This is a genomic window from Promicromonospora sp. AC04, assembly GCF_003058225.1.
In the GTDB taxonomy this organism is placed as follows: Bacteria; Actinomycetota; Actinomycetes; order Actinomycetales; family Cellulomonadaceae; genus Promicromonospora.
The window spans coordinates 1-56,984 of the sequence record NZ_QBUG01000002.1 but is presented as its reverse complement, the minus strand read 5'-3'; the positions used below and the strand labels follow the sequence as shown (position 1 = coordinate 56,984).

51 protein-coding genes and 1 tRNA gene (1 of these 52 running past the window's edge) are annotated in these 56,984 nt (G+C 70.8%); 28 read left to right on the top strand and 24 right to left on the bottom strand.

The annotated features are described in order from the left end of the window. The 3 genes from C8K30_RS05795 to C8K30_RS05785 form a co-directional block, all read right to left on the bottom strand. Positions 1-396, bottom strand: the 5' portion of a protein-coding gene (locus C8K30_RS05795) for a TSUP family transporter (RefSeq protein ID WP_108491978.1). It extends 498 nt beyond the left edge of the window; 396 of the gene's 894 nt are visible here — the first part of the coding sequence; the start codon lies at positions 394-396; the stop codon falls past the left edge of the window. An 83-nt stretch (positions 397-479) separates the two neighbouring features. Then, entirely contained in the window at positions 480-755 is a 276-nt protein-coding gene (locus C8K30_RS05790) for a hypothetical protein (protein WP_108491977.1), read from the bottom strand. A gap of 209 nt (positions 756-964) precedes the next feature. Then, positions 965-1,040: transfer RNA gene (locus tag C8K30_RS05785), tRNA-Arg, on the bottom strand. A gap of 231 nt (positions 1,041-1,271) precedes the next feature. Here C8K30_RS05785 and C8K30_RS05780 point away from each other — a divergent pair. The 4 genes from C8K30_RS05780 (at position 1,272) to lysA (ending at position 6,645) form a co-directional block, all read left to right on the top strand. Continuing rightward, positions 1,272-1,868, top strand: coding sequence for a SigE family RNA polymerase sigma factor (locus C8K30_RS05780; RefSeq protein ID WP_369939370.1), 597 nt, complete (start codon positions 1,272-1,274; stop codon positions 1,866-1,868). Continuing rightward, a complete protein-coding gene (locus tag C8K30_RS05775) occupies positions 1,865-3,499 on the top strand; it encodes a hypothetical protein (RefSeq protein ID WP_108491976.1) in 1,635 nt (544 codons plus the stop codon). Before C8K30_RS05780 ends, C8K30_RS05775 begins: the two co-directional genes overlap by 4 nt. A 114-nt stretch (positions 3,500-3,613) precedes the next feature. Beyond that, complete coding sequence (gene argS, locus C8K30_RS05770) at positions 3,614-5,275, top strand: arginine--tRNA ligase (RefSeq protein ID WP_108491975.1); 1,662 nt, start codon at positions 3,614-3,616, stop codon at positions 5,273-5,275. Beyond that, positions 5,272-6,645: a diaminopimelate decarboxylase gene (gene lysA, locus C8K30_RS05765; protein ID WP_108491974.1), complete on the top strand. Its 1,374-nt coding sequence runs from the start codon at positions 5,272-5,274 to the stop codon at positions 6,643-6,645. The genes argS and lysA overlap by 4 nt, the downstream gene beginning before the upstream one ends. 78 nt (positions 6,646-6,723) lie before the next feature. Here lysA and C8K30_RS31185 read toward each other — a convergent pair whose 3' ends face one another. From C8K30_RS31185 to aceA, 3 genes are all read right to left on the bottom strand, one after another. Continuing rightward, complete coding sequence (locus C8K30_RS31185) at positions 6,724-8,484, bottom strand: M15 family metallopeptidase (RefSeq protein ID WP_146197365.1); 1,761 nt, start codon at positions 8,482-8,484, stop codon at positions 6,724-6,726. A gap of 301 nt (positions 8,485-8,785) precedes the next feature. Beyond that, positions 8,786-10,672 (bottom strand): malate synthase A, encoded by a 1,887-nt coding sequence (aceB, locus tag C8K30_RS05755; protein ID WP_233257005.1) that lies wholly within the window; start codon positions 10,670-10,672, stop codon positions 8,786-8,788. Beyond that, a complete protein-coding gene (aceA, locus tag C8K30_RS05745) occupies positions 10,672-12,030 on the bottom strand; it encodes an isocitrate lyase (protein WP_233257004.1) in 1,359 nt (452 codons plus the stop codon). The genes aceB and aceA overlap by 1 nt, the downstream gene beginning before the upstream one ends. Positions 12,031-12,187: 157 nt before the next feature. On the opposite strand from aceA, the gene C8K30_RS05740 reads away from it, so the two are divergent. Genes C8K30_RS05740 through C8K30_RS05730 form a run of 3 tightly spaced genes read left to right on the top strand, consistent with a single transcriptional unit; the run spans position 12,188 to position 15,612 of the window. Then, complete coding sequence (locus tag C8K30_RS05740; RefSeq protein ID WP_369939366.1) at positions 12,188-13,777, top strand: helix-turn-helix domain-containing protein; 1,590 nt, start codon at positions 12,188-12,190, stop codon at positions 13,775-13,777. A gap of 58 nt (positions 13,778-13,835) precedes the next feature. After that, complete coding sequence (locus C8K30_RS05735; RefSeq protein ID WP_108491972.1) at positions 13,836-14,531, top strand: response regulator transcription factor; 696 nt, start codon at positions 13,836-13,838, stop codon at positions 14,529-14,531. Next, entirely contained in the window at positions 14,524-15,612 is a 1,089-nt protein-coding gene (locus tag C8K30_RS05730; protein ID WP_108492530.1) for a HAMP domain-containing sensor histidine kinase, read from the top strand. The genes C8K30_RS05735 and C8K30_RS05730 overlap by 8 nt, the downstream gene beginning before the upstream one ends. On the opposite strand, the gene C8K30_RS05725 is transcribed toward C8K30_RS05730, so the two are convergent. Beyond that, positions 15,613-16,542 carry a LysR family transcriptional regulator gene (locus tag C8K30_RS05725; RefSeq protein ID WP_108491971.1) on the bottom strand — a complete coding sequence of 310 codons (930 nt, stop codon included), beginning with the start codon at positions 16,540-16,542 and terminating at the stop codon, positions 15,613-15,615. Between the two features lie 192 nt (positions 16,543-16,734). On the opposite strand from C8K30_RS05725, the gene C8K30_RS05720 reads away from it, so the two are divergent. The 6 genes from C8K30_RS05720 to C8K30_RS05695 all read left to right on the top strand — a co-directional run bounded on the left by C8K30_RS05720 (position 16,735) and on the right by C8K30_RS05695 (position 24,329). Next, positions 16,735-18,111 (top strand): MFS transporter, encoded by a 1,377-nt coding sequence (locus C8K30_RS05720; RefSeq protein ID WP_108491970.1) that lies wholly within the window; start codon positions 16,735-16,737, stop codon positions 18,109-18,111. Positions 18,112-18,209: 98 nt separating this feature from the next. After that, positions 18,210-18,959 carry a 3-hydroxybutyrate dehydrogenase gene (locus C8K30_RS05715; protein WP_108491969.1) on the top strand — a complete coding sequence of 250 codons (750 nt, stop codon included), beginning with the start codon at positions 18,210-18,212 and terminating at the stop codon, positions 18,957-18,959. A 76-nt stretch (positions 18,960-19,035) separates the two neighbouring features. Next, positions 19,036-19,890 carry a CoA transferase subunit A gene (locus tag C8K30_RS05710; protein WP_165919387.1) on the top strand — a complete coding sequence of 285 codons (855 nt, stop codon included), beginning with the start codon at positions 19,036-19,038 and terminating at the stop codon, positions 19,888-19,890. A gap of 3 nt (positions 19,891-19,893) precedes the next feature. Further along, entirely contained in the window at positions 19,894-20,544 is a 651-nt protein-coding gene (locus C8K30_RS05705; protein WP_108491967.1) for a CoA transferase subunit B, read from the top strand. A gap of 205 nt (positions 20,545-20,749) precedes the next feature. Next, positions 20,750-23,032, top strand: a complete 2,283-nt coding sequence (locus tag C8K30_RS05700; RefSeq protein WP_108491966.1) for a DUF6351 family protein — start codon at positions 20,750-20,752, stop codon at positions 23,030-23,032. A gap of 88 nt (positions 23,033-23,120) precedes the next feature. Continuing rightward, positions 23,121-24,329, top strand: a complete 1,209-nt coding sequence (locus C8K30_RS05695; protein WP_108491965.1) for an acetyl-CoA C-acyltransferase — start codon at positions 23,121-23,123, stop codon at positions 24,327-24,329. Between the two features lie 75 nt (positions 24,330-24,404). Here C8K30_RS05695 and nhaA read toward each other — a convergent pair whose 3' ends face one another. Both nhaA and C8K30_RS05685 read right to left on the bottom strand, forming a co-directional pair. Then, on the bottom strand, positions 24,405-25,697 hold the full coding sequence (nhaA, locus tag C8K30_RS05690; protein WP_108491964.1) for a Na+/H+ antiporter NhaA: 1,293 nt from the start codon (positions 25,695-25,697) through the stop codon (positions 24,405-24,407). Positions 25,698-25,810: 113 nt separating this feature from the next. After that, positions 25,811-26,374, bottom strand: a complete 564-nt coding sequence (locus C8K30_RS05685) for a DUF1697 domain-containing protein (RefSeq protein ID WP_108491963.1) — start codon at positions 26,372-26,374, stop codon at positions 25,811-25,813. A 504-nt stretch (positions 26,375-26,878) separates the two neighbouring features. Here C8K30_RS05685 and C8K30_RS05680 point away from each other — a divergent pair. The 3 genes from C8K30_RS05680 to C8K30_RS05670 all read left to right on the top strand — a co-directional run bounded on the left by C8K30_RS05680 (position 26,879) and on the right by C8K30_RS05670 (position 29,674). Continuing rightward, positions 26,879-28,138 carry a PhoH family protein gene (locus C8K30_RS05680; RefSeq protein ID WP_233257065.1) on the top strand — a complete coding sequence of 420 codons (1,260 nt, stop codon included), beginning with the start codon at positions 26,879-26,881 and terminating at the stop codon, positions 28,136-28,138. Between the two features lie 284 nt (positions 28,139-28,422). Continuing rightward, positions 28,423-29,202 (top strand): GPP34 family phosphoprotein, encoded by a 780-nt coding sequence (locus tag C8K30_RS05675; protein ID WP_108491962.1) that lies wholly within the window; start codon positions 28,423-28,425, stop codon positions 29,200-29,202. Positions 29,203-29,416: 214 nt separating this feature from the next. Beyond that, positions 29,417-29,674: a TM2 domain-containing protein gene (locus tag C8K30_RS05670; RefSeq protein ID WP_108491961.1), complete on the top strand. Its 258-nt coding sequence runs from the start codon at positions 29,417-29,419 to the stop codon at positions 29,672-29,674. Positions 29,675-29,863: 189 nt separating this feature from the next. Here the strand turns inward: C8K30_RS05670 and C8K30_RS05665 are convergent, their stop codons facing one another. From C8K30_RS05665 to C8K30_RS05650, 4 genes are read right to left on the bottom strand one after another with little or no spacing between them, the layout of a single operon-like run. Next, positions 29,864-31,306, bottom strand: coding sequence for an aspartate ammonia-lyase (locus C8K30_RS05665; protein WP_108491960.1), 1,443 nt, complete (start codon positions 31,304-31,306; stop codon positions 29,864-29,866). 55 nt (positions 31,307-31,361) lie between these two features. Then, the gene (locus C8K30_RS05660; protein WP_233257003.1) at positions 31,362-32,051 is read right to left on the bottom strand and encodes a carbonic anhydrase; all 690 of its coding nucleotides are present in this window, start codon (positions 32,049-32,051) and stop codon (positions 31,362-31,364) included. Next, positions 32,048-32,965, bottom strand: a complete 918-nt coding sequence (locus C8K30_RS05655) for a carbohydrate kinase (protein WP_108491959.1) — start codon at positions 32,963-32,965, stop codon at positions 32,048-32,050. The genes C8K30_RS05660 and C8K30_RS05655 overlap by 4 nt, the downstream gene beginning before the upstream one ends. Next, complete coding sequence (locus C8K30_RS05650; protein WP_233257002.1) at positions 32,962-33,240, bottom strand: exodeoxyribonuclease VII small subunit; 279 nt, start codon at positions 33,238-33,240, stop codon at positions 32,962-32,964. The genes C8K30_RS05655 and C8K30_RS05650 overlap by 4 nt, the downstream gene beginning before the upstream one ends. A gap of 138 nt (positions 33,241-33,378) precedes the next feature. Here C8K30_RS05650 and C8K30_RS05645 point away from each other — a divergent pair, with 138 nt between their 5' ends. Beyond that, positions 33,379-34,998, top strand: a complete 1,620-nt coding sequence (locus C8K30_RS05645) for an ATP-binding cassette domain-containing protein (protein WP_108491957.1) — start codon at positions 33,379-33,381, stop codon at positions 34,996-34,998. Positions 34,999-35,058: 60 nt separating this feature from the next. Here C8K30_RS05645 and C8K30_RS05640 read toward each other — a convergent pair whose 3' ends face one another. Continuing rightward, positions 35,059-35,673 (bottom strand): HAD family hydrolase, encoded by a 615-nt coding sequence (locus tag C8K30_RS05640; RefSeq protein WP_108491956.1) that lies wholly within the window; start codon positions 35,671-35,673, stop codon positions 35,059-35,061. A gap of 169 nt (positions 35,674-35,842) precedes the next feature. Between C8K30_RS05640 and C8K30_RS05635 the strand changes: the two genes are divergently transcribed. After that, a complete protein-coding gene (locus C8K30_RS05635; protein ID WP_108491955.1) occupies positions 35,843-36,586 on the top strand; it encodes an SDR family oxidoreductase in 744 nt (247 codons plus the stop codon). On the opposite strand, the gene sigJ is transcribed toward C8K30_RS05635, so the two are convergent. Next, positions 36,552-37,511, bottom strand: a complete 960-nt coding sequence (gene sigJ / locus C8K30_RS05630) for an RNA polymerase sigma factor SigJ (RefSeq protein WP_108491954.1) — start codon at positions 37,509-37,511, stop codon at positions 36,552-36,554. The genes C8K30_RS05635 and sigJ overlap by 35 nt on opposite strands. A gap of 152 nt (positions 37,512-37,663) precedes the next feature. On the opposite strand from sigJ, the gene C8K30_RS05625 reads away from it, so the two are divergent. Continuing rightward, the gene (locus tag C8K30_RS05625; RefSeq protein ID WP_108491953.1) at positions 37,664-38,413 is read left to right on the top strand and encodes a bifunctional 2-polyprenyl-6-hydroxyphenol methylase/3-demethylubiquinol 3-O-methyltransferase UbiG; all 750 of its coding nucleotides are present in this window, start codon (positions 37,664-37,666) and stop codon (positions 38,411-38,413) included. A gap of 7 nt (positions 38,414-38,420) precedes the next feature. Here the strand turns inward: C8K30_RS05625 and C8K30_RS05620 are convergent, their stop codons facing one another. Continuing rightward, the gene (locus tag C8K30_RS05620; RefSeq protein WP_108491952.1) at positions 38,421-39,563 is read right to left on the bottom strand and encodes an epoxide hydrolase family protein; all 1,143 of its coding nucleotides are present in this window, start codon (positions 39,561-39,563) and stop codon (positions 38,421-38,423) included. A gap of 98 nt (positions 39,564-39,661) precedes the next feature. Beyond that, complete coding sequence (gene xseA / locus C8K30_RS05615; RefSeq protein WP_108491951.1) at positions 39,662-40,924, bottom strand: exodeoxyribonuclease VII large subunit; 1,263 nt, start codon at positions 40,922-40,924, stop codon at positions 39,662-39,664. A 63-nt stretch (positions 40,925-40,987) separates the two neighbouring features. Here xseA and C8K30_RS05610 point away from each other — a divergent pair, with 63 nt between their 5' ends. Beyond that, positions 40,988-42,025 (top strand): 4-hydroxy-3-methylbut-2-enyl diphosphate reductase, encoded by a 1,038-nt coding sequence (locus C8K30_RS05610; RefSeq protein ID WP_108491950.1) that lies wholly within the window; start codon positions 40,988-40,990, stop codon positions 42,023-42,025. A gap of 91 nt (positions 42,026-42,116) precedes the next feature. On the opposite strand, the gene C8K30_RS05605 is transcribed toward C8K30_RS05610, so the two are convergent. Next, on the bottom strand, positions 42,117-43,610 hold the full coding sequence (locus C8K30_RS05605; protein WP_108491949.1) for a DNA recombination protein RmuC: 1,494 nt from the start codon (positions 43,608-43,610) through the stop codon (positions 42,117-42,119). Between the two features lie 196 nt (positions 43,611-43,806). On the opposite strand from C8K30_RS05605, the gene C8K30_RS05600 reads away from it, so the two are divergent. The 7 genes from C8K30_RS05600 (at position 43,807) to C8K30_RS05570 (ending at position 51,344) form a co-directional block, all read left to right on the top strand. Beyond that, positions 43,807-44,646, top strand: coding sequence for an ABC transporter ATP-binding protein (locus C8K30_RS05600; protein WP_108491948.1), 840 nt, complete (start codon positions 43,807-43,809; stop codon positions 44,644-44,646). Further along, a complete protein-coding gene (locus C8K30_RS05595) occupies positions 44,628-46,247 on the top strand; it encodes a hypothetical protein (RefSeq protein WP_108491947.1) in 1,620 nt (539 codons plus the stop codon). The genes C8K30_RS05600 and C8K30_RS05595 overlap by 19 nt, the downstream gene beginning before the upstream one ends. A 55-nt stretch (positions 46,248-46,302) precedes the next feature. Further along, complete coding sequence (locus tag C8K30_RS05590) at positions 46,303-47,058, top strand: DinB family protein (RefSeq protein WP_108491946.1); 756 nt, start codon at positions 46,303-46,305, stop codon at positions 47,056-47,058. An 84-nt stretch (positions 47,059-47,142) separates the two neighbouring features. Next, positions 47,143-47,934: a DinB family protein gene (locus C8K30_RS05585; RefSeq protein ID WP_108491945.1), complete on the top strand. Its 792-nt coding sequence runs from the start codon at positions 47,143-47,145 to the stop codon at positions 47,932-47,934. A gap of 11 nt (positions 47,935-47,945) precedes the next feature. Further along, on the top strand, positions 47,946-49,043 hold the full coding sequence (gene ychF, locus C8K30_RS05580) for a redox-regulated ATPase YchF (protein ID WP_108491944.1): 1,098 nt from the start codon (positions 47,946-47,948) through the stop codon (positions 49,041-49,043). A 9-nt stretch (positions 49,044-49,052) separates the two neighbouring features. Beyond that, positions 49,053-50,612, top strand: a complete 1,560-nt coding sequence (locus tag C8K30_RS05575) for a recombinase family protein (RefSeq protein WP_108491943.1) — start codon at positions 49,053-49,055, stop codon at positions 50,610-50,612. Positions 50,613-50,747: 135 nt separating this feature from the next. Then, the gene (locus C8K30_RS05570) at positions 50,748-51,344 is read left to right on the top strand and encodes a helix-turn-helix transcriptional regulator (RefSeq protein WP_108491942.1); all 597 of its coding nucleotides are present in this window, start codon (positions 50,748-50,750) and stop codon (positions 51,342-51,344) included. Positions 51,345-51,690: 346 nt separating this feature from the next. Here the strand turns inward: C8K30_RS05570 and C8K30_RS05565 are convergent, their stop codons facing one another. From C8K30_RS05565 to C8K30_RS05545, 6 genes are all read right to left on the bottom strand, one after another. Beyond that, a complete protein-coding gene (locus tag C8K30_RS05565; protein WP_108491941.1) occupies positions 51,691-52,392 on the bottom strand; it encodes a hypothetical protein in 702 nt (233 codons plus the stop codon). After that, positions 52,352-52,789: a hypothetical protein gene (locus C8K30_RS05560; RefSeq protein ID WP_108491940.1), complete on the bottom strand. Its 438-nt coding sequence runs from the start codon at positions 52,787-52,789 to the stop codon at positions 52,352-52,354. Before C8K30_RS05560 ends, C8K30_RS05565 begins: the two co-directional genes overlap by 41 nt. Next, positions 52,761-53,456: a hypothetical protein gene (locus tag C8K30_RS05555; RefSeq protein WP_108491939.1), complete on the bottom strand. Its 696-nt coding sequence runs from the start codon at positions 53,454-53,456 to the stop codon at positions 52,761-52,763. Before C8K30_RS05555 ends, C8K30_RS05560 begins: the two co-directional genes overlap by 29 nt. Before the next feature lie 68 nt (positions 53,457-53,524). After that, positions 53,525-53,731, bottom strand: coding sequence for a hypothetical protein (locus tag C8K30_RS05550; RefSeq protein ID WP_108491938.1), 207 nt, complete (start codon positions 53,729-53,731; stop codon positions 53,525-53,527). 135 nt (positions 53,732-53,866) lie between these two features. After that, positions 53,867-54,121: a hypothetical protein gene (locus tag C8K30_RS30230; RefSeq protein ID WP_146197364.1), complete on the bottom strand. Its 255-nt coding sequence runs from the start codon at positions 54,119-54,121 to the stop codon at positions 53,867-53,869. Positions 54,122-55,007: 886 nt separating this feature from the next. Continuing rightward, positions 55,008-56,057 (bottom strand): hypothetical protein, encoded by a 1,050-nt coding sequence (locus C8K30_RS05545; protein ID WP_146197363.1) that lies wholly within the window; start codon positions 56,055-56,057, stop codon positions 55,008-55,010. Between the two features lie 232 nt (positions 56,058-56,289). Between C8K30_RS05545 and C8K30_RS05540 the strand changes: the two genes are divergently transcribed. Further along, entirely contained in the window at positions 56,290-56,895 is a 606-nt protein-coding gene (locus C8K30_RS05540; RefSeq protein ID WP_108491936.1) for a hypothetical protein, read from the top strand. Positions 56,896-56,984: the final 89 nt, after the last annotated feature.

Here is a 56,984-nt window from a genome sequence, read left to right as displayed (position 1 = left end):
TGGGCGGCGTCGGCTCCGGCGGGCCGCGAGCTGCCGCACCAGGTCGCCAAGGCCGGCGAGGAGGAGCAGCGCCCCGACGATCCGGGCGCTGACGTCCGGGGGAGCCCAGCGCAGGGCGGCGAAGCCGACAGCGATCCCCAGGGCGACGCTGGGGATCAGGCCCCGCAGGATGTGCCACCGCACGTTGCGGCCGTACGCGCTGACGGCGACGAGGTCGCCGACGATCAGCAGCGGCAGCGCGACCCCCGCGGCCTGGACGGGCGGAAGCACCGAGGCGATGACGGCAGCGCCGAACGCGCCCAGGGGAGGCAGCCCGGTCTTGGCCAGACCCATGAGGAGCGCGGCGATCGTGCCGCCGATGATGACGGGAACCGTGAGGTCCAGTGCTGTGTCCATGGCGAAGCGGACTCTACGACCCGGCGGGCGGACGCGGGGAACAGTGCTCCGCCAAGGGCTACACGATCACGACCTTTGCCCTGCTACCGGCCATCAAACGGCACTCGCTCCGAGAGAAGCCAATCGCCGTAGGTCCGCAACACCGGTCCCTCCGCCGAGGATCGGATCAACAGGACTCCGTACTGGACTTCCTCGAACCCGGTCCCGCCGGAGTTGATCAGGTGCGTGACCCCTTGGGACAGCACGACCCGCAGAACCCTCGTGCCCGTCTCCGCGAAGGTTCCGGGGCCCTTGACCTGGGTGAGGTACTTGTCGTCGCCGGTTCCCTCGACGACGAAGTAGTAAGTCCCGAGAGCCATCTACGTTCCCCTCTTCTCCCCGCGCGCCCGGTGCGCCGCCAGAGTCATGCCGTCGAACGTACGGCGGCTCACCGACATTAGCCCGACGGGAGGCGCTGCCATGTCGGGCGCCACCTTGCACGGCAACTGTGGTGTGGAACAGCCTGGAACCTGGGGCAGCAAAAGGGCCCCTCATCTGGTGTTCTGCCTGGTGAGGGGCCCTTTTCGGGTGGTGCGCCTGAAGGGATTCGAACCCCCGACCTTCTGCTCCGGAGGCAGATGCTCTATCCACTGAGCTACAGGCGCGTGGCCAACATCCAGGAGCTGGAGCTCACCGTGTCGGCCGCAACGAGACTACCAGGTGCCGGGCCAGGGGCGTGCATCGATATCTGTGACGAACGGCGACTGGTGCGCCTGCTCGCACCATCAGGCAACCTTCTCTGGGTCGCCTGCGTCTGTGTGCCGTGAATCTACGAAGAGCCCGACCCTTGCGGCGTACGGACGGGTACGCGGCCGACGACGAACGAGGTGGTGGACGTGGTGAGTGACGACGCGGCGGTCCTGGACGACCCTCGGGCCACCGTGGTGACCACGGGCACTCCGGCCGAGCGGTTCACGATGTTCGCCAGGGACCGATCACCCGAGCTGTCCCGCATCGCCTATCTGCTGTGCGGCGACGTGCACCGGGCCGCGGACCTGGTGCAGCTCGCGCTGGAACGGACGTACCGGGCCTGGAACAGGGTGGGCGACGGCGATCCGTTCGCCTACGCCCGGAAGGTGATCGCTACCGCCCGGATCGACACCTGGCGGCGGACCAAGCGTGACGTGCTGGTGGCCCCGGCAGACCTTCGCCCGGGTTCCGCATCGGACGGCACGCAGCACGTCGTCGACCGCGATGAACTGGTACGGGCACTACGACAGCTCCCGACAGGGCAGCGGCGCATCGTCGTCCTGCGGTACCTGCTGGACCGCACGGAGAAGCAGACGGCCGAGGACCTGGGGATCTCCGTGGGCGCCGTGAAGTCGGGCGCGTCGCGCGGCCTCGATCGGCTGCGGGAGGTCCTTGGCAAGGGAGACCCACGATCAGCGACGGCGACGAACGACACGACCTCGCGGAAGGAGGCGCAGCGATGAAGGAACAGAGCGACACCCTGGTGAAGCTGATCCACGACGCCGCGGGTCAGGTCGGGCCTTTGGACGGGATCGATGGTGAGGCGATGGCACGGCGGGCGATCCGCCACGAGCGTGCGCGTCGAGGTGTGATCGGGGGCGCTGTGGTCATCGTGCTGGCGGCCCTGGGCACGGCAGGGGCGGCCTGGTTTGCCGAGCGACCGTTGCTTCCGGCGCTTCTGCCGTGGGTGCGCGACGCCTCGGCCGAGGTTCGCTCGGACGGCCTGGTCTTCGAGGTGCCGGACGGCTACGAGGAGTTCACCATCACGGGGGACCCGATGTGGGGACTCGACCCGGTGATCCCGGATGAGCAGGACATGGATCAGGTCGCGCATGCGCCCTCGTGGGTAGCCGTGGCGCCTGCGGAGGACGCGCCGCTCGCCGGCGAGCTGGTCGGTAACCCGGTGACCGAGGTCGACGTACCCGGAGCCGTGGCCGCGCGCTGGTCCTGGTACCTGGCGGGGGACGTTTCCGTCCCGGGATTCTGGGAGCGGGGGACGGGAGACGGCGACTTCGTGGGCGAGCTGGACGTCCAGCTCGGCGACGGAACGGTGGTTCGCCTGACCACGAGCCTGACGGATGACGCCACGCCGCAGGACACCTTCGAGCGGCTCGTCGAGACGGTCCGGATCGACCCGGAGTACGAACCCGAGACGCTGCCCATGATCCCCCAGGAGGACCTGCCGCTCCTCGAGGCGCGTGACGTGCCTGCGTCATGGCGGCAGGCGGAGTTCCACGGTCTGGAGTACGCGGTCCCTGGGGACTGGGAGGCCGTGGGCGCTCCCGGAGTAGAGGAGAACCCAGGCGACACGCTGGTCCTCAAACGGCCGGACGGCAAGGTGGAGCTCCAGATGGAGCTGACCGACCATCTGATGTACCTCGACAACGCCCAGATGGCCGCCGAGTACGCCGAGCTCGGCGAGGGCCTTCCGGACTACTACCGCTTCGAGCTGGCGGACTCCGACGTGTCGCAGGTCCGGATCGAGCGTTTCGACGGCGAGTACCAGGCCTACATCGAGGTGCGTCGAGCCGGCGGTCGGAGCTACACCGTGAACCTCTTCGGCCGCCCCGGTGCCCGGGACCTTGACGACGACCTCGCCGCGACCCTCGGCAGCCTCGGCTTCACCGCGGCGTCGAAGGACGGGGCTGCTGCCTACGACGACCTGGATCCCGCGGACCCGTTGCTGCAGGACCCGCCGTCGGGCTGGGAGCCGGTCACATTCGAAGGTCTCCGCGTGCGGTTGCCGGAGGAGCTGAAGAGCGCGGAAGGGACGTGGGGGATCTGGACCACCGACTCCACTGACTCCTGGGAGGACCTGTCGATCACCCTCTGGGATGTGGAGGCGCACGACCAGCCCATCGACCTCAATGAGAACGGGTACCGGTACGAGCCGCCCGGCACAGCGCGTGGGACCGTGACCGTCGAGACCAGCACCGAGACCGGCGAGCCGACCTTCCTGGGGCGCGCCACCTTCCACCTGACGGCCGACGGGCGCAAGGCGTTCGAGGTCCGGTACGAAGGTTCGGGAGCGACCGAGGAACGGTGGTGGCAGATCCTCGCGTCGCTGGACGCATCCGATCTGACCGCGTCCTGACCTCTGCGCGACGCCGGCCGGTGCACCCAGGTGGATCGGCCGGCGTCGGACATCACGTTCCCGGCCTGTGGAAAGCGTGGGCCTCGTGTCGGCGCTCGCCCGTAGAATCGATCCGTGACCCCCACAGAGCTCTCTGAAGCGCTGAGCGCTGCCCTTGCCGCGGCTGTTGCCGACGGCACACTCGCCCTGCCCGCCGACGCCGTCCCGGCGTCGGTCCACGTGGAGCGACCCCGGCAGCGAGAGCACGGGGACTGGGCCACGAACGTGGCCCTGCAGCTCGCGAAGAAGGCGGGCACGACGCCGCGCGCGCTGGCGGAGGACCTGGCCGCGCGCCTGGGCGCGACGCCGGGCATCAAGTCCGTGAGCGTGGCCGGCCCGGGCTTCCTCAACATCACGCTCGACGCCGCCGCGGCGGGCGAGCTGGCGCGCACGATCGTGGAGGCGGGCGCCGCGTACGGCCGGGGTGAGGCCCTGACCGGCCAGGTGATCAACCTGGAGTTCATCAGCGCCAACCCGACCGGGCCGCTGCACATCGGGCACACCCGGTGGGCGGCGCTGGGCGACTCGCTGGGGCGCATCCTCCGTGCCGCAGGCGCCGAGGTGGCCGCCGAGTACTACATCAACGACGCCGGCGCGCAGATGGACCGCTTCGGCGAGTCCGTGCTGGCGCGCGCCACGGGCGGCGAGGTGCCCGAGGGCGGCTACCGCGGCGAGTACGTCAAGGAGCTCGCGGCCAAGGTCCTCGCCGACCGCCCGGACCTGCCCGAGCTGCCGCGCGACGAGGCCGTCGCCGTCGCCCGCGAGGCCGGCTACGCGCACCAGCTCGCGGAGATCCGCGAGGTGCTGGAGAACTTCGGCGTGCACTTCGACGTCTGGTTCTCGGAGCGCGACCTGCACAATTCTGGCGCCGTCGAGAAGGCAGTGGCCCGCCTGCGGGAGCAGGGGCACGTGTTCGACCAGGAGGGTGCGGTCTGGCTGCGCACCACGGACTTCACGGACGACAAGGACCGCGTGATGGTCCGGGCGAACGGCGAGCCCACGTACTTCGCCTCCGACGCCGCGTACTACCTGTCCAAGAAGGACCGCGGGTTCCCCGGCAAGATCTACCTGCTGGGCGCGGATCACCACGGGTACGTCAACCGCCTCAAGGCCATCGCGGCCTGCGCCGGGGACGATCCGGAGACGAACATCGAGGTGCTGATCGGCCAGCTCGTCAACGTCGGCGGCGCCAAGCTGTCCAAGCGCGCGGGCAACATCATCGAGCTGCGCGACCTGGTCGACTGGATCGGCAGGGACGCCGTCCGCTACTCGCTGGCCCGCTATCCCGCGGACACGCCGCTGGAGCTGCAGGGCGAGGACATGATCAAGCAGTCCAACGACAACCCCGTCTTCTACGTGCAGTACGCGCACAGCCGCACGGTCTCGATCGGGAACGTGGCGGCCGAGCGTGGTGTGCGCCGGGCGGACGGGTTCGAGCCCGCGCACCTGTCGCACGCGTCGGAGACGGCGCTGATCGGGCGCCTCACCGAGTTCCCGCGGATCGTGGCCCAGGCCGCCGAGCTGCGCGAGCCGCACCGCGTGGCCCGTTACCTCGAGGCCCTCGCCGGCGACTTCCACGCCTGGTACAACGACGACGAGAAGCTGCGCGTCACCCCGTACCCGGACGAGGAGGTCACGGACGAGCACCGCGCCCGCCTGTGGCTGAACGACGCCGTCCGCACGGTCCTCGCCAACGGCCTGGACCTGCTGGGCGTGAGCGCACCGGAGCGGATGTGACGGGCGCGCCCTGGTCCACGGGCGTCGGGCGGCTGCCCGACGGCGCGGTGGCTGTCGCGGGCGTCGACGTCCGCGACCTCGCAGCCGAGCACGGCACGCCCGCGTACGTGCTGGACGAGGCCGACTTCCGCATGCGCGCCCACGCCTACCGCACGGCGTTCGAGGCGGCGTTCGGCGCGGTCGGCGCGGGAGTGGACGTGTACTACGCCGGCAAGGCGCTGCTCACCGTGGCCGTCGCGCGCTGGGCGCGCGAGGAGGGGCTGCGGGTCGACACGGCATCCAGCGGCGAGCTCGCTGTCGCGCTGCGCGCCGAGGTACCGGGCGCGGAGATCGGCCTGCACGGCAACAACAAGTCCGACGCCGAGATCCTGCGCGCCCTGGATGCCGGGGTGGGCCGGATCATTGTGGACTCGCTGGTCGAGATCGAGCGGGTCGCGCGCCTCGCGGCACAGCGCGGAGTCGTGGCGCCGGTGATGGTCCGGGTGACCACTGGTGTGCACGCGGGCGGGCACGAGTACATCGCGACGGCCCACGAGGACCAGAAGTTCGGGCTGTCGGTCAACGCGGTGGGTAGTGCAGGCCGGCCGAGCGAGAGCCCCGCGATGGTCGCGCTGCTGGAGGTGCTGAAGCACCCCGAGCTGCGGCTGCTCGGCATTCACTCGCACATCGGCTCGCAGATCCTCGACCCGGACGGGTTCGAGGCCGCCGCACGCGTGGTGCTGCGCCTGCGCGCCGACCTGGCCGAGCGGTCGGGCGTGCTGGTCGACGAGGTCGACCTCGGCGGCGGCTACGGCATCGCCTACCTGCCGGGCGAGGTCGCGCTCGACCCGGAGCGGGTGGCGAAGGACATCGCGCAGTCGGTGGCCGGCGTGTGCCAGGAGCTGGGCACGAGCCTGCCGCGGTTCTCGATCGAGCCGGGCCGGGCGATCGTTGGCCCCGCAGGTCTCACGCTCTACACCGTCGGCACGGTCAAGCCGGTAACGGTCTCGGCCGACGGCGGCGCGGACTTCATGCGCACCTACGTGTCGGTCGACGGCGGCATGAGCGACAACATCCGCCCCGCCCTGTACGGGGCGGCGTACCACGCGGAGGTCGTGGGCCGGGCGTCCGCGGCCGAGACCGTGCTGGCGCGCGTGGTGGGCAAGCACTGCGAGTCCGGCGACATAGTGGTGCACGAGGTGCAGCTCCCGGCCGACGTCCGCGCGGGCGACCTGCTCGCCGTCGCCGCGACGGGCGCCTACGGGCGTTCCATGGCGTCGAACTACAACATGCTGCCCCGCCCGCCGGTGGTCGCGGTGTCCGACGGCGCCTCGCGCGTGCTGGTGCGCCGCGAGACCGAGGACGACCTGCTGGGCCTCGACCAGGGCTGAACCGCCGAGCTGGTTCGGCTCGGCCCTGGTCGGCGCTGTGCTCAGCCCATGTCGGCTCGGCCCTGGTCGGCGCTGTGCTCAGCCCTCGTTGGCGCTGTCCTTGCCGGTGCTGTCGGCGCCGAGCAGGCCCCCGACAACTCCGCTGACGACCCCGTCGACCGCGTCAACGGTTCCGTCCAGCGTGTCGTCCACCGCCTGCACGGTGTCGTCCACAGCGGCGTCGACGGGGTCGTCGTCGGATCCCGGGTTCTCCGCGGGCGGGTCGGCCGGTGCGGGCTCGGCCGGTTCGTCGTCCTCGGGCGCGGGCACGGGCTTGGCCGGCGCCGGCTTGGCGGGGGCCGAGGGCTCGTCGACCGGCTTCGAGCCGCCGTCCGCGCCGCTGGTCCCCGGATCGGTTTCGGCCGGCGTCCGTCCGGCGGCGGGCAGGAAGTCCGGGCTCGCGGGGTCGATCGGGCTCGTCGGCGTCGCAGGCGCCCAGGTGCCGACGTCGGACGGGTCGATGGCGCGGTTCGGGATGGACCCGGCCGCGAAGAACTCGAAGTGCCACGGCTCGGGCTTCGCGCCGCCGAGCTGCGCCCATGACGGGTTGTCCCAGCCGTAGTCGGGGCCGTGCAGGCGCAGCCAGACGTACTCGGGAGAGCTGCCGCCCGCGATGGGGTCGCCCAGGTCGATGGCGAGGCCCCAGCCGTGGTTGGACGTCCCGGGGATCGCCGCGAGGTGCGGCTTGGTCCCCTTGACGGCGACCTGCATCGCGTAGGAGCGGTACGAGTCCGTCAGCGGGATCGGGTAGCCGAACTCCTTCTCGAACTCGGCGCTGAGCGCCGTCAGCCGCTCGGCCGCGTCGCAGCGCAGCAGGTGGCCCGGCGCGAACTCCAGCGGGCACAGCACGTCGGCGGGGATGCGGCCGTTCGTGTAACCGGCAGTGGAGTCACCGTAGGCCGCAACGGTCTCCAGCAGGTTCCGGCGCAGCGACGTCCCGGCGTCCGGCAGGGTCTCGATCAGTGCGGTGGGCGACGACGGGTCGAGCATGTTCGCGAGCCGCATCGCGGCGACGGCCACCTCGGAGAAGGCCACGTAGCCGGGTCCCTGCTCCTCGGCGTGCGGCCGGGACACGGTCCGGTCCTGCGTCTCGGACGCCGCCCGGGCCGGGGCCGGGATCTCCGCCGGGGGCTCCTCCGCCCGGGCCGAGCCCCGCTCAGGGTTCCCGGTCACGAACCGCGACACCGGCTCGGCCGACACCGTGGCGTCTGGCACCTCCGAGCTGCCCGCTTCGCCCGCCGTCGGGGCGCTCTGGACCCGCAGCGGCTCGTCGGCCTCGGCGAGCGCGAGCTGCTGGGCCTGGTACGTCGTGTAGAGCATCCCGAGCTCTGCCGCCGCCTGCGCGACGCCGGGGCCGAGCGACGGGTCCTGCCGTAGCTTGCGCTCGGCGCGGTCCAGCACCGCGAGCACCTGACCGACCGTGACCCCCTCCGGCGTGGTCCGGACGGTGCGGCCGTCCTGGCGCACGCCGCCGAGCCGGACTGATGCCTGGCCGGTACCCGCCTCCGTGCGGGACGCCGTCGTACCCGATGCCGTGCTCGCCACCGAGCCCGATGCCAGCGGGCCCGACGTCGGCACGCTCGCCGACGCACTGACCAGGACCCCGCCGGTCACCGCCAGGGCGACGGCGCCGGTCCAGGCGTTGCGAGCATGCCGGCTCACCGCTGTGCGGCGCTGGTCCGTTCCGCCCTTGCGCAGAAACGCTGCGCCGGCCTGGTGCTCGCTCGGCTTCCGCCGGCTCGGTTCGGCATTACCTGCCTCGGCACCGTTCCGCAGGTGCCCATGCCGCTTCTCAGTCACTGGTCAACGCCCCCTAATGCCCTGGCCTGTCTGCGACAGCAGCGCCCGAGCTGCCGCACCGATGCGGGTTCTTGCTGCAGGGTGCGGCCCCGGTGCCGTCCGTCCAAGGACGCCCAGGGTAGCCATACTGACGTCCCACGCAACAACCAGTTTTTCTGAAATGTACCGTCCCGGTTCTGCCCTGCGATCCGAGCTTCGCGCGAAGAAACCCGACGCCGAGCCGGCCCGACCCCAGGGGTGGTGGGGGGAGAGAGAGGGGCCGGCCCGGCGTCGGGCAGCTTGGAGTTGACCGACGCCGGCCTCAGGGCCGATCGACCGGCGAGCCCACCAGGTGCCCGTGGTACGCAGGGTTCGTGAGGAACACCGGGAAGTCGTCCTCGAGGGCGACGGCGCGGAAGATCGCGGCCGCGTCGTCGATCCGGTTCCCGTGGCCGTGCGGCAGCAGGGCGACGACGTCGAGCAGGATCGCCTCGACGCGCTCGCGGGTCACGGGCAGCTGGTCGTCGTCGGTGAGGGTGCCCGAGGCGATCCACTGCCACACCTGCGACCGCGAGATCTCAGCGGTGGCGGCGTCCTCCATGAGGTTGTCGAGCGCTGCGGCGCCGGTGCCGCGGAGCCATGCGTCGATGTAGCGGACGGCCACCGAGACGTTCGACCGCAGGCCGGCGGACGTCACGGTCGCTCCGGCACGGCGGGCCGACGCGATGTCGAGCAGCTCGTGCTGCCCCACGGCGACGTCGGGCCGCTGGCGCGAGACCTGGTTGGGCGCGTCGCCGAGCACCGCGTCGAACTCGGCCTCGGCCACCGGGATCAGGTCGGGGTGGGCGACCCAGGTGCCGTCGAAGCCGTCGCCGGCCTCGCGCTTCTTGTCCGCGGCGACCTGCTGGAACGCCTGCCGGGTGACCTCCGGGTTGCGGCGGTCCGGGATGAACGCGCTCATGCCGCTGATGGCGTGTGCCCCCCGCTTGTGGCAGGTGGCGACGAGCAGCTCGGTGTACGCCCGCATGAAGGGCGCGGTCATGGTGACCTGGGCGCGGTCCGGCAGCACGTACGACTCACCACGCGTGCGGAAGCACTTGATCACCGAGAACAGGTAGTCCCAGCGGCCGGCGTTCAGCCCCGCGCAATGGTCGCGCAGCTCGTAGAGGATCTCCTCCATCTCGAACGCCGCGGGCAGCGTCTCGATGAGCACGGTGGCCCGGACGGTCCCGCGGGGGATGCCGAGCGCGTCCTGCGCGACCTCGAACACCTCGTTCCACAGCCGCGCCTCCTTGTAGCCCTCGAGCTTGGGCAGGTAGAAGTACGGGCCGCGGCCGCGGGTGATGAGCTCGGCCGCGTTGTGGAAGAAGTAGAGGCCGAAGTCCACGAGGCTGCCCAGGGCGCTGCTCGTGATGCCGTTCGCGTCCGTGTAGCGCAGGTGGGCCTCGTCGAGGTGCCAGCCGCGCGGGCGGAACACGATGGTCGGGAGGTCCACGAGGTCAGTCGACCGCAGTGTGTACTCCTTGCCGCCCTCACTCGTGAAGCTGAGCGTGCCGCGGATCGCGTCGTGCAGCGCGAGCTGCCCCTCCACCACGTTGGGCCACGTGGGGCTGGAGGCGTCCTCGGCGTCGGCCAGCCAGCACCGGGCGCCGGAGTTCAGCGCGTTGATAGTCATCTTCGGGTCGGTGGGACCCGTGATCTCGACGCGGCGGTCCTCCAGGCCGGGCGCGCGGCGCGAGCCGGCGACCTGCCAGTGCGGGTCGTCGCGCACCGGCCGGGTGGAGGCCCGGAAGTCGGGGTCGCTGCCGTCCGCGATGTCCTGACGGCGCAGCTGGCGCTGCGCGATCAGCTCGTCGCGGCGGGCGTCGAACCGGTCGTGGAGCAGGGCGAGGAACGCCAGCGCGTCCGGCGTCAGGATCTCGCCGTACCGCGGCCCGACGGGGCCGGTCACGGTGATCACGCCCCGGCGGGCGCCGGTCCCCGACGCGGCCACCCCGCCGTTCGGCAGCGTGCTGGGGGCCGAGCTCCGGGGCACGGGCGCCGGGACGGGCGCCGGTGCGGGAGCGGGGGCGGACGGCGGGGTGGCCGCGGTGCGGGCCGCCGGGGCGGACGACCGGTGGGCCGCCGGCGGGGTGCCGAGCCCGGACAGGCCGGCGTCGGCGTCGTAGGGGCTGGTGCCCTGGGCAGGTGTGTCGATGGTGGTGGTCATCAGAACTGCGCCGCCTCGGTGGAGCCGGCCAGGGCGGTGGTCGCCGAGTCGGGGTTGAGCGCCGTCGCGACGCGGTCGAAGTAGCCGGTGCCGACCTCGCGCTGGTGCTTGGTCGCGGTGTAACCGCGCTCCTCGGCGGCGAACTCGGCCTCCTGCAGCTTCACGTACGCCGTCATCTGCTCGCGGGCGTAACCGTGGGCGAGGTCGAACATCGAGTAGTTCAGGGCGTGGAAGCCGGCCAGGGTGATGAACTGGAACTTGAACCCCATGGCGCCCAGCTCGCGCTGGAACTTCGCGATGGTGTCGTCGTCCAGGTGCTTCTTCCAGTTGAACGACGGCGAGCAGTTGTAGCTCAGCATCTGGTCGGGGAAGTCGGCCTTGACGGCCTCGGCGAACTTGCGCGCGAGCTCGAGGTCCGGCGTGCCGGTCTCCATCCAGATCAGGTCGGAGTAGGGCGCGTAGGCCTTGGCGCGGGCGATGCACGGCTCGATGCCGTTCCGCACCTTGTAGAAGCCCTCGTTGGTGCGCTCGCCGGTGATGAACGGGCGGTCGCGCTCGTCGACGTCGGACGTGATCAGGGTCGCCGCCTCGGCGTCGGTCCGGGCGATCACGATCGACGGGACGTCGGCGACGTCGGCCGCGAGGCGGGCGGCGTTGAGCGTGCGCACGTGCTGCTGGGTGGGGATGAGCACCTTGCCACCCAGGTGGCCGCACTTCTTCTCCGAGGCGAGCTGGTCCTCCCAGTGCACGCCCGCGGCGCCCGACTGGATCATCGACTTCATCAGCTCGTACGCGTTGAGCGGGCCGCCGAAGCCGGCCTCGGCGTCGGCCACGATCGGGGCGAGCCAGTCGCGGGTGGGGGTGCCGTTCTCGGAGACGTCGATCTGGTCGGCGCGCAGCAGCGCGTTGTTGATGCGGCGGACCACGGCCGGCACCGAGTTGGCCGGGTAGAGCGACTGGTCGGGGTAGGTCTGGCCCGAGAGGTTCGCGTCGCCGGCGACCTGCCAGCCGGAGAGGTAGATGGCCTGCAGGCCTGCCTTGACCTGCTGCACCGCCTGGTTGCCGGTCAGCGCCCCGAGGGCGTTGATGTAGTCCTCCTCGTGCAGCTGGCGCCACAGGCGCTCGGCGCCGCGGCGGGCGAGGGTGTTCTCCTCGCCGACCGAGCCGCGCAGCGCGATGACGTCCTCGGGGGTGTAGGTGCGCTCGATGTCGGCCCAGCGGGGGTCGGACTCCCAGGACTGCTGCAGCTCCGCAGCGGTCTGCACCTGGTCGCCGGTGCGCACGGGGGTCGCCGCGGTGGCCGCGGTCGTCTCGGACGCAGTGGCCTCTGACGTGTGATCGATCGTGGGTGCGCTCATGGCGGGTCTCCTTCTCGGGGCGGAACGTGGTCACCGCGTCTGCCGGGTGCCGTGTAACGACCTTCTGCCCTGCGTTACCCACTTCTCAAGCAGAACCGAGTAGAAGAACTTGAGTTCTTCTGTTGATCGGAAGCCCTCCCGTATGTCACCCTCGGGCATGGCAGGAACCACTGAAAATCGCAGAACCGCGCGAAACGCAACATCTTCGCGTGCCACGCAGAGCGGACGGACCGGTCGCTCGACGGCGGCGGGTGCGACGACGGGTACAGCCGCGGCCAAGGCGGGCACGGCTGCGGTCCCAGCGGCCGACGCCGAACCGGACGCCCTCACGATCGGACGCCGCATCCGGTTCCTGCGGACCAGCAAGGGCATGACCCTCGAAGACCTCGCCTCGGCGATCGATCGGGCTCCGTCGCAGATCAGCACGCTGGAGAACGGCAAGCGCGAGCCCAAGTTCTCCCAGCTGCAGGCCATCGCCCGGGCGCTCGGCGCGGGTGTGGACGACCTCCTGTCGACGGAGGCGCCGTCGGAGCGCGACGGGCTGGAGATCGAGCTCGAGCGGGTGCAGCGCGGCCCCTTGTTCGCGTCCCTCGGGATCGAGGGCGTGCGCATCGGCAAGTCCCTGCCCCACGACGCGCTCGGGACGATCCTGGCGCTGCACCGCGAGCTGGAGCGGCTGCACACCGAGCGCGCGGCCACGCCTGAGGAGGCCCGCCGGGCCAACGGTGAGCTGCGCGACGAGATGCGCGCCAAGGACAACTACCTGCCCGAGCTGGAGCAGGTGGCGAAGGAGCTGCTGGCCGACGTCGGGCACACGTCCGGGCCGCTGCCGCAGCGCATGGCCGCCGAGATCGCGGCGCACCTGGGCTTCACGCTGCACTACGTGAGCGACCTGCCGCACTCGACGCGTTCCGTCATCGACACCCGGAACCGGCGCGTCTACCTGCCGTCCAAGGGGTTCCGGGGGCGTTCGAACACCCGGTCGGCGCTGCTGCAGGCGCTTGCGTCCCACGTGCTCGACCACACCGAGCCCGGCGACTACGGCGAGTTCCTGCGCCAGCGCGTCGAGGCGAACTACCTGGCCGCGGCCCTGATGGTGCCGGAGAAGCCGGGCGTGAAGTTCCTGCGCGACGCCAAGGACGAGCGGGAGATCGCGATCGAGGACCTGCGCGACGCCTTCGGGGTGTCGTTCGAGACCGCTGCGCACCGGTTCACGAACATCGCCACGCGCCACCTCGGCATCCCGGTGCACTTCATGAAGGTCCACGAGTCGGGGATCCTGCACAAGGCGTACGAGAACGACGGCGTGCGCTTCCCGTCGGACGCCCTGGGCGCCGTCGAGGGCCAGCACGTGTGCAAGAAGTGGACGGCGCGCCAGGTGTTCGACGTCGAGGACCGGTTCAACCCGTACGCGCAGTACACGGACACGCCGTCGGGCACCTACTGGTGCACCTCGCGGGTGGAGAACACCTCGGACGGCGCGTTCTCCGTGTCGGTCGGCGTGCCGTTCGCGCACGTCAAGTGGTTCTCCGGGCGGGAGACCACCGTACGGTCAGCCTCGCGGTGCCCCGACGAGTCGTGCTGCCGGCGTCCGCCCGAGGACCTGACGGCCAAGTGGGGCGACTTCGCCTGGCCCTCGGCGCGGCCCCACGCGTCGATGCTGGCCGCGATGCCCTCGGGCGCTTACCCCGGGGTGGAGACCACCGAGGTCTACAAGTTCCTGGAGCGGCACGCTCCCGAGGACTGACGGCGGGCACGTCGTTTCGCTACGCCCACGATATGCGCCCGCTCGTAGCATCGGGAGCATGCGTGTCTTGGTCGTCGAGGACGAGCCCCTCATGGCGCAGGCCATCCGTGACGGGCTGCGCCTTGAGGCGATAGCGGCCGATATCGCCGGTGACGGCGACACCGCCCTGGAGCTGCTGAGCGTCAACGCCTACGACGTCGCCGTCCTCGACCGCGACATTCCCGGGCCCTCGGGTGACGAGGTCGCCGAGAGCATCGTCGAGTCCGGGAGCGGTCTGCCGATCCTGATGCTCACCGCTGCCGACCGGCTTGACGACAAGACCTCCGGGTTCGGGCTCGGCGCCGACGACTACCTCACCAAGCCGTTCGACCTGCGCGAGCTCGTGCTCAGGCTCAGGGCGCTCGACCGCAGGCGCGCGCACAGCAGGCCGCCCGTGCGGGAGATCGCGGGCCTGCGTCTGGACCCGTTCCGCCGCGAGGTCTACCGGTACGGCCGGTACGTCGCGCTGACCAGGAAGCAGTTCGCCGTGCTCGAGGTTCTCGTCGCCGCCGAGGGTGGCGTCGTCAGCGCCGAGGAGCTGCTGGAGCGGGCGTGGGACGAGAACGCCGACCCGTTCACCAACGCCGTGCGCATCACCGTCTCGGCGCTGCGCAAGCGCCTCGGCGAACCCTGGATCATCGCCACCGTGCCCGGCGTCGGCTACCGCATCGACACCCGTCCGGACGCCGGGCATGAGGGAGCGGGCCGTGGATAGGCAGCCCGGGTTGAGCGTTCGCCTCAAGCTCACCCTCAGCTACGCCGGATTCCTCATGCTGGCCAGCGCCCTGCTGATCGCGGTTGTGTGGGTGTTCCTGCTGCGTTACGTGCCTGACAGCGAGGTCATGTACGGCCCGGGAGGGTTCATTCCCAACCGGTCCGACCTCTGGCGCGCTTTCGCGCCGCGCGCGGGCACGGCGCTGATCTTCCTGCTGGTGTTCGGCCTACTGGGCGGGTGGCTGCTCGCCGGCCGGATGCTCGCCCCACTGGACCGCATCAGGGACGCCACGCGGAGGGCCACGAACGGTTCGCTCTCCCACCGGATCGAGCTGGAGGGCCGCAACGACGAGTTCCGCGAGCTCGCCGACGCCTTCGACACCATGCTCGCGCGGCTCGAAGCACACGTCGCCGAACAGCAGAGGTTCGCGGCCAACGCCTCCCACGAGCTACGCACCCCGCTCGCGATCTCGCAGACCCTGCTCGACGTCGCCCGCAACGATCCGGACCACCGCACCGGCGAGCTCGTCGAGAGCCTCCACGCCGTCAACGCCCGGGCGATCGACCTCACCGAGGCGTTGCTCCTGCTCAGCCGCGCCGACCAGCGATCATTCGCCCGGGAGCACGTCGACCTGTCCCTCATCGCTGAGGAAGCCGCCGAGACGCTCCTCCCGCTCGCGGAGAGACGCGGCGTCACCGTCGAGGCCTCCGGCGACATCACCCCCACCGTCGGCTCGCACGCGCTCCTGCTGCAGATGACGACCAACCTCCTGCACAACGCGATAGTCCACAACCTCTCCAGGCACGGCGCCGTCTGGGTCAACACCGCCGTCGGCCCCGGGGCCGTCCTGCTCACCGTCGAGAACACCGGCGAGAGGCTCGCTCCGCAGCTCGCCTCGACACTCACCGAACCGTTCCAGCGCGGTACCGAACGCATCCGCGGCGACCATGCGGGTGTCGGCCTCGGTCTGGCGATCGTCAAGAGCATCGTCCAGGCCCACGACGGAACGCTCACCGTCGTCGCCCGCCCCGCAGGCGGGCTCCGCGTCACGGCGCAGCTGCCTGCCGTGCGCGGCGGGTAGTCAGGCGCCCGGCCGGAGCCCCAGCATGCGGTCCTCCTGCCGGGTCATCTCCTCGGCCAGCACCCGTACGACGGCGGCCACCGCGGGCCGGCGCCAGGACTCGCTGCGGATCACAGCCCAGTAGGGCAGCCGCTCGGTCACCTCGTCGGGCAGGAGCCGCACCAGGTCGTCGTGCCGGTCGGCCATGAAGCAGGGCAGGAACCCGAGCCCCGCCCCGGCGCGCGTGGCCTCGACGTGCACGAACACGTTGGTGGAGGCGAGCGCGTCCCGCATGCCAGGTACCAGGCGGCGCGGCGCGTCGAGGTCGTTGACCTGGAGCATGGAGTCGACGAAGTAGACCAGCCCGTGCCGGGACATCTCGGCGACCGTGGCCGGCGTGCCGTGCCGCGCCAGGTAGTCGCGCGAGCCGTACATCCCGAGCACGTACTCGCCCAGGCGCACCGCCTTGGCCCGCTGCACGCTCAGGTCCCCGACGACGACGTCGATGTCGACCCCCGAGCGGTGGTGCGTCGCCACGCGGGTGACGGTGACGAGCTCCACGGACAGCTCGGAGTGCTCGCCCCGCAGCCGCGCGATCGCGGGGGAGGCGACGTACGCGCTGAACCCGTCGGTCGCCGTCATCCGGACGACGCCGGTGATGGGGTCGGCCTCGTTGTCGCCGGCGACGAGCCGGTCGACGGCGTCCGACACCGCCTCGCCCGCACGCGCCGCGCGCAAGCCCAGCGCCGTCAGCTCCCAACCGTCCGCGCCACGCACCAGGAGGCGCCCGCCGAGGGCGCGCTCCAGCGCGGTGATGTTGCGGGCGACGGTGGTGTGGTTGACGCCGAGCGCCTGCGCCGCCGTCGTGTACCGGCCGGTGCGGGCGACCTCAAGCAGCACCAGGAGCTGGTCGGCTACCTGGCCGGCCGGCGGGTCGTTGCGGGCTGGCATGCGGCGACGCTACCAAGCCGCGGCGCCGCAGCGGGCGATGTCGTGGGCGATGTGGCGGGCCACGAGTGTGCATTCGTGCACACGGCGTCTGCCCACTTCGTCATTGCTCCGCCCGCCGTTTCCCCGAAACACTCTGCAGGTCAACGTGGCCCCCAGTCACATCCCGTGTCAGAGTCGACACCTAGGAGCAGCATGTCTGCACAGCAGAGTGCACAACAGAACGCCGGCGCACCGGAAGACCGGTCGCTGATCAGACGCATCGTCGCCGCCTCGATGGCGGGCACCGTCGTCGAGTGGTACGACTTCTTCCTCTACGCGACCGCCTCCGCGCTCGTGTTCAACAAGGTCCTCATGCCCGAGACGGGCAACGAGTACGACGCGATCATCGCGGCGTTCGTGACCTACGCGGTGGGCTTCCTCGCCCGTCCGCTGGGCGGCGTCATCTTCGGCCACCTGGGCGACAAGCTCGGGCGCAAGCACACGCTGCAGTTCACGATCCTGCTCATCGGCGTCGCGACCGTGCTGATGGGCTGCCTGCCCACGTTCCAGCAGGTGGGCTTCCTCGCCCCGGCGCTCCTGGTGGTGCTGCGCTTCGTGCAGGGCGTCGCGCTCGGCGGGGAGTGGGGCGGTGCCGTCCTGCTCGTGGCCGAGCACAGCAAGGACGACGAGCGGGCCCGCTGGACGGCGTGGCCGCAGGCGGGCGTACCCGCCGGCAACCTGCTCGCCACCGTCGTGCTCTACACGATGTCCGCCACCCTGACCGACGCCGCGTTCCTCTCCTGGGGCTGGCGCGTCGCGTTCTGGCTCTCCGCCGTGGTCATCGTCATCGGCTACTACGTGCGCACCAGGGTCTCCGACGCCCCGATCTACGAGGAGGCGAAGGCCGAGATCGACGAGGGCACCAAGGGCTACGGCGTGCTCGAGGTCATCAAGCGCTACCCCCGCGGCGTGCTGACCGGCATGGGCCTGCGGTTCGCGGAGAACATCCTGTACTACCTCGTGGTGAGCTTCTCGATCGTCTACCTCGGCACCGCGCTCGGCATGGACACCACGCGCATCCTCGGCGTCGTCGCGGCAGCGCACGCCTTCCACTTCCTGGTGATCCTCGTCGTGGGGCGGCTCGCCGACAGCATCGGCCGTAAGCCGCTGTACGTGACCGGCGCCGTGCTCGGCGCGACCTGGTGCTGGTTCGCCTTCCCGGCGATGGACACCCAGAACACGTGGTTGATCCTCGCCGTCCTCATGGCCGGCCTGCTGTTCCACGCCCTGATGTACGCGGTGCAGCCGGCGATCATGGCGGAGATGTTCCCCACGCGGATGCGGTACTCCGGCGTCTCGATCAGCTACCAGGTGACGTCCATCGTGGCGGGCTCCATCGCCCCGATCCTGGCCACGACCTGGCTCAAGGACACCGGGTCCTGGTGGCCCACCGCCGTCTACATGGCCATCGCGGCCGCCGTCACCCTGGTCGCCGCGCTCGCCCTGCGCGAGACCCGGGGCGCCTCGCTGCACGACCTCGACGCCGCTGACCAGGCACGCGAGCGGGCGCTCGTGGTGCAGGACGACTGAGTGGTTCCGGGCCGCCGGACGGGCCGGACGGCTGAGTGGTGGACGGCCGAGCGGTAACCGGCCGAGCGATGCAGGACGACCGAGGAGAAGGACCGACGATGAATCCGACCCTGGAGGGGCGACGGGCCCTCGTGACCGGCGGCGCGAGCGGCATCGGTGCCGCGTGCGTGCGGGAGCTCGCCGCGCGCGGCGCGCACGTGACGGTGGCCGACCTCGACGGCGACGGCGCCAAGGCCGTCGCCGAGGAGGTGGGCGGCGAGGCGTGGGTGGTGGACCTGTCCGACACCCACGCGCTCGACGCCCTGGAGCTGGAGGCGGACGTGCTGGTGAACAACGCCGGCATCCAGCGGATCAACCCGATCCAGGACTTCGTGCCGGACGACTTCCGGCTGGTCCAGCGGATCATGCTGGAGGCGCCGTTCCTGCTGGTGCGCGCCGTGCTGCCCGGCATGTACGCGAGGGGCTGGGGCCGGGTCGTCAACATCTCGTCGGTGCACGGGCTCGTGGCCTCGCCGTTCAAGTCGGCGTACGTGTCGGCCAAGCACGGGCTGGAGGGCCTGTCCAAGGTGACGGCCCTGGAGGGCGGCGAGCACGGGGTCACCAGCGTCTGCGTCAACCCCGGCTACGTCCGCACGCCGCTGATGGAGAAGCAGATCGCCCAGCAGGCGACGGCGCACGGGATCCCGGAGTCGGAGGTCGTGGCGAAGGTGATGCTCGCGGAGTCCGCGGTGAAGCGGCTCGTCGAGCCCGGCGAGGTGGCCTCGCTGGTCGGCTGGCTCACGGGGCCGGACGCCGCGATGGTGTCCGGCGCCTCGTGGACGATGGACGGCGGATGGAGCGCGCGATGAAAGACACGGCGACGACGGGGTGTGACACTGGCACATGGCATGACCTGCCGGCACTGACCTGATGAAGGAGTCAACGATGACTGTGGCACGCACCGGGTTCGACAAGGTGGTCGAGAGCGCGGCCGAAGCCGTCGCCGACATCCCCGACGGCGCCTCCCTGGCCGTGGGCGGGTTCGGCCTGTGCGGCAACCCGATAGCGCTGATCGAGGCGCTGCTGGCGCAGGGCACCACCGGCCTGTCCGTGGTGAGCAACAACTGCGGCGTCGACGACTGGGGCCTCGGCCTGCTGCTGAACGCCCAGCGCATCGCGAAGATGACCAGCTCGTACGTCGGGGAGAACAAGGAGTTCGAGCGGCAGTTCCTCTCGGGCGAGCTCGAGGTGGAGCTCACCCCGCAGGGCACGCTCGCCGAGAAGCTCCGCGCCGGGGGCGCGGGTATCGCCGCCTTCTTCACGCGCACCGGCGTGGGCACCCAGGTGGCCGACGGCGGCCTCCCGCGCAAGTACGACGGCGCCGGTGGCGTCGCCATCGCGTCCCCGCCGAAGGAGGTGCGCACGTTCGCCACCGGCGCCGGGCCGGACGCCGCCGAGTACGTGCTGGAGGAGGCGATCAGCACCGACTTCGCGCTGGTGCACGCCCTGCGCGGCGACCGGCACGGGAACCTCGTGTTCAACAAGTCGGCCCGCAACTTCTCGCCGCTCGCCGCGATGGCGGGGCGGGTGTGCATCGCGCAGGTCGAGGAGCTCGTCGAGCCGGGCGAGATCGACCCCGACGCCGTGCACCTGCCGGGCGTCTACGTGCACCGCGTGGTGCTGGTCGGCACCGACATCGAGAAGCGGATCGAGCGGCGCACGGTCGCGCCGCCGTCGGAGGCAACGCCGTCGGGCACCGCTACGCCGGGGACCGCGCCGTCGGACAGCAAGGAGGGCTGAACCATGGCTTTGACGCGACAGGAGATGGCCGCGCGCGCGGCGCGCGAGCTGACCGACGGCATGTACGTGAACCTGGGCATCGGGCTGCCGACGCTCGTGCCGAACTACGTGCCCGACGACCGGCACCTGGTGCTGCAGTCCGAGAACGGCATCCTCGGCGTGGGGCCGTACCCGGCGGAGGACGCCGTGGACCCCGACCTCATCAACGCGGGCAAGGAGACGGTGACGCTGCTGCCGGGCTCGTCGATCTTCGACTCGGCGACGTCGTTCGGCATGATCCGCGGCGGCAAGATCGACGCCGCGATCCTGGGGGGCATGCAGGTCTCGGCCACGGGGGACCTGGCCAACTGGATGATCCCCGGCAAGATGGTCAAGGGCATGGGTGGCGCCATGGACCTGGTGCACGGGGCCGGGCGCGTGATCGTCCTGATGGAGCACGTGGCGCGCGACGGGTCGCCGAAGATCCTTCGCGAGTGCTCGCTGCCGCTGACCGGCAAGGGCGTGGTGAACCGGATCATCACCGACCTGGCGGTGCTCGACGTGACGCCGTCCGGGCTGGTGCTGCGGGAGCTCGCGCCGGGCGTGACGGTCGAGGAGATCGTCCACCACACGGAGCCGGAGATTGCGGTGGAGCTCGCCGGGTCGCCGGGGTGAGCGGGCGGCGCTGAGCCGGTCGTGCTGGCCGGCCGTGCTGAGCCAGTGGTGCCGAGCCCGGTCGTGCTGAGCGGAGGGTCCGGGCCGGGGAACCCCGGCCCGGATTCTTGACGCCGTTTCGCCGGAATCGTTACGTTGCCATGGGATTGTCCGGCTTGACGCTTGCCAGGCACCACTCGGCTCTAACTCAACGAGGAGTTACCCCATGCCCCTGCCCTCGCGCCGTCGACCGCTCACCCGGCCACCGCTCCGCCGTCGGCCACTCAGCGGCCGGCTCGGCCGCAGGCTGCTGACCAGCCTCGCGGCCGCCGCCCTCCTCGCTCCGCTCGCGATCGCGACGTCCGCCGCCGCGGAGGACACGTCGGACGAGGGTGCGTCGAACGGCCGCGGCCTGCGGATCACCACGGTGTCGAGCCGGCCGGACGCCGTGAGCGGGTCGGAGACCCTGGTCCGCGTCGAGGTCCCGGCCTGGGTGGACGCGGACGAGGTGACGGTGACGCGCGACGGCGCGGACGTGACCGGGCTGTTCGAGCCCGATCGCGACGGGCTGCTCGGCCTGGTCGATGGGCTCGATCCGGGTCACCACAACCTGGTCGCCCGGGTGCCCGGCGCGGCGACGTCGGCCCAGCGGGTCTCCGCGCACCCGGTCACGGGACCCGTGTTCTCGGGGCCGCAGGAGGCGCCGTTCTACTGCGAGACGACCGAGTACCGGAGCCCGGCGGGGGTTCGGGGCGGGCCGCCGATCGACGAGAACTGCTCGCTCGCGACCCGGGTCGAGTACCTGTACCGCACCACGGGCGGCGCCTTCCGGCCGCTGCCGGACCCGGCCCAGCACCCCGCGGACCTGGCCACGACCACGACCCTGGACGGTACGGAGGTCCCGTACATCGTGCGGATCGAGATCGGCACGGTGAACCGCGGGATCTACGAGATCGCGAGCCTGCACGACCCGGCCGCCGAGCCGGAGCCGACGGCGCACCAGCGCAGCCAGGGCTGGAACGGCCGGCTGGTCTACACGTTCGGGGGCGGCTGCCGCGGCGGCTGGTACACGCAGGGCGCGTCGACGGGCGGCGTGCTGGTCGACTCGATGCTGTCGCGCGGCTTCGCCGTCGCCTCCAACACGCTCAACGCGTTCGGCAACAACTGCTCGGACCTGCTGACCACGGAGTCCCTGGCGATGACCCGGGAACGGTTCGTCGAGGCGTACGGCGAGCCCGCGTACACGATGGGCTGGGGCTGCTCGGGCGGCGCGTACCAGGCGCACCAGGCCGCCGACTCGTACCCGGGCCTGCTGGACGGGATCATCGTGGGCTGCAGCTTTCCCGACGTCGGCTTCGGCACGTCGCAGAAGCTCGCCGACGCGCGCCTGCTGCGCACCTGGTTCACCGGCGACGAGCCCGGTGCGGCCAGCTTCACCGCGGCGCAGGAGCTCGCCGTGGCGGGCTTCGGGGTGCACCGGGCGATCGCCGCGCAGAGCACCGGTGCCCAGCGCCTCGACCCGGACGCCGAGTTCGACGCGTCGGTGCCGCTCGAGGTTCGCTACAACGCCGTGACGAACCCGACCGGAGCCCGCGCGACGATCTGGGACCACACGCGCAACGTCTACGGGATCGATCGCGGCACCGGGTTCGCGCGGCGCCCGCTGGACAACGTCGGGGTGCAGTACGGCCTGACGGCCCTGCAGGACGGCAAGATCACCGTGGACCAGTTCCTCGACCTGAACGCAGGCATCGGCGGCTTCGACATCGACGCCGAGCCGACGGACGAGCGGATCCAGGCCGACCCCGCGGCCCGCCGGGCCGCGTACCAGACCGGCCGGATGCTCGACGGCGGGGGCGGGCTGTCCCGGACGCCGATCATCGACTTCCGCGCGTACACGGACGGCCTGGTGGGCGGCGACATCCACATGCGCTACCACTCGTTCTCCACGCAGGAGCGGCTGATCGAGGCCAACGGTGACGCCGACAACCAGGTGATGCTGGTCCAGGACGACACCTACGGCGGCCTCGACGCGGGCAACCCGGTGCTGGTCCAGGCTCTCGAGCAGATGGACCGGTGGATCCTGGCGATCGAGGCCGACGGGTCCCGGCGCGACCCGCACGACGTCGTCGTCGACAGCAAGCCGGCCGACCTGGTCGACGCCTGCTGGACGCCGGGCGCCATCGGCTCGTCGGAGGAGCTGGAGAGCAAGAAGATCGTCGAGGACATCCGGCCCGACGCCGGGCAGTGCCACGAGCTCTACCCGACGTTCACCTCGCCGCGGATCGTCGCCGGCGGCCCGCTCGCCAGCGACGTGATCACGTGCCGGCGCACGTCGCCCGACCAGGCCGACTATCCGACCATGACCACCGAGCAGTGGGACCGGCTGCGGCAGGTCTTCGCCGACGGGGTGTGCGACTACGGGCGGCCGGGCGTCGACGAGGCCCCGATGGGTGGTACCTGGGCGTTCTTCTCGGCGCCGGGCCGGTGGGACTTCGCCGACCGGTGACCGGAGGACGCAGGGGAGGATCGAACGCGCGAACGGGTGCGGGAAGTACCGAGGGATACGCTGAATACGAGCGGCCGAAGGAGGCCTCATGACTGACCTGAATGCAGTGCACAGTGCTGACGACGTGGTGATCGTCTCGGCGGCGCGGACGCCGCAGGGACGCCTGAAGGGGTCCCTGTCCGCGCTGAGCGCCGTCGAGCTGGGCGCCGTCGCGGCGCGGCGCGCCCTGGAGGGCGCGGGGACGCTGGCGGCCGACGTCGACAAGGTGGTCTTCGGCCAGGTGATCCAGGCCGGAGCGGGCCAGAACCCGGCCCGGCAGACGGCGGTGGCCGCGGGCGTGTCCTGGGACGTGCAGGCCGTGACGGTGAACAAGGTGTGCCTCTCGGGGCTGACGTCGATCATCGACGGGGCGCGACTGCTGCGCACGGGCGAGGCGTCGGTGGTGCTGGTGGGCGGGCAGGAGTCGATGACGAACGCCCCGCACCTGCTGGCCGGATCCCGGTTCGGGTACGGCTACGGCTCGGCGGAGCTCGTCGACTCCGTCGCGCACGACGCGCTGACCGATTCGTTCGACGGCGTCTCGATGGGCATCTCGACGGAGGACCACAACTCGGGCTCGGTGTTCGTGTCGCGGCAGGAGCAGGACGAGATAGCCGCCGCGTCGCACCAGCGGGCGGCCGCGGCGGCGAAGGACGGGCTGTTCGAGGCGGAGCTGGCGCCCGTGCTGGTGCCGCAGCGCCGCGGCGAACCGGTGGAGGTACGCACCGACGAGGGTGTGCGGCCCGATACGACGCCCGAGTCGCTGGCGAAGCTGCGCCCCGCGTTCGCGGGCGAGGGAACGCTGACGGCGGGCAACTCGTCGCAGATCTCCGACGGCGCCGCGGCGCTCGTGCTCACGACGCGCGGACGTGCGGAGGCGGCCGGCGTGCCCGTGCTCGCGACGGTCCGGGCGCACGGCCAGGTGGCCGGCCCGGACAACTCGCTGCACTCCCAGCCGGCCCACGCGATCGCCCAGGCCCTGGAGCGGGAGGGGTGGACGGCGTCGGACCTCGACCTCGTGGAGATCAACGAGGCGTTCGCCGTCGTGGTCGGCGTGTCCGCGAAGGCGCTGGGCCTGCCGCTGGACATCGTCAACATGCACGGCGGCGGGATCTCGCTGGGGCACCCCGTCGGGGCGTCCGGCGCCCGCATCGCCGTGCACGCGGCGCACGAGCTGGCGCGGCGCGGTGGGGGCCGGGCCGCCGTCGGCCTGTGCGGTGGGGGAGGCCAGGGCGAGGCCCTCCTCCTGGAGCTCTGACGTTTGTTGTGGGCGTGATCGTTGCGACTACGTGCCCGTTTTAGGCGCAACGATCACGCCCACAACAAAGGGGGGTCAGTGGGACTCGCGGTCCTTGGGGTCGCCGATGTAGTCGTGGACGTCGTCGGAGATGCCGTCGAGGTTCATGTCCGCCGTCCGGGCGCGTCGTGCGTCCCAGCGCAGCGAGATGCCGCCCAGGATCGCGGCGAGCACCGAGGCGCCGAGAATCGCGATCTTGGCGCCGTCGGTGTGCTCGGAGTCGCCGAAGGACAGCTCGCTGATCAGCAGCGACACCGTGAACCCGATACCGGCCAGGAATCCGACGGGCAGCAGGTCCCGCACGCCGATCCCCGCCGGCAGGCGCAGCGGCGTGATGCGGGTGATCAGCGCGGTGGTGCCCAGCACGCCCACGAGCTTGCCCAGGACGAGGCCGGCGGCGATCGCCGCGACGACCGGCTGGCCGATCACGGCGCCCGGCCCGTCGCCGTCGACCAGCGAGACGCCCGCGGCGAAGAACGCGAACACGGGCAGCGCGAAGCCCGACGAGACGGGCTTGACCCGATGCTCGTACTGGGCGGTGCGCGACGTGGCCTCGCCGTGCATCGCGAGCGCCGGGACGGTGAAGCCGAGCAGCACGCCCGAGATGGTCGCGTGCACGCCGGACGCGTGCATGCAGGTCCAGGCCACCACGGCCAGCGGCAGCAGGACGAACCACCGGGGCCTGCGCGACCGGACGTGCCAGGCGAACAGCGCGACGCACGCCAGGGCACCGAGCAACGACAGCCAGTGGATCTCGCTGGTGTAGAAGATCGCGATGACGATGATCGCGAGCAGGTCGTCGACCACGGCGAGCGTCAGCAGGAAGGTGCGGATCGCCGTCGGCAGCCCGCGGCCGAAGATGGCCAGGACGCCCACCGCGAACGCGATGTCTGTGGCGGTCGGGATGGCCCAGCCGCGCAGCGCGCCGGGCTCGTCGAGCACCAGCAGGGTGCCGACATAGATCAGCGCGGGCACGGCCATGCCGCCCACCGCGGCGATCATGGGGACGCCCGCTTCCTTCGGGTTGCGCAGGCTGCCCGCCACGAACTCCTGCTTGAGCTCGACGCCGACCACGAAGAAGAAGATCGCGAGCAGCCCGTCGGCGGCCCAGGTGTCGAGGGGGAGGTCGAGGTGGACCGGCAGCGGCCCGATCGCGGCGGGGCCCACCACCGTGTCGGAAAGGGTCTGATACGCCTCCCGCCAGGGGGAGTTGGCCCACAGCAGGGCAAGGAAGGCGGCGCCGATCAGGAGCGCGCCGCCGGTCGTCTCGCGGGAGATCCAGGTGCGCAGGCGCTGGGTGCGGGTGGGGGCAGGAGCGTTACCGATCAACGGCTGTCCTCTCGGCTTTGCGGGTCGTCTGAGCCGGACCGGTCGACCCGGTCCACGCCGACCAGACTTCCCGGCACACCCGAGCTCTACTTTACCGGGCGCGCTTGCCCGGCCTACGGCGACGCGAGCTCCGCGCATGCCGCGCGCAGCCTGGTGATCGTGTTCCAGTTCCGGGCGGTGGTCGGCGCGCCGACGGCCTTGTCGACGACCTTCGGCGTGAGCGTCGACCGGCCGATCCCGTCCACGTAGTGCACGTACAGCACGCCGACGGCGGTCGCGAGCATCTCCCGGCCGGGGTTCGCCAGGTCGAGCCGGGCGATGCCCGCCTCGTCGAGGTCACCGAACGGGACGTGGACCTGCAGGCGGGACGGGTCGTCCCGGGCGGCCGCGGGGAAGGGGTTGGCTTCGGCGATCGCCTCCAGCTGCTCGGCACTCAGCCCGACGGCGCGGACCTCCTGGCCCACCCGGGCGGTGAGGTGCTCCTGCACCAGGCGCGCGACGTCGTCGGCCCGCGTGGCGCCCGAGGTACCGGGCGTGGCCACGAGGTTGCCGCTGTTCAGGAGCGTGCGGGCCGCCGCGAGGCCCGCGTCGTCGGCGGCGCCGCGCAGGTCGGCGGACGTGACCCGCAGGCCGGGCCCGAGATTGACGGCGCGGAGGAGTACGGCGAAGGAAGCCATGCGTCCATCCTGCCGCTTGGGCGTGCCTTCCAGCGAGTTTTGCAGTTTCTTGGAGAAAAAATGAAGTCATTACCACCGTGTGAACAGTTCGTGACAACTTGCGACCCGCCGGGGCGCGGGTCTGGTCACGGGATGGCAGTGCGCGTAGTTTCCAGTTCAGGGACGGCACCCAGTCGCCCCTTCGGGAGGCCAACCTATGGAGTGCTCGCTCCGTGGAGAAGGGCCGGTCCCGGCTCTGCGCCACGATGCGGCGCACCGAGTCGGTCGCTCGGCCCATCCACCAGCCCCGGTTCGTCCGGGCCGGTTCCGCCGACAGGCGGTACCCGCCAGGTAGCGACGAGGTTGTCACGGCGTTTCGGCGCCGGAGGGAGAACCGCAGTGAGCCATTCCGCACCCACCACCCGTCCGTCCGACCAGAGTGCCGACGCCGCTTCCGGCGCGGCAGGTGACGAACGCAGGACCTTCGTCATCGACACATCCGTGCTGTTGAGTGACCCGAAGGCGATGTTGCGGTTCGCGGAGCACGACGTCGTACTCCCGATCGTCGTCATCACGGAGCTGGAGGCCAAGCGGCACCACGCCGAGCTCGGGTACTTCGCCCGGAGCGCCCTGCGGATGCTGGACGAGCTGCGCGTCCAGCACGGCCGCCTCGACTCACCGGTCCCGGTGGGGGACGCGGGCGGAACCCTGCGGGTGGAGCTCAACCACGTCGACCCGACCGTCCTGCCCGCCGGCTTCCGGCTGGGCGACAACGACACGCGGATCCTCGCCGTCGCCGCCAACCTGGCGGCCGAGGGCAACAGCGTCACGGTCGTCTCCAAGGACCTGCCGATGCGGGTGAAGGCGTCCGCCGTCGGCCTGCAGGCCGAGGAGTACCGGGCCGAGCTCGCGGTGGACTCCGGCTGGACCGGGATGCGTGAGATCGACCTGTCGGACGAGCAGATGGGTGCCCTCTGGGAGAACGAGTCGGTAGAGATCGCCACGCTGGACCCGGCGTCTGCCGAGGCGGCGGCACCGCTCCTCGTGCACACGGGCATGGTGGTGCACTCCCCGAGCGGCTCCGCGCTGGGGCGGGTGACGGCGGACAAGCGGGTGCGGCTGGTCCGCGGCGACCAGGAGGTGTTCGGCGTGCACGGCCGCTCGGCCGAGCAGCGAGTGGCGATCGACCTGCTGCTCGACGAGGAGATCGGGATCGTCTCGCTCGGCGGCCGGGCCGGCACGGGCAAGTCGGCGCTCGCCCTGTGCGCCGGCCTGGAGGCCGTGCTGGAGCGGCAGCAGCACCGCAAGGTGGTCGTGTTCCGGCCGCTGTACGCGGTGGGCGGTCAGGAGCTGGGCTACCTGCCCGGGTCCGAGACCGAGAAGATGAACCCGTGGGCGCAGGCCGTCTTCGACACCCTCGGCGCGGTGGTCTCGCCCGCCGTCCTGGAGGAGGTCATCGCCCGAGACATGCTCGAGGTGCTGCCGCTCACGCACATCCGCGGGCGCTCGCTGCACGACTCGTTCGTCATCGTGGACGAGGCGCAGTCCCTCGAACGCAACGTCCTGCTGACGGTGCTGTCGCGGATCGGCCAGAGCTCGCGCGTGGTGCTCACCCACGACGTCGCGCAGCGCGACAACCTGAGGGTGGGGCGGCACGACGGCGTCGCGGCCGTGATCGAGGCGCTCAAGGGGCACCCGCTGTTCGCGCACGTGACCCTGACCCGGTCGGAGCGCTCGCCGGTGGCGGCGCTGGTGACCGACATGCTGGAGCGGCTGGAGGTCTGACCGGCCCCTCTCGCGTGTCAGGCGCCCAGGTCACCTTTTGGTGGCCTGGGCGCCTGACGCGTTCATGAACCGCTGGCACGGGAGAGGCGTGCCGGCCGAACGGAACCCCCCAGCCCCGCATGTTCGGCGGCCCGCCTCTCCTGGCGTGCACAGCGAGAGTAGCACCTTAGGTAAGGCTAACCAAAGTCCACGATGCCGCGAGTTGCTGCGGGGCGCAGCTGCGTTCGCCGCCACCGCCGTCTCAATTGGGACTTTGTCTCCCTTGTCGGATATAGCATCGGGCCATGCTGATTGCCGAAGACTTCCTGCTGCTTGCCGTCGACGACGAGACGGGCAAGACCGCCAACGTCGACAACCTGGGTGTTCGCCTCGCCGGCGCGCTCCTGGCCGACCTCGCCGCCGCGAACAAGACCCTGCTGCGGGGCGCGCCGGAGGCCGGCGCGACCAAGGAGGAGCGCGAGAAGGCCGGTGACGCCACGATCCTTGTCACCGACAACAGCCCCACCGGTCACGTGGCGCTCGACGCCGCGCTGCAGGCCGCGCTCGACGCCCCCGACGCGCCCGCCCGGAAGGTCGTCGAGGCCATCTCCGAGAACGCGGAGGAGAACCTCCTGGCGGCTCTCGTCGAGCGCGGGATCCTCGAGAAGGAGGAGACCCGGCTCTTCCGGATGCTCCCGGTCACCCGCTGGCCCGCCGCCGACTCGAGCCACGAGACGGCGCTGCGCACCAACCTCACGAAGGTCCTCGTCGAGGGCGCCGAGCCCGACGAGCGCACCGCGACCCTGATCTCCCTGCTGCACGGGTCCGGCCTCGTGTCCGGTCTGGTCGGCAAGGAGCAGCGTAAGGCCGCCCAGGAGCGCGCCGAGGAGATCGCCGGCAGCGAGTGGGGCGTTGCCACCGTCGCGACCCAGGTCGCGATCGCGGCCACGGTCGCCACCGTCGCCACGGTCGGCGCCGCCGTCGCCACGGCGCTCATCCTCCAGGCCGCGAAGGACGACGCCGAGGGCTCGGCGCCGGCCGCTGCTCCCGCGACCACCGAGGCTGTCGAAGCGCCCGTGGCCTGACTGCCCCCCACCAGCTAGCAGTTGCACGCAACGAGGGTCGCTTCCTACGGGAAGCGGCCCTCGTTGTCTTGCGTGCGTCGCCGGGTCCCGTGGGAGGGCTCATGGCGCGGGTGGCGTCCGGTCTGGGCGATTGGTGCATTAAGTGCAGTTCTAGATACCTTGCGCTCCTGCCACGGTGGGCAAGGGGCTCACCGTCAATCCTTGGAGACATGAAATGACCGAGACCACCACTCCCCGCACGGCCGCGACGAGCGAGAAGAACACCCTCGTCGCGCTGCTGCTCGCCATCTTCCTGGGGACGCTCGGTGTGCACCGCTTCTACGTCGGCAAGATCGGCACCGGGTTCGCCGTGATCGGCGTGACCGTCGTGACGCTCGGCGCCGGCGGTGTCGTCTGGTCGATCGTCGACATCATCGCGATCGCGCGGTCGAAGTTCCAGGACAAGGAGGGCCAGACCCTCGTCTGGAGCTGACCTCAGAGCGTGAGAACGGCTGGTACCCGGGTTCGGGTGCCAGCCGTTCTCATGCCTACGATTTGTTGCCTGCCTGCCTGCCTGCCTGGCTGCCTGCCTGGCTGCCTGCCTGGCTGCCTGCCTGGCTGCCTGCCTGGCTGCCTGCCTGGCTGCCTGCCTGGCCGGCTCAGCGGGGCGGGCGGCTCATGCTCAGGCCTGCGGCGGGCGCGTCATGGACAGCACGTCGAGGGCCGTGTCGAGCTGCGCCTCGGTGACCTCGCCACGCTCGACGAAGCCGAGGTCGAGCACGGCCTGGCGCACGGTGATGCCCTGCTTCACCGCGTGCTTGGCCACCTTGGCCGCTGCCTCGTAGCCGATCACGCGGTTCAGCGGCGTGACGATCGACGGCGACGACTCGGCCAGCGCGCGGGCGCGGTCGACGTTCGCGGTGATCCCGACGATCGTCTTGTCCGCGAGCACGCGCGAGGAGTTCGACAGCAGGCGGATCGACTCCAGCACGCCCTGCGCGATCACCGGGATCTGCACGTTGAGCTCGAACGAGCCGGACGCGCCGGCCCACGTCACCGTGGCGTCGTTGCCGATGACGCGCGCGCACACCATGAGCACTGCCTCGGGGATGACCGGGTTGACCTTGCCCGGCATGATCGAGGAGCCCGGCTGCAGGTCGGGCAGCGCGATCTCGCCCAGGCCAGTGTTGGGGCCGGAGCCCATCCAGCGCAGGTCGTTGCAGATCTTCGTCAGGGACACCGCGATGGTGCGCAGCGCGCCCGACAGCTCGACCAGGCCGTCCCGTGCGGACTGTGCCTCGAAGTGGTCGCGCGCCTCGGTCAGCGGCAGGCCCGTGTCCTGCGCGAGCAGGGCGATGACCCGCTGCGGGAAGCCGGCGGGGGTGTTGATGCCGGTGCCGACGGCGGTGCCGCCCAGCGGGACCTCGGCGGCGCGCGGCAGCGCGGCCTGCAGGCGCTCGACGCCGTAGCGGATCGCGGCGGCGTACCCGCCGAACTCCTGGCCGAGCGTGACCGGGGTGGCGTCCATGAGGTGCGTGCGGCCGGACTTCACGACCGTCGCGTACTCGACGGACTTCGCCTGCAGGGCGCCGGCCAGGTGGGTCAGCGCGGGGATCAGGTCGTTCACGACGCCCGACGTCGCGGCGACGTGCACCGACGTGGGGAAGACGTCGTTCGACGACTGCGACGCGTTGACATGGTCGTTCGGGTGCACGTCCTTGCCGAGCGCGGCGGTGGCGAGCGTCGCGATGACCTCGTTGGTGTTCATGTTCGACGACGTCCCCGAGCCGGTCTGGTAGACGTCGATCGGGAAGTGGGCGTCGTACTTGCCGGAGGCGACCTCGTCCGCGGCGGCGACGATCGCGTCGGCGATGTCCTGGTCGAGCACGCCGAGCTCCGCGTTCGCGGTGGCGGCAGCCTTCTTCACGCGAGCGAGAGCCTCGATGTGGGCGTGCTCTAGGGGCGTGCCGGAGATCGGGAAGTTCTCGACGGCACGCTGCGTCTGCGCTCGATACAGGGCGTTCGCGGGGACGCGGACCTCGCCCATGGTGTCGTGCTCGATGCGGTAGTCGGTCGTGTCGCCGGACTCGGGCGAGCTCGAAGGGACGACGGTGTCAGCAGTCATAGGTCTATCGTGCCGCAGCCTCGGCGCGGCAACGCACCTGAACGCGTGACTCGTGTCACCCCGTGCGCGGCTCGTCCAAGGGGGTGGGCAGCTCGCCGACGTCCCCGATCACATTGACCATGCGCGCGCTGCCCACCGCGAGGTCGTACTCGAGGCCGACCACTGCACACCGGCCCTCCTCGACGGCGCGGGCCAGCCCGGCCGAGTAGCCGTGCAGCATCCCCACGGTGTGCTTCACGTGCTCACGGCGCAGCACGTCCTGGTCGGACAGGGCAGCCATGGCCCCGGCCGGGTCACCCGACGTGATGTTCACTATCGACGGGATCACCCGGTCCACCACTGCGCGCACGAACCCGCTGGGCTGCTCGCCCGTGGCGAGGGTGTGCGCGGCGGCGGCGACCGCACCGCACGAGTCGTGCCCCAGCACCACCACGAGGGACGCACCGAGCACGTCGACCCCGTACTCGATCGAGCCGATCACCGTGGTGTCCAGGACGTGCCCGGCGGTGCGGACCACGAAGACGTCGCCCAGGCCCTGGTCGAAGATGATCTCCGCGGCGACGCGGGAGTCCGAGCAGCCGAAGATCACGGTGTGCGGGTGCTGCGCGGCCTGCAGCTCACGCCGTCGGTCCGCGTTCTGCGACGGGTGCGCGGGCGCGTCCGCGACAAACCGGTCGTTGCCGGAGCGCAGCAGCGCCCAGGCGTCGCGCGGGCTGAGCCGGTCGGGGCTCAGGTCGGGCCTCACTGTCCGACCTCAGCACGACGCGGCGGGTTGGCGCCGGCCCGCGACACGGTGATCGCGGCGACCGCACAGCACCGGTCCAGGATCCGCTGCACAGTCGCCGAGTCGACGGCGTTCAGGGCGTCCCGCCGCTCGGCGCCGAGCAGGTCGTGCTCCCACAGCCCGTCGATCAGGGCCCCCATGAACGAGTCGCCGGCCCCCACGGTGTCGACCACCTCGACCTGCGGGGCCACCGCCTCGACCTCCCCGGCGTCGGACACGGCCACCGCGCCCTTGCCGCCGAAGGTGACCACCACCAGCGCGGGCGTGCCGCGCTGCCACTCACGTGCGACGGCGACGGGGTCGGTGTCGGGGTAGAGCCAGCCCAGGTCCTCGTCGCTCACCTTGACCACGTCCGAGACGTGGACGAGCGCCTCGACGCGCGGCCGCACCTCGTCGGCGGAGCCCATGATCGCGGGCCGCGCGTTCGGGTCGTACGTGATGGTCGACGTCGTCCTTGCGCTGTCCAGCAGCGTGCCGACCTCGGCGGCGCCCGGCTGCAGCATCGCCGCGATGGAGCCGGCGTGGACCGCGAGCGTCTCGGCGCCGGCCGCTGCCGCCGTCGGGACGTCCCAGGTCAGGTCGAACTCGTAGGTGGCCGATCCGCCCTCGTCCAGCGTGGCCACCGCGGTGCTGGTGCGCTCCGCGCCGTCGCTGCCCTCGACGAGCTCGACCCCAGAGTCGGCGAGCCAGCCGCGCACCAGGTCGCCCCGGGCGTCGGCCCCGAGCCACGTCGCGAGCCGGACCTCCCGGCCCAGGCGGCCCAGCGTCAGCGCGACGTTGGCGACGCTGCCACCGGGATGCTCGGCCGAGGAGCCGTCAGGCCGGTGCACACCGTCCACGAGAGCCTCGCCCACGGCGAGGACGTGCGCGCTCACTCGGCGTCCTCCGGCGACGCGGGCGACTCGTTCTGCGCCGACCCGTTCTGCGCGGCGGCGAGACGCTCGCGGGCGCCGTCGAGCCACTCCTGGCAGCGGGCGGCAAGAGCCTCGCCGCGCTCCCAGAGCGCGAGCGACGTCTCCAGCGGCTCCCCGCCGGTCTCCAGGCGGCCGACGACCTGCACGAGCTCGTCGCGTGCCTGCTCATAGCTGAGGGAGGCGACGGCGGGGGCGTCCGTCACCGGACCGGTTCCAGCATCAGCATCTGTACTCACGGGGAACAGTCAACAGCACGCCACCGACATCTGCGGTCCCCGTCCACAGGTCGACGGGGCTCCGGCGAGAACGGTCCGGAGACGTCGGTCAGGAAACAGTTTGGTCCTGGCCCGTCCGACGTCGGACCATGGTGACCCATGGGCCATCTTGAAGTCGCGCACGTCGAGTACCACCTGCCGGATGGCCGGACCCTCCTGGGGGACGTCTCGTTCCGCGTGGGCGAGGGCAGCGCGACGGCGATCGTCGGCCCGAACGGTGCCGGCAAGACCACGCTGCTGCGCCTCATCACCGGTGAGCTCACGCCGCACGGCGGCTCCGTGGTGGTGGGCGGCGGGCTCGGCGTCATGCGCCAGTTCGTCGGGTCGGTGCGCGACGAGACCACGGTGCGCGACCTGCTGGTGTCCGTGTCGGCGCCCCGCCTGCGCGAGGTGGCGCGCGCCGTCGACGAGGCCGAGCACGCGATGCTGACCGTGGACGACGAGGCCGCGCAGATGGCGTACGCGCAGGCGCTCTCGGACTGGGCAGAGGTGCGCGGGTACGAGGCCGAGACCCTCTGGGACGTGTGCACCATGGCCGCGCTCGGCATGCCGTACGACCGGGTGCAGTTCCGCGAGGTGCGGACGATGTCGGGCGGCGAGCAGAAGCGGCTCGTGCTGGAGGCGCTCCTGCGCGGGACCGACGAGGTGCTCCTGCTCGACGAGCCGGACAACTACCTGGACGTGCCGGGCAAGCGCTGGCTGGAGGCGCAGCTCAAGGCCACCAAGAAGACCGTCCTGTTCGTGTCGCACGACCGGGAGCTGCTGTCGCGGGCGGCGGACCGGATCGTGTCGCTGGAGCCCGGTCCCGCGGGCGCCGACGCCTGGGTGCACGGCGCCGGGTTCGCCACGTTCCACGAGGCGCGGCGCGAGCGGTTCGCGCGGTTCGAGGAGCTACGCCGGCGCTGGGACGAGAAGCACGCGCAGCTCAAGAAGCTGGTCCTGACGCTGCGGAACCAGGCGGCGGCCAGCCCCGACATGGCCTCCCGCTACCGCGCCGCGCAGACCCGGCTGCGCAAGTTCGAGGAGGCAGGACCTCCGCCCGAGCCGCCGCGCGAGCAGGACATCACCATGCACCTGCGCGGCGGGCGCACGGGCCTGCGGGCGGTGACGTGTGCCGGCCTGGAGCTCACGGGCCTCATGAAGCCGTTCGACCTGGAGGTCTTCTACGGCGAACGGGTGGCGGTGCTGGGCTCGAACGGCTCGGGCAAGTCGCACTTCTTGCGGCTGCTCGCGGGCGGGGACGTAACGCACACGGGCTCGTGGAAGCTGGGGGCGCGGGTCGTCGCCGGGCACTTCGCGCAGACGCACGCGCACCCCGAGCTGTTCGGCCGCGCGCTGCTCGACATCCTGTGGGAGGACCACGCCCAGGACAAGGGCAAGGCGATGTCGCTGCTGCGGCGCTACGAGCTCACCGTTGCCGCCGAGCGGCCCTTCGACCGCCTGTCCGGCGGCCAGCAGGCGCGGTTCCAGATCCTGCTGCTCGAGCTCGCGGGCTCGACGGCGCTGCTGCTCGACGAGCCGACCGACAACCTCGACCTGGAGTCGGCCGAGGCGCTGCAGGAGGGCCTGGAGTCGTTCGACGGGACCGTCCTGGCCGTGACGCACGACCGCTGGTTCGCGCGTTCGTTCGACCGGTACCTCGTGTTCGGGTCGGACGGCGTGGTGCGCGAGACCTCGGAGCCGGTGTGGGACGAGCGGCGGGTCGAGCGGGAGCGGTAGGCGGCACCTGTCACACAGCGGCCCGCGCGAGCCGGGTGCCGCTCTTGGGCGCGGCGCAGCTCACGCGGGTGTGACGCGGTACTCGGCGAGGCGCCCCAGCAGCGCGTCGTGCCCCTCGTCGATGCGCCAGCGGACGGCGGCCATCCCGGTCGCCCGGGCACTCTCGACGTTGGGGGAGTGGTCGTCGATGAAGAGGATCGCGCCCGGCTCGGCCCCGATTCGCGTCGCGGCCTTCTGGAAGAACGCGGCTTCCGGCTTGGCAACACCCAGGTCACACGAGTAGAGCTTGACGTCGAACAGCTCGTCGTAGGGCAGCGCGGCCCGCATGTAGTCGGCGCGACGCCGGACCTGGTTGGTCCCGAGGTGCACGCCGTAGCCGGCGTCGCGCAGCCCACGGACCAGGTCCAGCGAGGCCGCCGAGGTGGCGATGTTCTGCCAGACGGCCGCGAACAGGTCAGCGGCCTGCACGTCGACGTCGTAGTGCCGGAGGACGTCGGCGAGGACCGGCAGAAAGTCGTCGTCGCTCGCGAGGAGCGGCCGTTCGCGCTCGGATGCGAGGTCCAGGATCTCGCGGGCACGCTCGCCGAGGAGCGGCCTCGCCGAGGTGTAGAAGCCGCCGCGGATCTCCTGGAGGACGCCGTCGGCGTCGAAGAGTACGTGTCGGATGGTCGTCACCAGCGAACCGTAACGGTTCGGTGAGAGAGAGCGTCACGCGGGGCCGCGTGCCCGTGCCCGGTGTCGCCTGTCACACATCGGGGGTGCTCCCGGTCGAAGTCATGACGAGCCGCTCGGCTCGCCGCGAGAACGTCGCTAGCGACTTTCGTGAGAGACAAAGGAGCACACCATGAAGATCGTGGTCATCGGCGGAACCGGCCTCGTCGGGAGCCAGGTGGTGCACAACCTGAAGGAGCACGGGCACGAGGCGGTCGCCGCCTCCCCGCAGTCCGGCGTGAACACCCTGACGGGCGAGGGGCTGCCGGAGGTGCTCGAGGGCGCCCAGGTAGTGGTCGACCTCAGCAACTCTCCGTCGTTCGCCGAGGAGGACGTCACCAACTTCTTCCGGACCTCGACGACGAACCTGCTCGAGGCCGAGGCGAAGGCCGGTGTGCAGCACCACGTGATCCTCTCGATCGTGGGCGCCGAAGGCGTCGACTCGGGTTACATGCGCGCCAAGATCGTGCAGGAGGACCTGGTCAAGGCCTCCGGCTCGGGCTGGTCGATAGTGCGGTCCACGCAGTTCCTCGAGTTCCTCGGCTCGATCGCCGACACGGCCGAGGTCGACGGAGTGGTGCACATCGCGCCGGTCCGCTTCCAGCCGATCGCCTCGGCGGACGTCGCCCGCTTCGTGGCCAGGACCGCCGTCGGCACGCCGCTCGGGACGAGCATCGACATCGCCGGGCCGGAGATCTTCGGCTTCGACGAGATCGTGCGTACGTATCTCGCGTCGAAGGACGACCCGCGCGAGGTCCGCGCCGACCCGAGCGCCACCTACTTCGGCGCACCGCTCACCGACCGGGAGCTCGTGCCCCGCGGTGAGGCCCAGCTCGGCGAGGTCAGCTACGAGGAGTGGCGGAAGGCCCAGGCGTAGCCGATCCGTCCGAACCCTCCGGCGCGGCCCGACCAGCTCGGGCCCGCCGGAGCGGCTCGAGCTTGTCGGGGTTCATCTGCCACATGGCCTCGTGCAGGCCCTCGTCGGAGGCAATGACGGTCAGGACGCCGAACAGCTCGCCGTCGCGCAGCATGCCGATGGCTTCCTCGCCGTTGACCTCGATCGGCTGCGTGGTGACGCCGGCCCAGAAGATCTCCGCGAACGAGGACAGGACCCGCGCCACCTTGTACCGGCCGACGACCGCGACCCGCGCGACGTGCTTCACCGCCCCGTTGCTGTCGACCCGGCTGACGATGTCCTCGGCGAACAGCTGCTCCAGCCGCTCGATGTCGCCGACCCGGGCGGCGGCGAGGAAGGCGGTGAGCAGGTCGCGGCGTGCCGAGTCGCTCACCGTGTTCCGTCGCTCCGAGGCGAGATGCTTGCGGGCCCGGCTCACGAGCTGGCGGGTGGCGGCAGGAGAGGTCCCCACGATCTGAGCGATCTCGGGATACCCGTAGTCGAACGCCTCGCGCAGCACGTACGCGGCGCGCTCGGTGGGGGTGAGCCGCTCGAGCAGCACCAGCACGGCGACGTCCAGGGCCTCGGCCGTCTCCGCGCCGAGCGTCGGGTCCGCACTGGTGTCCACCGGCTCCGGCAGCCATGGCCCGACATACGTCTCGCGCCGCGACCGCGCGCTCTGCAGCACGTTGATCGCCAGCCGGGTCGCCGTCGTCGTGAGGAACGCCTGCGGGTTGGCGACCACTGACCGGTCCGTCCCCTGCCATCTCAGCCACGTGTCCTGCACCACGTCCTCAGCCTCGGCGGTGGAACCGAGCATCCGGTACGCGATGCCGAACAGCCGCCGTCGCGCGGTCGAGAAGACCGCCGCCGCGTCGTCCAGCGTGGTGTCTACGTCGCCAGTCATCGTGCTCTCCCTGGGGTCCCGCGCATGCCCTGGAGGAAGCCCGGGCCGCCGCGCGACCTGCGCTCGTCCGGCCCAGGCCAGCTGATCCTTCTCCAGACCGTACGCGACCAAATGGACTTGGGCTCGATCCTCCGACGGGTGAACATGTTGGCATGACCACACCCGATCCGATCTTCGTGGACCCCCGGCTCGCGCGGCTCTACGACGCCTTCGACGACGACCGTCGCGACCTCGACCTCTACACCGGGCTGGCCGAGCGGCTGGGCGCGCGCAGCGTGCTCGACGTCGGCTGCGGGACGGGCGTGCTCGCCCTGCGGCTGGCGGCGCGCGGCCTGAGCGTGACCGGCATCGACCCCGCCGCGGCCTCGCTCGAGGTGGCTCGGGCCAAGCCCGGCGCACAGGCCGTCACCTGGGTCGAGGGCGGGGCCGACGCGGCCGCGGGCCTCGACCTGACGGTCGACCTGGCGACGATGACCGGCAACGTCGCGCAGGTGTTCCAGGACGACGCGGACTGGGGACGGGCGCTCGATGCGGTGCGGGACGCGCTCCGGCCCGGCGGCAGCCTCGTGTTCGAGACCCGGGTGCCGGACCGGCAGGCCTGGCTCGGCTGGACCCGCGAGCAGCGGTCGGTCCGCCGCGACATCCCCGGCGTCGGGCAGGTCGAGATGTGGAACGACCTCGTGGAGGTCGCGCTCCCGCTGGTCACCTTCCAGCAGTCCTACCGCTTCCCGCCAGGCGTCCTGCCCGACGGCGACGTGGTCACCTCGCTCTCGACCCTGCGGTTCCGTGAGCGGGACGAGATCGAGGAGTCGCTGGCCGACGCGGGATTCGAGGTGCACGAGGTCCTGGACGCGCCGGACCGGCCGGGCCTCGAGTGGGTGTTCGTGGCCCGCTGGGCGTGAGGACGGGTCAGGCGAGGCTGCCGAAGAAGGTGTGGATGTCGCCCGCGAGCAGCTCGGGCTCCTCCATCGCCGGGAAGTGACCGCCCTCGGTGAACTCGCTCCAGTGGCTGACGGCGTTCCACGGGTCCATCGCGCGGCGCATGAGCGGGTGCGTGTCGAACACGGCCCAGCCTGCGGGCACCCCCGAGGGAGCGATCCAGTCGAGCCCGGAGTGCTCGGACTCGTAGTAGAACTGCGCGCTCGACGCACCGCTGCGGGCGAACCAGTACAGGCTGATGTTCGTGAGCAGCTGGTCGCGGTCGACCGACTCGTCCGGGGTGGCGCGGGCGGGGTTGGTCCAGGTCTGGAACTTCTCCGCGATCCAGGCGAGCTGGCCGACGGGGGAGTCCACCAGGGCCGCGCCGATCGTGTCGGGACGGTGGTTCTGCATCTCGAAGTAGCCGCGCTCGGCCTGGTCCTTGGTGCGGACCGCGTCGATCTGGGCGATCTCGTCGTCGGACAGCCCCTCGGGGTAGGGGAACTTGTCGCCGACCATTGCGAGCGACCTTCCGTCGCTCCCGATGTGGGTGCCGATGACGCGCTCCGGGTAGAGCGCCGCGAGCCGGCCGGTGGTGCCCGCGCCGATGTCGGTGCCGTGCGCCGCGAACCGCTCGTAGCCGAGCCGCGTCATGATCTCCGCGTATGCCTCGGTCGTCCGGGCCAGCTCCCAGCCCGTTCCCGACAGCGGGGTCGAGAACCCGAACCCGGGCAGCGACGGGATGACCACGTGGAACTCGTCGGTCAGCAGCGGGATGAGGCGCTGGTACTCGACGAACGAACCCGGCCAGCCGTGGTTCAGGATGAGCGGGGTGGCTTCCGGGTTCGCCGAGCGCACGTGCACGACGTGGAACGTCTGGCCGTCGACCACTGTGGTGAGCTGCTCGTACTCGTTGAGCGCGGCCTCTTGCGCGCGCCAGTCGAACCCGTCGCGCCAGTACTCGGCGAGCTCCGTGAGGTACGCCTGCGGGATGCCGCGGCTGAAGTCCGTGCGGTCGTCCCGGCCGGGGACCGGGAGGGGCCGGCGGGTGCGCGCGAGCCGGTCGACCAGGTCGTCGAGGTCAGCCTGCGGGATGTTGATGCGGAACGGCGTGAGTGCTTTGTTCTCGGTCATGACACCTACCTTTCCAAGTGATGCGGACAGGTTCTGTCCGCTACTACCTGGGTGCCGAGATTTGGGCGGACGCCCTCGCACCGTCCGGTTCTTGGGCCCTAGGGAGTGGTCGCGGTGACCTTTGCGTCCAGCGTGCCCTCGGCGAGACGGACGTGCACGCCCGCGCCGACCGCTACGTCGTCGGGCCGCCGCACCACGTGGCCGTCAGCACGCTGCACGACGGCGTAGCCGCGCTCCAGCGTCGAGGCCGGTGACAGCGCTCTGACCTGGGCGCCGAGCCGCCCGATCTCGCCGCTGGCCCGCAGCAGCAGCGCGTCCAGGGCGTGCCGGCCGTGCCGGATCGCCTGGAGGACGTCCCGCTCGCGTGACTCCAGCATCGTGTGCGGCATCGCGAGGACGGGCCGCGAGCGGACGCCGTCGAGCCCGCGCTGCTCGCGGTCCAGCATGGCCGCGACGGCGCCCCGCATCCGGCCGCGGGCCTGGGTGAGCCGGAGCCGCTCCTCGGAGACGTCGGGCACGATCCGCTTGGCCGCGTCGGTGGGCGTGGAGGCTCGGTAGTCGGCGACGAGGTCGAGCAGGGGTGCGTCGGTCTCGTGGCCGATCGCGCTGACCAGGGGAGTGCGGGTCTGCGCGACGGCGCGCACGAGCGACTCGTTGCTGAACGGCAGCAGGTCCTCGACCGACCCGCCGCCGCGGGCGACGACGATGACGTCGACCCGGGGGTCCTGGTCGAGCTCGGCGATCGCGTTCGACACCTCCCGCACCGCGTTGACGCCCTGGACCGCGACCTCGCGAATCTCGAACCGCACCTGGGGCCAGCGGGCGCGGGCGTTCACGACGACGTCGTGCTCCGCCTTGGACTCGCGCCCGCACACCAGCCCCACGACGGCGGGCAGGAAGGGGAGGCTCTGCTTGCGGGAGACGTCGAACAGGCCCTCCGCCGCGAGGACCTTCTTCAGGGCCTCGATCCGGGCCAGCAGCTCGCCGACGCCGACGGCCTTGATCTCGTTGGCCTGCATCTGCAGCGTGCCGCGCTTGGTCCAGAACACGGGCTTGGCGTGCACCACCACGTGGTCGCCCTCGGCCGGCGGCTGCGCCAGCGTGCCGAGGACGCGCGAGAAGATCGTCACGGGCAGGGAGGCATCGGCGTCGGTGTCGCGGAGCGTCAGCCACTGCATGCCGGAGCCGGGGCGCTGGTTGAACTGCACCACCTGCCCCTCGACCCAGACCGGCGGCATCTTGTCGATGTAGCCCCTGATCTTCTCCGAGAGCACACGGACGGGCCACGGGCTGGTGGCCGTGGTGTCGAGCGCTCTCAGGGGGAGCTCGGTCGGGACTGGTCGCAGGGTTGGTTCCGTCACGTGTCCAACCCTGCCACCCACCACCGACACAAGCCCTCCGCACGCCGCCCCTAGACTGCACCTGTGAGTGTCACGAGCCCTGAGCGTCCTGCTGAGACCAAGACCAAGCGCGTCCTGCTGGCTGCCCCGCGCGGTTACTGCGCCGGCGTCGACCGCGCGGTGGTCGCCGTCGAGAAGGCCCTGGAGACGTACGGCGCACCGGTGTACGTCCGCAAGGAGATCGTGCACAACAAGCACGTGGTGGAGACCCTGCGCGAGCGCGGCGCGATCTTCGTCAACGAGACCGACGAGGTGCCCGAGGGCAGCCGGCTCGTGTTCTCCGCCCATGGTGTGTCGCCCGCCGTGCGCGCCTCGGCCGTGGCGCGGAGCCTCGACACCATCGACGCGACCTGCCCCCTGGTCACCAAGGTGCACAAGGAGGCCGTGCGGTTCGCCAAGGACGACTACGACATCCTGCTGATCGGGCACACCGGTCACGAGGAGGTCGAGGGCACGGCGGGCGAGGCGCCCGAGCACGTGCAGATCGTCAACTCGCCCGACGAGGTGGACCAGGTAGTGGTGCGCGACCCCGACAAGGTCGTGTGGATCTCGCAGACCACGCTCTCCGTGGACGAGACCATGGAGACCGTCCGCCGGCTGCGTGACAAGTTCCCGTCCCTGCAGGACCCGCCGAGCGACGACATCTGCTACGCCACGCAGAACCGCCAGGTCGCGGTGAAGAAGCTGGCGCCGGAGTGCGAGCTGGTCATCGTGGTGGGTTCGGCGAACTCGTCCAACTCGGTGCGCCTGGTCGAGGTGGCGCTCCAGTCCGGCGCCGCAGCCTCGTACCGCGTGGACCGCATGACCGAGATCAAGGACGAGTGGCTCGAGGGCGTCACCACGGTGGGCGTGACCTCGGGCGCGTCCGTTCCGGAGATCCTGGTGCAGGACGTCATCTCGCACCTCGCCGACCACGGCTTCGGCACCGTCGACGAGGTCCGGACCGCTACCGAGGACCTCATGTTCTCGCTGCCGCGCGAGCTGCGCGCCGGGCTCAAGGCCGCAGGCGAGGAGCCCAAGCGCCCGCGTCGCGAGGCCCGCAAGGAGCTCCCGCAGGCCTGAGCCGGAGCATTGGCGGTGCGTGAACGTCAGGAGGCCGGCAACGCGGGTTGCCGACCTCCTGACGTTCTACCGATCATCCGGCTTCGGGTGATCAGCCCGCCGCCGCGCTGCCCTTGTCGCCGGCTCCGGTGTCGTCCAGGGCTTCGAGGGCGCGCTTGTCGGTCGCCGCGAGCTCGGTGACCTCCAGCGCCTGCACCAGGATCCCGTCTGTGTCCTGTGCGCGGTCGATAGCGACGACGCCGCCCTCCTCGGCGGCCAGCAGCTCGGGCTTGGTGATGGGGCGCGGCACCTCTTCGATGCCCCTGATCTCCTCGATGCTGTCCTTCTCGTCGACCACGTCGAGCTCTACCATCCGGCGGGCCGAGGTGAGTACGTTGCGCTCCAGCGAGCCGATCATCTGGTTGTAGCTCTTCGTCGCCGACTCCAGGGCGCGGCCCGTCCGGGTGACGTGGCCGGTCATGGTGACCAGGCGCGCGTACAGCTCCTTGCCGACCGTGAGCACCTTCTGCGCGTTCTCCGCCAGGGCCTCCTGCCGCCACGCGTACGCGACGGTGCGCAGCAGGGCGAGCATCGTGGTCGGCGTCGCGATGATGACGTTCTTATGCGCCGCGTACTCCAGCAGCTCGGGTGCGCGCTCCAGGGCGGCCGACAGGAACGCCTCGGCCGGCACGAACATGACCACGAACTCCGGCGCGGGCTCGAACTGGTTCCAGTACTTCTTGCCGGCCAGGTCGTCCACGTGCTTGCGCATGTGCCGCACGTGCGCGTCGAGGCGCTGCTCGCGGTACGCGGCGTCGTCGGACTGCTGGGCCTCCAGGAAGCCGAGGAACGCGACCTTGGAGTCCACGACCACGCGCTTGCCGCCCGCGAGGTTGATGAGCATGTCCGGGCGGAGCACCGTGCCGTCCTCGGTTGTGGCCTGCTCCTGCTCGGTGAAGTCGACGCGGTTGATCATGCCCGCGGACTCCACGACCTTGCGCAGCTGCAGCTCGCCCCACGCGCCGCGGGTCTGCGACGAGCGCAGCGCCGTGACCAGGTCCGCCGTGCCGTTGCGCAGGTCGGTCGACGCCTCGGCGACGTTGCGCATCTGCTCCACCAGCGCGCCCTGGCCCTCGATGCGGGCCTTCTCCGCCTGGAGCACCTCGCTGCGCACCAGCTCCACGGCCTTGGTCAGCGGGTCCACCAGCGACTTCACGGCCAGCTCGCGCTTGGCCAGGGCCTGCTCGCCGTCCGAGGCCGAACGCTTGAGCCGCTCCTCCGCGAGCTCGAGGAAACGCTTGCTGTTGGCGTCCAGCGCGTCGCCGGCGAGCGCCTGGAACTGGCGCCGCGCGTGCTCCTGCTCGGCGCGGACCGCTGCGATCTGCTCGGCGGCGCGTTCCCGCGCCGCGGCGACCTGCTCGTCCGCGCGGTCGCGTGCGGCCTCCACCTGCTGCCCGGCAGACTCCACCTGGGCGCGCAGGCGCACGGCCTCCAGGTCGGCTTCGCGCAGGGCCGGAGCGGAGCGTTGTGCATGACCAAGCCACCCCAGCAGCGCACCGACGACGAGAGCGCCGAGGGCCAGCAGAATCGTTGCGGCGATGTCCATGAGCGACAGGCTGCCACGAGCTACTGACACTCCGGCACGGCGACACCCCGAGCGTTCGGATTCGTCCGGTATCACCCCTGTATCGCGGCCGTGTCAGCGCTCGCACCGTGATCCGCCCGAAGATTGACGTTCTATCACCCGCACTCATCCTCGCGTCGGATCCACCGTGTCCGAGGTCGCGGCTACGTTGGGTGCCATGACGACCCCAGTCGACCCGGGCCCGCCGGGCAGCCCCGGCCCGCAAGGACCTCGAGGCGCCCCGGAGCCGCTCCCGTCCGACCCTTCCGCCGCGCTCAGCCTGCGTGGCCTGTGGAAGCGGTTCGGGCAGAAGATCGCCGTCTCCGGCGTCAGCCTGGACGTGCCCGCCGGCTCGTTCTACGGCCTGGTCGGCCCCAACGGGGCCGGGAAGACAACCATGCTGTCGATGGCCACCGGCCTGCTGCGCCCGGACTTCGGCACCGCCTGGGTGCACGGTGTGGACCTCTGGGCGCGTCCTGACCAGGCCAAGGCCACGCTGGGCGTGCTGCCCGACGGCGTGCGCCTGTTCGACCGCCTGACCGGCCGCCAGCTGCTCACGTATGCCGGGATGCTGCGGGGGATGGACAAGGGGACGGTCGTCGAGCGCACCAACGACCTGTTGCTCGCGTTCGACCTGAACGCGGACGCGGACACGTTCGTCGTCGACTACTCCGCCGGCATGACGAAGAAGATCGCGCTGGGCAGCGCCATGATCCACGCGCCGCGCACCCTGGTCCTGGACGAACCGTTCGAGGCGGTGGACCCGGTGAGCGCGGCCAACATCCGCGACATCCTCAAGGACTACGTGGCGGGTGGCGGGACGGTGATCGTCTCCAGCCACGTCATGGACCTGGTGCAGCGCATGTGCGACCACGTCGCCGTGATGGCGGCAGGGCAGGTCCTCGCGGCCGGCACGGTCGACGAGGTGCGTGGCGAGCAGAGCCTGGAAGACCGGTTCGTCGACCTCGTCGGCGGCCGCCAGCACTCGGAGGGGCTCTCATGGTTGCGCGGTTCCTGACCCTCAAGCTGACGCTGATGGGCAACACGTTCCGCAAGAGCGTCTGGCAGACGATCGGCATGATCGTCGCGGCCCTCTACGCGCTGGGCGTCGTGGGCATGCTGGTCACCCTGGTGGGAGCCCTGGCGTTCGCCGGGGACCCGGCCTGGGCCGGCCTGGCGATCACTCTGGGCGGAGCGCTCACGGTCGTCGGCTGGTGGCTGATCCCGATCTTCGCCTTCGGCGTGGACGCCACCCTGGACCCGCACCGGTTCACGACGTACGCGATCCCCCGGCGCACCCTCCTGACGGGGCTCGCGGTCGCGGGCCTGGTCTCGGTGCCCGGCATCGCCACGGTGCTGGTCGCCCTCGGGACCTCCTTCGCCTGGGTGCTGGAGCCGGGCGTGCTCGTGGTGGCGCTCGTGGGCGCGGCGCTCGGTGTCGCCACGTGCGTGCTCGGCTCCCGCGCGATCACCACGCTGCTGGCGCCGGTGCTGGAGTCCCGGCGGTACCGCGAGGTCGTCACGATCGTGGCGTTGGTGCTGATCGTGCTGATCGGCCCCCTGATCGGCTGGCTCGCGAACGGCGTCGAGGTGTCGGTGGAGGTCGGCTCCGGAGACGGCACGAGCACGGGCATGCAGCTCCTCCCGTTGTTCGAGCAGGCGGCCGGCGTCGTGGGGTGGACCCCGTTCGGCGCGGCCTGGTCACTCGCGAGCACCGTGCACGACGGCGACTGGGCCGGCCTGGCCGGACGGCTCGCCGTCGCGCTCGGCACCATCGCGCTGGCCTGGCTGGCCTGGGACCGCGCGCTGGCCCGCGCCCTGGTGCGCCCACCTGTGGGCGACGGCGGCGGTGGCAAGGCGAAGGGGCTCGGGGCGTTCGGCCGCGTGCCGTCCTCGCCCACCTGGGCCGTGACCGCCCGGACCGCCACCTACTGGCTGCGGGACCCGCGCTACTCCGGCTCCATCGCGATAGTCCCACTGCTGCCGGTCATCATGTACTTCTCCAGCCAGAGCTCCGGGAACTTCTTCCTGCTGCTGGCGACCGGGCCGTTCGTGGCCTGGATCCTCGGCTTCAGCATCTCCAACGACATCGCCTACGACAACACGGCGTTCGCCCTGCACGTCGCCGCAGGCATCGACGGCAGGGCAGACCGGTGGGGCCGGGCGATCCCGATGCTCGTGGTGGGGCCAGTGGTCAGTGCGGTCACGGTCGTGCTGTCGGTCTGGGTGGCCGACTCCTGGCATCTCACGTTGCCCCTGCTGGGGCTGGCCTTCGGTGCCATGCTCGTCAGCACCGGGGTGTCGTGTGCGGTCTCCGCCCGGCTCGTCTACCCGGTGGCCAAGCCGGGGGAGAGCCCGCTCAAGTCCCCGCAGGGCGCCGCGATGGCCACGATGGTGTCGCAGGGGCTCGGGTTCATGATCACCCTGGGGCTGTCGGTCCCGGTCTTCGCGGTCGGCGCCGCGGGTCTGCTGCTGGGCGGGGTGCTGTGGGGCATCGCGACAGTCGTCGTCGGCGTCCTGTACGGCGCGCTGATCCTGGTCCTGGCGGTGCGGTTCGGCGCTCGCGTGTACGACCGGCGGCTGCCGGAGCTGCTCCAGCAGGTCCAGTCGTTCCCATGACGCTCGGGGCCTGGACGGAGCCCGACTGTCAGAGGGTCGGCGTAGCGTCCGTCCCATGAGGCGCATCGAGGGAGAAGACCTGCGCGGGGCCGACATCCGGCATGCCGACATGAGCGGTGCCTCGTTCCGCGAGGTCGGCCTGAACGGCGTGCGGATGCGTGGGGTGGAGCTGGTCGGTGCCGACATCAGCGGCGACATCTACGGCCTGCGCATCAACGGCATCGAGGTGGAACCCCTGGTCGAGGCGGAACTGAACAAGCGGTACCCGGAGCGCGCTCTGCTCCAGGACCGCACGCTGACCGGGCTCCGCGAGGCACTGGAGACGTTCGACCGCATGTGGGAGGCCACGTACGAGCGCGTCGCGTCGATGCCCCCGGGCACGGTGGACGTCTCGGTCGATGACGAGTGGTCGTTCGCCCAGACCGTGCGCCACCTGGTGTTCTGCACCGACGGCTGGCTGCGCTGGGGTGCCCAGGGCCGGCGCGACGACGTGTTCTGGCCGGGCGGCGTGCCGCACTCCGCGTTCGCCGCCAGCGCACCGGGGATCGGGATCGACCCGGTCGCGGCGCCGTCGTACGCGGACGCGCTGGAGGTCCGAAAGGGCCGGGTGCGAGAAGTGCGTGACTACCTCGCCACGGTCACCCCCGAACAGGCGGGCAGCCCGGCCGAGCCGCCGCCCTGGATGGACCAGTCCGAGCCGTTCGTCGCGGCGCAGTGCGTGTGGGTGGTGCTCACCGAGGAGTGGCACCACCACTGGTACGGCACGCGGGACCTGGACCTGATCGACGCGGGCGAAGCTCGGTCCACGTAGAACTTCCCGGCGCTCCTCGTCCTCCCCGGTGGCCGAGCGGTCCTGGTCAGAGGTCGTGTCAGTGACCCGTTCTAGCCTGGCGTGATGACTCGATTCACAACCGATGACGACCTGCGGCAAGCCGAGTTCGTCGCGGCGGACCTGACCGGCGCCCGCTTCCGCTTCGCAGAGCTGGAGGGTGCGGCGTTCGAGCAGTCGTACCTGCCCCGCGCCGTGATGCGCGGGGTAGACCTGACCGGCGCGGACATCGACGGCATGATCCGCGGGCTCAAGGTCAACGGAGTCGAGGTGCTGCCGCTGATCGAGGCCGAGCTGAACCGCCAGAACCCCGGCAGGGAGCACGCTCGGTCCCAGGTGTTGGCGGAGCAGCGGGAGTCGTTCGAGGCCGCGCTGCGTACGTGGTCGGCCACGCTCGACCGGGTGGCGACCATGCCCGCCGGGACAGCGGACCAGCAGGTCGACGGCGAATGGTCGGTCGCCCAGACGCTGCGACACCTGGTGTTCGCCGTCGACGGCTGGGTGCGACACGGGATCCAGGGCCTCGACGGCGCGTTCAGCCCGATCGGCCTCCCGTTCTCCGAGTACGACGACGAGGCGGCCGCGCTCGGCGTCGACGTGACGGCCACGCCGTCGTACGAGGAGGTCCAGGCGGCCTTCGCGGACCGCGTGGCCCAGGTGCGTGCGCAGTACGACTCCCTCACCCAGGAGGAGTTCGAGGCCCCCGCCCGGCGACTGCCGCCGTGGGAACCGGAGACACGCAGCCTTCCCGTGCGGCGCTGCCTGGGGGTGATCGTCAACGAGGCCTGGGAGCACCACCGGTTCGCGGCCCGTGATCTCGACGAGCTGGAGCGACGGCAATCGGCGCTCGGCACGTAGAATTTCGCGACGTGGCTCTTTCAATCGGCATCGTCGGCCTGCCCAACGTCGGCAAGTCCACCCTCTTCAACGCTCTGACCCGCAACCAGGTGCTCGCGGCGAACTACCCGTTCGCAACGATCGAGCCCAACGTCGGTGTGGTCTCGCTGCCCGACGAGCGGCTGGCCAAGCTGGCCGAGATCTTCGAGAGCCAGCGGATCCTGCCGGCCACGGTGTCGTTCGTGGACATCGCAGGCATCGTCAAGGGCGCGTCCGAGGGGGAGGGCCTGGGCAACAAGTTCCTCGCGAACATCCGCGAGGCCGACGCGATCTGCCAGGTCACGCGCGCGTTTGACGACCCGGATGTCGTGCGGGTCGACGGCTCCCTGGACGCTACCGGCGACATGGAGACGATCTCGACGGAGCTCATCCTGGCCGACCTCCAGACCCTCGAGAAGGCACTGCCGAGGATGGAGAAGGAGGTCAAGATCAAGCGCGGCGACCCCGTGCTGTACGCGGCTGCGAAGAAGGCCGAGGAGATCCTGAACCAGGGTGTGACCCTCTACCAGGGCGCCGCCGACGCCGGCCTGGACCTCACGGAGATCGCGAGCCTGCAGCTCATGACGGCCAAGCCGTTCATCTACGTCTTCAACACGGACGACGCCGGCCTGGCGGACACCGCGTCGCAGGAGGCGCTGCGCAAGGTGGTCGCGCCCGCGGAGGCGATCTTCCTGGACGCGAAGTTTGAGTCCGAGCTGGTCGAGCTCGAGCCCGACGACGCCGCCGAGATGCTCGCCGAGTCCGGCCAGGCGGAGTCCGGCCTGGACCAGCTCGCACACGTCGGTTTCCACACCCTCGGCCTGCAGACCTACCTCACGGCAGGTCCCAAGGAGACGCGCGCCTGGACGATCCACAAGGGCTGGACCGCCCCCCAGGCCGCCGGCGTGATCCACACCGACTTCGAGCGCGGCTTCATCAAGGCCGAGGTCATCTCGTTCGAGGACCTCGTCGAGACCGGTTCTGTCGCGGCGGCGAAGGCGGCGGGCAAGGTCCGCATCGAGGGCAAGGACTACGTCATGCAGGACGGCGACGTGGTCGAGTTCCGGCACGGAGCAACCTCTAAGAAGTAGACTGGCGGCATGGCCAGCTCTTCCACCCGCGCAGTGCTCTATCTCCGCATCTCGCTCGACCGTGAGATGGACGGTCTTGCCATCGATCGTCAGAGAGAAGCCTGCGAGAAGATCGCCCGCGACCGTGGGTGGGAAGTCGTCGATGTCTACATCGACCAGTCGAAGTCGGCGACCGACAAGACCAAGAAGCGGCCCGACTATGACCGTATGGTCGCAGACTTCCGCACCGGCAAGTTCGACGCCATCGTCTGCTGGGACCTCGACCGGCTGACCCGCCAGCCGCGCCAACTGGAGGACTGGATTGACGCCGCCGAGGACCGCGGTCTGCATCTGGTCACAGCCAACGGCGAGGCAGACCTGACGACTGACGGCGGGCGCATGTACGCCCGAATCAAGGCCGCTGTCGCCCGTGGCGAGGTTGACCGCAAATCGGCTAGACAGTCAGCGGCCCATATCCAGCGCGCCAAGCAGGGCCGGGCGCCCAAAGGGACCCGTCCCCTTGGCTATGCAACCAATGGCGACGTCATCGAGCACGAAGCGGAGGCTGTGCGGAAGCTCTACGCATACTTCGCGATCAAGGATGGCGTGTCCATCGCAGCCCTGGCGGCTGGGCTCTCCGGGAAGTCCGCCGAGCACATCCCTAGGAGCATCCCGGTCCTACCCGCGCACCGGCGCACCATCATGATCGAGCGGAACGAGCGCAGACGGGCTGACGGGCTACCCGCGAAGCCGGTCCCGGAGAACAAACCATGGACCTCCTCGACGGTGCTGGGGATCCTGCGCAACCCCCGCTACGCCGGGTACTCGGTCTACACCAACCGGATGGACAGGACGGAGTCCAACAAGCGCCGAACCTGGACGGCACAGATCCTCCGAGACGAGAACAACGAGCCTGTCATGGGGCAGTGGAGCCCGATCGTCACGGAAGAGGTTTGGTGGGCCGTTCAGCGCCGTCTCGACGAGCCGGCGAGGATCACCAACCGAACGGGGAGTACTGCACGCAAGCATGTCGGCTCTGGGCTATACCTCTGCGGCATCTGTGACGAAACGGTCAAGGCTCACTCCCAGCGCTACCGGTGCGCCAGTGACGAACCCTATCCGCACAGCCTCATGCGTTCCCGGAGCCAGGTCGACGCGTGGGTCCTGACGGTCGTTCGGGCGCGGCTCGCGCGACCTGACCTGGCGGACACACTTCCGACTCGCGACGAGCCTCGCTTGAAGCGAATCGACGCGCAGATCGACTTGCACAAGGGAAAGATCGCCCGTGCGCAGTACGACTACGACAACGAGATCATCGAGGGATTCGATCTCAAGCGGGTCCGTGAGCGTGAGAAGACGTTCATCACAGCGCTTGAAACCGAGCGGGACAAGCTCGTGATCGGTAGCGATCTCGGTCCCGTCCTACGGTCCAGTGATCCAGTCATGGCCTTCGACGCGGCAGACCTGATGATCAAGCGGAGGATCGTGGACTTCTTCTGTACAGTCCGCCTCCATCCCCATCCTCGCGGGAAGAAGAACTTCGACCCGGCGACCGTGGAAATCACCCCGAAAGCGCTGGCGCACGTCTGAGGCCGAGGTCTGCACGGGCCAACGCTCTCGCTGAACCCTCTGCCCCGTAGAGGCAGATCCGCAGTCCGAAACACTCTCAGTGCGATATCCGCAACTTTCTCGAGGGTGTTGCGCGAACCCGCCTACGATCCCATCATGCCGTCTCTCACCCCCACCTCTCTCGCTGTCTCCGACGCCATCACCCACTACCGTCAGATTCGCGAACTGACCCGGGACGAACTGGCCTACGTGCTCCAGATGGCCGGTCATGCCCTGTCGGCTGACGCCATCGCGGAGATGGAGAACCGAGATCGTCCAGTCGGCGTCGACGACCTGGTGGCGATCGCGTATGCCCTGGGCACCACGCCCGCGGTCCTCCTGACGCACATTCCGATCGACATGCCAGCCCCTGAGGGACCGCTCGCCACAGGGTTGCCGGGTGATGTCGGGCAGGCCGAGGCGCGTGCGTGGATCGAGGGGAGGACCCAGCTCGATCACTCGTCGCGGTCGCGGTGGTGGCTGAATGAGGTTGGGCGTCTTCGAGTGCTCGTTGCGTACCACGACGAGCAACTGCAGGCTGTGCGTGCTGAGATCAGCGACCTCGGTGAGTTGGCGGTCCAGGAAGAAGACACACCCCAGGTGCAGGTACTCCACGAGCGCGTCCGCGAAGGTGAGCACGCGCTGAGCCAGTCCGAGATTGCGCTGGCGCTGGCGGAGAGGCAGCTCGACGAGTTGCGGGCACAACTCGCCTGAGGTCTGCCCGTGGGAAGTTCCACCCGGTGGGCCGCCGACGTCCGCTCAATGATCGGAACTAGGGGGTGCATCCACGCGTCCCCCAAGGGACACCGACGGGTTGTCCTGGAGCTTCGAGCGGGACCCGCCGGTGACCGGTGGCCGCAGCGCGTCACCGATGCGTACCGCTAGGGTCCCGGCCGAGACGCACCAGGCACCGCCGGGCGGCACCGCGAACGAGTTGTGCCACCGCGTCCCAATCCGGCACCACCTGCGCGACTGCCGGACCGGCCCCACCAACTGGCGCCAGGAGCTCAGCGCCTCGCCAAAGCAACAACGTCACAGCGGCTCGCGGTCGCACCCGTCGCTAGATCAATGGGTCAGACGGCTGCTCGCGCGCCTGCTCGTCGACGATCTTCTGCAGCTTCTCTCGGAACATCCGTGAGCGTTCTGTCCTGTACTGCCGGCGTGAATGCCGAGGCATCAGCGTGTACGAGGACGAGCCCGGGTGTCGACTGACCATGATGTCGCTCACGGTGAACGCATCCTGTGTGAGGGGTCGCAGGACGTACTCGAGATGCCGCCGGTCGACGTTGGACAGTTGGCCGTCGCTTGTGCGCACCCACGACTGATTCGTTGCGTCGTCGAACTCCACAGCTGCCAGGCCGTCCGCGTCAGCGGTCGTGCTGTGGAACTCGAAACCTGCGGTCGATGCCGGTTCGAGGAGCCCGTGTCGAGCCCAACTGCCCCCGGTCTCGTCGTAAGTCGCGTCTTCTGTCACCACCTGGATTCGTGTGATGGCCCGCGTCGAGTCGTTCCTGACCTGCACGTTGATGCGTTCACTGTCGGGGTCCCAGTGCCGTGCGACGATGACCAGCTCGGCCTGCGCTCTGGCTTGGCGACGCTCCTGCGCTTGCTGGCTGCGGATCGCGTGCAGGCCGAGCCACACGGCGGCGATCGCCGCGGCAGCCGACCCGAGGGCGCCGATCCAGGTGCCCAATAGGTCCAGGATGAGGTACCAGAGTGGATCAGCTGGTTCGGCGGGCGGCGTCACGCCGTCGTGCATCATGCGCAAATCGTAGGGCGGCGCCGTGAGGGGGCGCCTCGCTCCGATCGGTGCGAACCCGCGAGCTGGGGTCGTCGGGAGGTCTTGGCCCGCGGGAAGGCTCGGCGGGCACTGCGCGGGCGACGTCGGTCCAGTGCAGCCATACGCCTTCTTCGGTCCGGCGGTCGTTCTCGTTCGGCGTGACGTAGACCAGTACGAAGTTCTTGTTCCATCGGTTGGCATGCGCGGGGACCCAGATGGCGCGGTCGGGCCAGCACAGCCGCGCCAGGACTGCCACCGGGTCCCAGGAGTAGGACGGCCGCACGGGCACGCCGCCAACCTGCGACGCAGGCCAGTTGTTGATCAGGCCCTCGAGGTCGTACACGACGGCGTCAGCCCGCTCGGCGGCGGGCCGCGGCACGCGGACGTGTGGCGAGCGCGGTTGGTGCGGTGGTGCCGTGCCGGGCGACGTCGAAGCGGGAGCCGGCGCCGTCGGCACGCGAGTGGCGCGTCACGGACAGATGAGCCTCGCGCAGCCAGAAGTCCCCGCGGTGGGGGCCGCTCCACCTGGCCTGCTCGACTTCGAGTACCAGCGCCGCACCCTCCCAGGAAGCGGGCGACAGGATCGTGGCCGCGTGCTGGCGGGCCCGGGCCAGGAGCCGGCGCCGCTCGCTCGCCGTCGTCGCAGCCCGCGGGCCCACCACGACGATCTCGACACCGCCCAGGAGTGCGGCGAGGACCGCGGCCGCATGGCCGCCGACGTCGGGCACGACGACAACGCGTTCCAGGTCGACGCCGGCTTCGGTCAGAGCGAGTGGGCTGAGCTCGGGCCAGCCGACCAGGGCCATCCACCGGTCGCGCTGGGTAGCGCCCAGCAGCCAGGCCATCAGACTTGCCGAGGCCTGGATGGTGACTGCTGCGCCGACGGGCAGGTCGCCGTCGGGTAGCAGCTCGGTCACCGGGGCAGGCTCCGCCGGGGCGAGCGTGACGACCTGGTCGCGGTGCTCGACTCCGACGCGGCGCTCTGCCGACTGGAGCGCGGCACGCGCCCGCTCCAACGCCGTCGGGGCCACCGCAGAATCGAACATGCGTTCTAGTGTATGCGCGAACACTGGGGTATCCGCCCGGCGCAGGTCGAGAAGCGAGGCCTACAAGGTCACGGCCGCCGAGGCTGGTAGGTGTCAGCCCGGTTGGGCACTCCGAATCCGCCGACGATCTCCCAGCCTTCGGGGATCTGTTCGATCAGTTCGTCGCGCCCCTGCTCGTAGGTCGGGGCCTCGACCGTCAGCTCGCGCTTCTGGGAGTCCTCTTCGCCGCGGACGGCGGCCTGGGTGTCGATCGTGACCACGACTTTGGTGTTCATTGCTGGTGCCCTTTCTGGGGATCTCGCTGAGCCCATGATGCGCGCCGCCACTGACATCGGGCACGACAAAGGGGTGGTGATCCCCGTGACACGGCGAACCGGCCACGATGAGGTCACCACCCCCTGCGCATGGGGCTACGCGACGTCCGCCTGGTCCTGGCCGTCGCCGAGCTCCTTGGCGAGGTCGTTGCCGGCCTCGGTGAGCCACTCGTCGTAGACGGTCAGGTCCTGGCCCAGCGAGAGGTAGATCGCGAGCTCGTTCACGTCGACGACCGTGATCGCCGCCTCGCCGGCAGGTGCTCGTAGTAGATCTTCCGGGACGGCGTCGCTGCCTGGGGCCGGTGTCTCGCCGTCGGGTAGGGCCCGGCGTCCGCGAGGTTGCGCCGGCACACCTCCTGGACCTACCGTCCAGAGGGTGGGGCGCCCCGCGGTGCAACGCAGGACGCCCCGGTAAGTGGCTCTAAGGCCACAGGATGACTCACCACAAGTCACGAATCAGCAGGACCAGTTCCCTGACCAGCGGCGCGAGCATCAGGATGGGTTGCAACCATCGCTGATGTCTCGTGCCGTTCGTCTTCTGGATGACCTGCTGGCACTTCGGGCAGATTTGGGCCAAGGGCCTCTACCTCCTTCCCTGGTTCGGTTTCGTCCCGGGCGCTGGCGCGCTCGGGTTCTGCGTGGCCACCGTAACCCCCATCACCGACACTCACACCCCTAGTCGTCTATTTGACTGCGGATGGTCGGCCAGGCTCGGGGCGAGACCGGGTGGGCCCCGCACCCCCCACGCTCCCGGAGGTCACCCTGGAGCGGCAGTACCTACCCCGCGGTGATGCCGCTGATTTCCCGGGGTGGTAGCGGTGAATCGCCTGGTAGACGCGGGGACCGCGGCGCCGCGAAACAGTGCGAATTCGCGGCGTGTCGCCGACTTTCCGCGTGTCGCGCGCAGGAGGCCTGCTCAGCGACGCATGTCGATGAGGTGTACCTGCTGCCGCCGCCTGCGTGGGGCTTGGTGTAGACCTCAGATCCCATCTCGGCACCAAGCCGTCCGTCCGCGCCGCCCCACGGGTGGATAGTCGGCCAGGGTGCCGGCCGCTGCTCGCCCCGGCCTGGCAACGCGTCTTCCTGTCCGTCAACAGCGGGCCCGTGAGGGAAAGAAAGTTGGCCGAGCTCGTGCTCCACAAAGGCGACACCCGAATAACAGGGGCGGGTGTGATGGCGACGTGTCAGCCCTGAAAACTAGCCGTCACGTCCCGGCTTGAGCAGCCCGGTCGGTGCGCTAGTGAGCACACCATGAGCGGGGCACGCACTCCGGCGCCTTCGATGACGCAGGAAGGGGCGAGCCTTCTAGACATCCGGCCGGGGGCGACGACAGGTCATCCGTCGGCGCCGCCTGGTTCGCCGGGTAGTCGGGAGACTGCCATTCGACGACGAAGACGTTGATGCTCTGCTCCACCTCGGCCGGCGCGCGGAATCCGATCAACATGTCCACCAGCACCACGAGAAGAGCCGCCCACGTGGCGATTTCCATCCTGACCTCGGATGCCCTGCTTCGGGACCCGTCGGCGCGCTGCTTGCCAAGGTCCGCCCTGATCGCGGCCAGGTGCCGGTTCATCTCCGCCTGGCCGGCGGCGGTAGCCGCCCCGACGGCAGGCATGTTCCGGTTCGCCGCCGCCGGGCGGGCGGCGGCGTCCGGGCCGCGGGGCGCCTGGGCAACCAGGCCGTCAAGTCCTGCGAGCGAGCCGGGGGCAGACCGGGTGAGGCCGAGGGGACCGCGCACTGGGCCCCCGATCTGCGCGGTCGGGATAGCCGGCGGCGGCACCATCGCGGCCAACTTTTTCGTCAGCGCAGCATTGCGCTGCGCGAGGCTTGTGGACCGCGCCAGGTCCGCGGCGAGGCGCTGGCCAAGCGCGTCGAGGCCAGGCGCGAGCTCGCGCCCGGCCGCCTCGACATCAGACAGCACCGTGTAGACGTTCGCCCGCACCACCCCGGCGGCGTACTTCTGGATGATCCCCATGGACCGCTTCATGTCCGCGGCCGCCGGCAACCTCATGAAGCCCTCCAACGCCTGGGACACCCGCTCGACCATCGGGCGCAGTGCCAGGTTCAGGAGCCGGCGGTGCTCGACGGCGGCCGCGTGCAGGGGGTGGTCGATGTCGCGCAGGATGGTCTCGACCTCGCTGCGGGGCATCTCGCCGATGGCGATGATCTCGGGGTCGTCGCTGCGCGGCTCGGCGTGCAGCCGGTCCATCACGGCATCACCGATGGTCTGCCGTTCCGCTTCTTTCTTTTCTCTCATAATTCTCCTATGGGTGATAAATGAATGCATTTATAGCACGTCCATTATACCATTAAATTTCGACACGATAACGCTACTTGGCCTTCGAGTATCAACGAACCCATATGGGCTTTCACAGCTCCTGATGCGCCCCGAGTCCGGCTGGGTGACGGTTGAACTGGAACGGGGGGCCAGGATGGCCGACGACGGCGACATCTCTCGCGGGGGCGGGCTGGGGCACGTGCAGCGTGGCCTCCGCTCTCCCGGGAATCCGGGCTGACCGATGGGCCTGCCGTCCGGGCTCGGGGGCCCAGTGGAGGTGGCGCTCGCTCGGGCGATCGAGCGGATACCCCAGGCGGGAGCTCTGCCTGGTGGGAGCCGGTTCGAGCCGAAGTGGGACGGCTTCCGGACGGTCATCACCCGTGATCAGAGCGGGGCACGGCTGTGGTCGCGGCGCGGCACGGATCTATCGGCGACGTTCCCCGAGATAGCGGCTGCGGCGGAGCGCCAGCTCCGGCCGGGGACCGTGCTCGACGGGGAGCTCGTCGTGTGGGTCGATGGCCGCCTGGCCTTCGCTGCCCTCCAGACGCGCATGGGCCGCGGCCCGCGCAGCGCGGCCGCGCTGGCTCGCACGAGCCCGGCGTCCTACGCCGCGTTCGACGTGCTCGCCGTCGGCGGGCAGGACGTGCGGCCCTGGGCGTTCGACGACCGGCGTCGGCGTCTGGAGCAGTTGGCCACCGGGTGGCGCCCGCCGCTGAATCTCTCGCCGGTGACCAACGACCACGCGACCGCGGTCGAGTGGTTCGAGGCCTACTCCGCGGTGGGCATGGAAGGTCTCGTCGTCAAGGGCGGGGGCGAGCCCTACCCGGCCGGTCGTCGAGCGTGGTGAGTTATCTGCACCATCGGCGTGGTGTCGGTACCCACGACGCCGCACGTTGATAAGCCGGTAGTGCAGTTCCTGACTGGCGACCTGCGAGG

Excerpts from the sequence above, each read along its gene's own strand:
- C8K30_RS05790 (WP_108491977.1), bottom strand. The coding sequence starts at position 755 with ATGGCTCTCGGGACTTACTACTTCGTCGTCGAGGGAACCGGCGACGAC.
- C8K30_RS05775 (WP_108491976.1), top strand. The coding sequence starts at position 1,865 with ATGAAGGAACAGAGCGACACCCTGGTGAAGCTGATCCACGACGCCGCG.
- aceB (WP_233257005.1), bottom strand. The coding sequence starts at position 10,672 with ATGACCACCACCATCGACACACCTGCCCAGGGCACCAGCCCCTACGAC.
- aceA (WP_233257004.1), bottom strand. The coding sequence starts at position 12,030 with ATGAGCGCACCCACGATCGATCACACGTCAGAGGCCACTGCGTCCGAG.
- C8K30_RS05740 (WP_369939366.1), top strand. The coding sequence starts at position 12,188 with ATGGCAGGAACCACTGAAAATCGCAGAACCGCGCGAAACGCAACATCT.
- C8K30_RS05735 (WP_108491972.1), top strand. The coding sequence starts at position 13,836 with ATGCGTGTCTTGGTCGTCGAGGACGAGCCCCTCATGGCGCAGGCCATC.
- C8K30_RS05725 (WP_108491971.1), bottom strand. The coding sequence starts at position 16,542 with ATGCCAGCCCGCAACGACCCGCCGGCCGGCCAGGTAGCCGACCAGCTC.
- C8K30_RS05720 (WP_108491970.1), top strand. The coding sequence starts at position 16,735 with ATGTCTGCACAGCAGAGTGCACAACAGAACGCCGGCGCACCGGAAGAC.
- C8K30_RS05715 (WP_108491969.1), top strand. The coding sequence starts at position 18,210 with ATGAATCCGACCCTGGAGGGGCGACGGGCCCTCGTGACCGGCGGCGCG.
- C8K30_RS05710 (WP_165919387.1), top strand. The coding sequence starts at position 19,036 with ATGACTGTGGCACGCACCGGGTTCGACAAGGTGGTCGAGAGCGCGGCC.
- C8K30_RS05705 (WP_108491967.1), top strand. The coding sequence starts at position 19,894 with ATGGCTTTGACGCGACAGGAGATGGCCGCGCGCGCGGCGCGCGAGCTG.
- C8K30_RS05700 (WP_108491966.1), top strand. The coding sequence starts at position 20,750 with ATGCCCCTGCCCTCGCGCCGTCGACCGCTCACCCGGCCACCGCTCCGC.
- C8K30_RS05695 (WP_108491965.1), top strand. The coding sequence starts at position 23,121 with ATGACTGACCTGAATGCAGTGCACAGTGCTGACGACGTGGTGATCGTC.
- C8K30_RS05685 (WP_108491963.1), bottom strand. The coding sequence starts at position 26,374 with ATGGCTTCCTTCGCCGTACTCCTCCGCGCCGTCAATCTCGGGCCCGGC.
- C8K30_RS05680 (WP_233257065.1), top strand. The coding sequence starts at position 26,879 with ATGTTGCGGTTCGCGGAGCACGACGTCGTACTCCCGATCGTCGTCATC.
- C8K30_RS05675 (WP_108491962.1), top strand. The coding sequence starts at position 28,423 with ATGCTGATTGCCGAAGACTTCCTGCTGCTTGCCGTCGACGACGAGACG.
- C8K30_RS05670 (WP_108491961.1), top strand. The coding sequence starts at position 29,417 with ATGACCGAGACCACCACTCCCCGCACGGCCGCGACGAGCGAGAAGAAC.
- C8K30_RS05665 (WP_108491960.1), bottom strand. The coding sequence starts at position 31,306 with ATGACTGCTGACACCGTCGTCCCTTCGAGCTCGCCCGAGTCCGGCGAC.
- C8K30_RS05645 (WP_108491957.1), top strand. The coding sequence starts at position 33,379 with ATGGGCCATCTTGAAGTCGCGCACGTCGAGTACCACCTGCCGGATGGC.
- C8K30_RS05635 (WP_108491955.1), top strand. The coding sequence starts at position 35,843 with ATGAAGATCGTGGTCATCGGCGGAACCGGCCTCGTCGGGAGCCAGGTG.
- sigJ (WP_108491954.1), bottom strand. The coding sequence starts at position 37,511 with ATGACTGGCGACGTAGACACCACGCTGGACGACGCGGCGGCGGTCTTC.
- C8K30_RS05625 (WP_108491953.1), top strand. The coding sequence starts at position 37,664 with ATGACCACACCCGATCCGATCTTCGTGGACCCCCGGCTCGCGCGGCTC.
- C8K30_RS05620 (WP_108491952.1), bottom strand. The coding sequence starts at position 39,563 with ATGACCGAGAACAAAGCACTCACGCCGTTCCGCATCAACATCCCGCAG.
- C8K30_RS05605 (WP_108491949.1), bottom strand. The coding sequence starts at position 43,610 with ATGGACATCGCCGCAACGATTCTGCTGGCCCTCGGCGCTCTCGTCGTC.
- C8K30_RS05600 (WP_108491948.1), top strand. The coding sequence starts at position 43,807 with ATGACGACCCCAGTCGACCCGGGCCCGCCGGGCAGCCCCGGCCCGCAA.
- C8K30_RS05595 (WP_108491947.1), top strand. The coding sequence starts at position 44,628 with ATGGTTGCGCGGTTCCTGACCCTCAAGCTGACGCTGATGGGCAACACG.
- C8K30_RS05590 (WP_108491946.1), top strand. The coding sequence starts at position 46,303 with ATGAGGCGCATCGAGGGAGAAGACCTGCGCGGGGCCGACATCCGGCAT.
- C8K30_RS05585 (WP_108491945.1), top strand. The coding sequence starts at position 47,143 with ATGACTCGATTCACAACCGATGACGACCTGCGGCAAGCCGAGTTCGTC.
- C8K30_RS05575 (WP_108491943.1), top strand. The coding sequence starts at position 49,053 with ATGGCCAGCTCTTCCACCCGCGCAGTGCTCTATCTCCGCATCTCGCTC.
- C8K30_RS05570 (WP_108491942.1), top strand. The coding sequence starts at position 50,748 with ATGCCGTCTCTCACCCCCACCTCTCTCGCTGTCTCCGACGCCATCACC.
- C8K30_RS05565 (WP_108491941.1), bottom strand. The coding sequence starts at position 52,392 with ATGATGCACGACGGCGTGACGCCGCCCGCCGAACCAGCTGATCCACTC.
- C8K30_RS05555 (WP_108491939.1), bottom strand. The coding sequence starts at position 53,456 with ATGTTCGATTCTGCGGTGGCCCCGACGGCGTTGGAGCGGGCGCGTGCC.
- C8K30_RS05550 (WP_108491938.1), bottom strand. The coding sequence starts at position 53,731 with ATGAACACCAAAGTCGTGGTCACGATCGACACCCAGGCCGCCGTCCGC.
- C8K30_RS05545 (WP_146197363.1), bottom strand. The coding sequence starts at position 56,057 with ATGCATTCATTTATCACCCATAGGAGAATTATGAGAGAAAAGAAAGAA.
- C8K30_RS05540 (WP_108491936.1), top strand. The coding sequence starts at position 56,290 with ATGGGCCTGCCGTCCGGGCTCGGGGGCCCAGTGGAGGTGGCGCTCGCT.